The sequence below is a fragment of the Jiangella endophytica genome (assembly GCF_003427025.1).
Taxonomy (GTDB): Bacteria; Actinomycetota; Actinomycetes; order Jiangellales; family Jiangellaceae; genus Jiangella; species Jiangella endophytica.
Map to the genome: position 1 here is coordinate 57,672 of NZ_QVAI01000017.1, position 56,818 is coordinate 114,489.

A 56,818-nucleotide genomic window follows, 5' to 3' on the forward strand; every position below is an offset into this window, starting at 1 on the left:
CAGGGCGACGTGCCCGTGGTGCAGGGGACGCTGCTGGTGGCGATCGCGCTGGTGCTGGTCTCCAGCGTGCTGGTCAACGTGGCACTGGCGCGGCTGCGGCCGGGATCGGGGCGGACGGTATGAGGGCGCTGCGGTCGGCCGTCCGGTTGCGGGCGGCGAAGATCGCGCTGGCGGTGCTCGGCGTCGTCGTCGTGCTCATGGTCGCCGGCGAGTGGCTGGCGCCGTACGACCCGCTGCACCAGGACACGACGGCGATCCTGGCCGGTCCCAGCGCGGAGCACTGGCTGGGCACCGACTACGTGGGCCGCGACGTGCTCAGCCGGTTGCTGGCCGGGTCGCGACTGTCGGTGATCGCGGCGGCCGAGGCGGTCGGGCTGGGGCTGCTGCTCGGCGTGCTGCCGGGGCTGGCCTCGGTGTACTTCGGCCCGGTCTTCGAGTGGCTGTCGCTGCGGGTGATGGACGGGCTGATGGCGCTGCCGTTCATCATCTTCGCGATCGCCGTGGCCGCCCTGCTGGGCAACGGGCTGCACCAGGCCATGTTCGCCGTCGGGGTGCTCATGGCGCCGTCCTTCTACCGGGTCACCCGGGCCGCGGCGATCGGGCTGCGGCAGGCGCAGTACGTCGAGGCGGCGACGCTGTTCGGCGCGACCCGCTGGCGCGTCGTGCGCACCCACGTCTGGCAGAAGGTGCTGCCGACGGTCGTCGTGACGACGGCGACGGCGATGGCCGGCGCGCTGCTGGTGGTGTCGTCGCTGACGTTCCTCGGCATCGGTGTGCAGCCGCCCGCGCCGACGTGGGGCGGGATGCTGGCCAGCGACCTCGGCTACCTCACCCAGCGCCCGTTCGGCCCGGTCGCGCCGGCGCTGCTGATCATCGTGACCGTCGCGGCGCTCAACGCGCTGGCCGACGCCATCCGCGACGCCACCGGCGACGGTGCCCCGGCGTCCTCCGTCCCCGCCCCGCAGGAGGTCCTCGATGACGTCCCCGCTGCTCGCGTCTGACCCGGCGGCGGCCGCGTCCGCCGCCGCTCCCCTGCTCCGCGTCGACGACCTGCACCTCACCGCCGGAGCCCGCGAGCTGGTGCACGGTGTGAGCTTCGGCCTCGCGCCCGGCGAGGCGATCGGCCTGGTCGGCGAGTCCGGCAGCGGCAAGACGCTGACCTGCCGGGCGATCCTCGGCGTCCCGCCGCCCGGCGTCACCGTCAGCGGCGGGACGATCCGGCTGGCCGGCGAGGATGTCGCGGCGTACACGCGTCGGCAGTGGGACCGGGTGCGCGGGCCGCGGATCGCCGCGGTGTTCCAGGACCCGGCGTCCTACCTGAACCCGTCGCTGACCGTGGGCCGGCAGCTCACCGAGGTGCTGCGGGTGAAGAACGGCCTGCACCGCCGCGTCGCCAGGGCGCGCGCCGTCGAGCTGCTCGCGTCGATGGGGCTGCACCGGCCCGAGCACGTGCACGACCAGTACCCGTACGAGCTGTCCGGCGGCATGCTGCAGCGGGTCCTCATCGCGATCGCGGTCTCCGGCGACCCGGACCTGCTGGTCGCCGACGAGGCGACGACGGCGCTCGACGTCACCGTCCAGGCCGAGGTGCTGGACCTGATCGCGACGCTGCGCGCGGAACGGCAGCTGTCGCTGCTGCTGGTCTCGCACGACCTCGCCGTCGTGGCGCAGCTGTGCGACCGGGTCGTCGTGCTGCGCCACGGGCGGGTGGTCGAGTCCGGCCCGACCCGCCAGGTGCTCGACGAGCCCGCCGACCCGTACACCCGCGCGCTGGTCGCCGACCACCGCGAGTACGGCCTGGACCGGCTGGCGACGCGGTGACGGCCGCGTTGGAGGCGGACGGCGTCGAGGTCTGGCTCGGCCGCCGGGCGAAGTCGCGGATCCTCGACGGCGTCGGTCTGACGGCTCGATCCGGCGAGATCGTCGGGCTGATCGGCGAGACCGGCTCCGGCAAGACGACGCTGGCCCGGGCGATCGTCGGGCTGGCGCCGCTGCACGCCGGCACCGTGCGCGTCGACGGCACGCCGGTGTCCGGGCTGCGCGGCGCCGAGCTGCGGCGGTTCCGGCGCACCGGCCGCGTGCAGTACGTGTTCCAGGACCCGCTGCGCTCGCTCGATCCCGATGTGACCGTGCTCGACTCCGTCGCCGAAGGGCCGGCGATCCGCGGCGACGGCCGGGCCGCGGACCGGCGGGCGCGCGCCGTCGCCGCGCTGGAGCAGGTCGGACTGGATCCGGCGCTGGGCGACCGGCTGCCCGGCCGGCTCTCCGGCGGCCAGCGCCAGCGGGTCACGATCGCCCGCGCGCTCGCCGTCGACCCCCGGGTGCTGCTCCTGGACGAGCCGGTCAGCGCGCTGGACGCGGCCAACCGCAACCACGTGCTGCGGGTGCTGGACCGGCTGCGGCGCGAGCGCGAGGTCGCGATCGTGATGATCTCGCACGACCTCGGCTCGCTGGCCGGCATCGCCGACCGGATCGTCGTCCTCTACCGCGGCCGAGTGGTCGAGGAGGGCCCGGCGGCCCGGGTGCTGCTGGAGCCCGAGGACCCCTACACGCAGCGGCTCATCGCGTCCGTCCCCAGCATCGACGGGCCCCGTCCCACCTACGCAAGGAGCACGAGATGACAGTGGAAGTTCTCGGCATGGTCGGCACGAAGGAGGGTTCGGAGAGCCTCGGCTGGCGCCCCGGGCCCGTGGTCGACGCCGCCTACCTGCGCCGGTTCGCGCAGGCGCACGAGCTGGCCGGGTTCGACCGGGTGCTGATCGGCTACAGCGCGTCGTCGCCGGACGGGTTCGCCGTCGCCGCGAGCGTGCTGCACCAGACCGAGCGGCTCAAGGTGCTCATCGCGCACCGGCCCGGGTTCGTCCAGCCGACGCTGGTGGCCCGCAAGCTGGCCACGCTGGACCACCTGACCGGCGGCGGCCGCGTCGCGATCCACCACATCACCGGCGGCAGCGAGCAGGACCAGCAGCGCGACGGCGACTACGCCGAGAAGGACGCGCGGTACCGGCGCACCGGCGAGTTCATCGAGGTGCTGCGCCGCACGCTCAGCTCCGACGAGCCGTTCGACCACGAGGGCGAGTTCTACCGGTACACCGGCGCGTTCAGCACGGTGAAGCCCGCGACGCCGGCCGGCATCCCGGTGTTCTTCGGCGGCCAGTCCGACGCCGCCGTCGAGACCGGGGCTCGGCACACCGACGTCTACATGCTGTTCGGCGAGCCGCTGGCGGCGACGGCGGAGCGCATCGCGTTGGTCCGGGCGCGCGCCGCCGAGCTGGGCCGGACGGTCGAGTTCAGCCTGTCGACCCGGCCGATCGTCGCCGACACCGAGGAGGCCGCCTGGGCCAAGGCGCGGCAGATCTACGCCGACGCCGTCGAGGTGAAGGAGAAGGCCGGCACCGAGGACGGCTGGTGGGGCCCGCGCCGCCGCTCGGCCGAGCGAAACGCCGTCTCGTCGAACCGGCTGCAGGAGCACGCCGCGGTCAGCGACGTGCACGACGAGCGGCTCTGGTTCGGCATCACCAAGCTGTTCGGCCCGGCCGGCAACTCGACCGCGCCGGTCGGCACGCCGGAGCAGGTGGCCGAGGCGTTGCTGAAGTACTACGACCTGGGCGTCACCAAGTTCCTGATCCGTGGCTTCGACCCGGTCACCGACGTGCTGCGCTGGGGCGAGGACCTGGTGCCGCTGCTGCGGACCGGCGCCGAGGCGCGGGCGGAGACGGAGGCGGCATGAGCGTCGAGGACGCCAACCGGGTCTGGCACGGGCGGCTCGAGCACATCCGCGGCGCCGGGCTGTCCACCGACACCGCGCAGACCGCCGGGATGCGGCGGTTCGAGGCGATCTCCGGCGCGACCGTGGGGTCGTCGAAGCTGTGGATGGGCCGCACCGACGTCGCGCCCGCCACGAACTCCGGCGACCACCACCACGGCGAGGCCGAGACCGCCATCTACGTGAAGTCCGGGCACCCGGTGTTCGTCTTCGCCGACGGCGACCAGGAGATCCGGATCGAGACCGAGCCGGGCGACTTCGTCTTCGTGCCGCCGTACGTGCCGCACCGCGAGGAGAACCCGTCACCGGACGAGGAGGCGGTCGTGGTGATCGCCCGCAGCACCCAGGAGGGAATCGTGGTCAACCTGCCCAGTCTCTGGGCCACCGACGGCGTCGCCGCCGACGCCGAGTGCGCGCCGGAGGCCGAATCGTGAGCGTCGTCGAGACGGCGCCGGGCGCCGTCGCCTTCGATCCGCCGGCCGGGGTGACGGCGCGCGGCACCGTCGTGGTGCTGCCCGGCCGCGGCGAGCACGGCGGCGTGTACGAGCGGTTCGGCCGGCGGCTGGCCGCCGACGGGTACGTGGTGCGGGCGCTGGACCAGGCGCCGTCGACGGCGGACGCGGCCGGCGCCGCCGTGGCCGCGGTGCTCACCGACACCGGGCTGCCGCGGCCCTACGTGCTGGCCGGGTCCGACACCGGCGCGGTGCTCGCGCTGGCGGTGGCCGGGCCGGTCGGCGCCGACGCCGTCATCGTGGCCGGATATCCGGTGATCGCGGGGTTCGACGCGGCCTCGGTGGACGCCGAGATCGAGGCGCGCACGTCCTGCCCGGTGCACGCCGGCCGGTTGCGCGACGACCCCCGGTTCACCGCCGACGCGCTGGACGGCCCGGTGCCCGACGGCGCCGTCCTGGGCGACGTGGCGATCCCGGTGCTCGCGCTGCACGGCGACGCCGACGCCGTCAGCCCCTACCCCGCCGCCCGGGACGCGCTGTCCGCCGTCGCCGGCCTCGTCCTGGTGACCCTGGCGGGCGGCCGGCACGACGCGTTCAACGACCGGTCACATCGCACCGCCGCCGCCCACGTCGTGCTGTTCCTCGAAGACCTGCGCGCCGGCGCCGCCGTCGCAGCCTCCGAGCGCCTGGACTGAACCACCCCGAGGAGGACCCATGTCCGTCAGCACCGACACCTTCCGCAGCGTCTTCCGCCGGTACGCGACCGGGGTCGTGGTCATCACGGCCTCGGCCGGTGGACGGCCCGCCGGGCTGACCGCGACCTCACTGGCGTCGGTGTCGCTCGACCCGCCGCTGCTGTCGTTCGCGGTGTCGGCGACGGCGTCGGCCTGGCCGGCGTTCGCGGCGGCCGGCTCGATCGTGGTCAACTTCCTCGACGCCGGCCAGGATCACATCGCGACGCGGTTCGCCACCAGCGGCATCGACCGGTTCGCCGCGCCGACGGCATGGTCGCGGCTGGCGTCGGGCGAGCCGGTACTCGACGACGCGCCCAGCCACGTGCGGGCGCAGGTGACGCACCGGCTGCCGGTGGGCGACCACGTCATCGTCGTGGCGCGGGTGGTCGACGCGGCAGTGACGGCCGCGCCGGCCGCCGCCCCGCTGGTCTACCACGCCGGCGCGTACGGCACCGTGGCCAGTCAGGCGGCGGCCAGCACCCGGACGTGACCCTGGGCGCCGTAGTCGAGCAGCGCGCGATCGGCGGTGATCAGGGTGGCGTTCAGGCCGCGTGCGGTGGCGACGATCATCCGGTCGGCGGGATCGCGCGGGAGCTCGCCGGGCAGCCGGGTACTGGCGACGGAGATCTCCGGCGCCAGCGGGACGATGTGCAGCGCGGGATGGGTGGCGACGAGCTCGACCCAGGTGCCGATGTCGCGGTAGAGCTGCAGCCGCCCCTTCGCCGCAAGCATGGACACCTCCCACAGGCTGATCGCCGAGAGCTCGGCGCCGTGCTCGTACGACGCATTGGTGATGACCTGCCGGATCTCGCGGGACAGCCGCTCGTCACCGGCGAGCATCCACACCAGCACGTGCGTGTCGAGCACGACGTGGGTCTTGCCCTCCTCGATCACCGCCCGGCGTCCCACTCCTCGTCGACGGGCGCGACGAGATCGTCGTAGCGGCCGATCGACCCGGCCAGAGCGCCGAACAGCGGCGCCGGCGGGGCGACCGGGACCAGCATGGCCACCGGGTGGCCCCGCTTGGTGACCGTGATCGGCTGCCGGGTCCGCGCGACCTCGTCGAGCAGTTGCAGGCACACCGCCTTGAACCGTCCGGCGGCGATCTCAGTACCCGAGGGCTCCGTGGTCATCGACATGCCGTCATGGTCACACGACCTGGTCATCTGGTCAAAGCGACGCGTCAGCAGGCCTTGACCCACGAGCACTCGACGTCGTCGGGCAGCTCGACGGCGGGGATGTCCGCGCTGGTCACGCGGGCAGCAGCGTCCGCCGAGTGCGCGGCCAGCCGGACGGCGACGCGGTCCTCCAGGTCGCTCGGCTTGCCGCTGAGGTAGTCGTTGAACACGACCGAGAAGACCAGCCGCCGGCCGTCGGCGTCGTCGACGTAACCCGACAGCGCCGACGCGCCGGTCAGCGAGCCGGTCTTGGCGTGCACGTTGCCGGCGGCGGGGGTGCCGGCCATCCGCGAGCGCAGGGTGCCGCCGACCAGGCGATCGGACACGCCGGCGATCGGCAGCGCGTCGTACCAGACGTCGAACCAGGGCCGGTCCTGCGCGGCGACCAGCAGGTCGGCCAGCTCGGCGGCCGGGATCAGGTTGCGCCGCGACAGCCCGGAGCCGTCGCGGTTGGCGACGGTGGCGGTGTCGACGCCGTAGCCGGCGAGGCCGTCGCGCAGCACCGCCAGCCCGGCGGCCCAGGTCCCCTCGCCGGCGACCTCACGGCCCATCGCCTTGATCAGCACCTCGGCGTGGCCGTTGTTGCTGAGCTTGAGGAACGGCACCAGCAGCTCGCTCAGCGGCATCGACTCGTGCTCGGCGAGCACGGTGGCGCCGGACGGGGTCGCGCCGCGGCCGGTCCCGCCGGCGACCCGCACACCCTCCGCGGCCAGCGCTTTGACGAACACGTCGGCGGCGTAGTCGGCCGGCTCCTCGACGCTGGCCCACTCGCTCGCGCCGCTGCCGCCGGCCGCGACGGTGCCGGAGACGACGATGCGGTCGCTGCCGTGTTCACGCTCGACGGAGACGTCGGTGGCGGTGCCGGTGGTGGCCTCGTTGACGATGGTGACCGCGTCGGTGTGCGGGGTCAGGGTGACGACCGCGGGGCTGCCCGCCTGGGCGGCCGGATCGACGTTGACGATGACCGTGCCGGCGTCGTAGTCGGTGTCGGGCGCCACGGTGAGCGCGGAGACCGGCGCGGCGTAGTAGTACGGCTCGTCGTCCCAGGCCCAGTCGTTGCCGAGCCGGACGTCGTCGAACCAGGTGTCGTCGGCCAGCACCCGCCCGGACACCACGCGGACACCGCCGGCGGCCAGCTCCTTCGCGAGCTCCGCGTAGTCCGACGCCAGCAGCGTCGGGTCGCCGGTGCCGCGCAGGTACACGTCGCCGCGCAATACGGAGCCGGCGGGCCGGGCCGTCGTCGCGACGGTGGTCGCGAACGTGTGGTCCGGTCCGAGGACGTCCAGCGCGACCGCCGACGTCAGCAGCTTCTCGTTCGACGCCGGCATCAGCCGTTGGGCGCCGTCGTGCTCGTAGAGCGTCTCGCCGGTCGCGGCGTCGCGCACGACGACCGACGCCTGGCCGCCGTCCAGACGCGGATCGGCGAGGATCGCGTCGAGGTCGGCGGTCAGGGCGTCATCGGCCGGAGCCGCATCAGGCTCCGCCGCCAGCAGGTGTGAGGCGACGTTCCCCGTCACGACCAGCGCGGTGGCGCCGGCCGTGACGGCCAGGGTGCGGGTCCAGCTGGCCATCGAGGGCTCCTCGGTATCGGGGGATGATCGATCCGGAGAGCGAAGACGATGGTCTATACCTCTGGTGGTGTCAAGAGGTGGCGCGCGCGGCCGATCGGTTGACGGCGCTGACGATCGCCTTGAGCGAGGCGGTCACGATGTTGGGATCGACGCCGACGCCCCAGAACACCTCGCCGCCGACCGAGCACTCGAGGTAGGCGGCCGCCTTCGCGTCGGCGCCGGAGGTGAGCGCGTGCTCGGCGTAGTCGAGGACCCGGACGTCGTGGCCGATGCTGCGCAGCGCGTCGGTGAACGCGTCGATGGGGCCGTCGCCGCTGCCGTGCAGCACCTGCCGCTCGCCGTCGACGTACACCCCGACCTGCAGGGCGTCGCGCTCCCCCGCCGCCGACGACGTGTGCACCGAGTTCAGCGCCAGCGGCGTCTCGCGCTCGAGGTACTCGGCGCGGAACACCTCGCCCATGCGGGCGGGCTCGACCTCGCCGCCCTCGCCGTCGGTGAGGCCCTGGACCACGCCGGAGAACTCGATCTGCAGCCGGCGCGGGAGGTCCAGCTGGTGCTCGCTCTTCATGATGTAGGCGACGCCGCCCTTGCCGGACTGCGAGTTCACCCGGATGACCGCCTCGTAGGTGCGGCCGACGTCCTTCGGGTCGACCGGCAGGTACGGGACCTCCCACACGTGGTCCTCGACGGCGACGCCGGCCTCCTTGGCGTCGCGCTCCAGCGCCTCGAAGCCCTTCTTGATGGCGTCCTGGTGGCTGCCGGAGAACGCGGTGTAGACGAGGTCGCCGCCCCACGGGTGCCGCTCGGGCACCGGCAGCTGGTTGCAGTACTCGACCGTGCGGCGGATCTCGTCGATGTCGCCGAAGTCGATGCGCGGGTCGATGCCCTGCGTGAACAGGTTCATGCCCAGCGTGACGAGGTCGACGTTGCCGGTGCGCTCGCCGTTGCCGAACAGACACCCCTCGACGCGGTCGGCGCCGGCCAGCAGCCCCAGCTCGGCCGCCGCGACCGCCGTCCCGCGGTCGTTGTGCGGGTGCAGAGACAGGATCATCGACTCGCGGTGCGGCAGGTTGCGGTTCATCCACTCGATGGAGTCGGCGTACACGTTCGGCGTCGCCATCTCGACCGTCGCCGGCAGGTTCACGATCATCCGGCGGTCCGGCGTCGGCTGCAGCACGTCGGCGACGGCGCCGCAGATCTCGGCGGCGTAGTCGAGTTCGGTGCCGGTGTAGGACTCCGGCGAGTACTCCCAGTAGATCTCGGTGTCCGGGGTGATCGCCTCGGCGTACTTCTGCGCCGCCCGCGCGCCCGTGGTCGCGATGTCGGTGATGCCGGCGCGGTCGAGGCCGAACACGACGCGGCGCTGCAGGATGGACGTCGAGTTGTACAGGTGCACGATCGCCTGCTTCGCGCCCACGAGCGACTGGAACGTCCGCTCGATGAGGTGGTCGCGGCACTGCGTCAGCACCTGGATGACGACGTCGTCGGGGATGAGCTCGCCCTCGATGAGCTGGCGGACGAAGTCGAAGTCGGTCTGGCTGGCGGCCGGGAAACCGACCTCGATCTCCTTGTAGCCCATCTTCACCAGCAGCTGGAACATGCGCAGCTTGCGCTCGGCGTTCATCGGGTCGATGAGCGCCTGGTTGCCGTCGCGCAGGTCGACCGCGCACCACTGGGGCGCGGTGGTGATGCGCTTCGTGGGCCAGGTGCGGCCGGGGAGGTCGACGACGATCTGCTCGTGGAACGGCCGGTAGCGGCTCGCGGGCATGCCGGACGGCTGTTGGGTGGGCGGCCAGACGTTGGCGATGGTCATGGCGGAGGGGCTCCTGCTCGGGATGGTCGTACAGAGCGCGACCGGCAGCGCGAACTCACCGCGATGAGGGAGCCGGTCTAGCGGACCCCATCGCGGCAGCTAAGCAGGAGGCTCGAACGCCGCATGAAGAGAGACTCTAGCACTGGCCGCCGTGGCCCGGTCTCTCCCACCCTCGCTCGGTCAGAAGCCCAGCCGGCCCAGCTGCTTGGGGTCGCGCTGCCAGTCCTTGGCCACCTTGACGTGCAGGTCGAGGTACACCGGCGTGCCGAGCAGCCGCTCGATCTGCGTCCGCGCCTTGGTGCCGACGTCGCGCAGCCGGGCGCCCTTGCGGCCGATGACGATCGCCTTCTGGCTGTCGCGCTCGACGTAGAGGCTGGCGTGGATGTCTAGCAGCGGCCGGTCCTCGGGACGGTCCTCGCGCGGGATCATCTCCTCGACGACGACGGCGATGGAGTGCGGCAGCTCGTCGCGGACGCCTTCGAGCGCGGCCTCGCGGACCAGCTCGGCGATCAGCGTCTCCTCCGGCTCGTCGGTCAGCTCGCCGTCGGGGTACAGCGGCGGACCCTCGGGCAGCTGGGCCAGCAGCAGCTCGGTGAGCAGCCCGACGCGGTCGGCGCCGGCCGAGGCACGCTTCCCAGCCGAGGGCGCAAGTCGTTCCGTCGCCGACACGGGGACGACGTCGGCCCACTCGATGCCGGCCTCGGCACCGAGCTCGGCGACGGCCGTCAGCTGCTCGGCCAGCCGCCCGGCGCTGACGAGGTCGGACTTCGTGACGACGGCCAGCTTCGGCGTCCGCTTGAGCGCGGCCAGCTCGCCGGCGATGAAGCGGTCTCCCGGCCCGATGGTCTCGTTGGCCGGCACGCACAGCCCGATGACGTCGACCTCGGCCCACGTGGTGCGGACGAGGTCGTTGAGCCGCTGGCCCAGCAGCGTCCGCGGCCGGTGCAGCCCGGGGGTGTCGACGATGATCAGCTGGCCGTCGGGCCGGTGCACGATGCCGCGGATGGCGTGCCGGGTGGTCTGCGGCCGGTTCGAGGTGATCGCGATCTTCTCGCCGACCACGGCGTTGGTCAGGGTCGACTTGCCCGCATTGGGCCGCCCGACGAAGCAGGCGAAGCCCGAACGGAAGCCCTCGTAGTCACCGATCACGGTGTCGAGTCTCCCACCTCGGGCGCCGCCCCGTCGCCGAGTTGTACATTCGTACTAGTTTTTTGGTACAGTCGTACAGGAATTCGGGTGTGACAGGAGGACACCATGGCGTGGCTCTACGTGATCGTCGGCGGGCTGTTCGAGACGGCCTTCGCGGTCTCGCTCAAGGAGTCGAACGGGTTCACTCGGCTCTGGCCGAGCATCAGCTTCGCCGTCACCGTCGTCATCAGCATGCTGCTGCTCGGCCTCGGCCTGCGCGAGCTGCCGGTCGGCACGGCGTACGCCGTCTGGACCGGCATCGGCGCGGCCGGCACGGCGATCGTCGGCATGCTGTTCTTCGACGACCCGGCGACGTTCTTGCGCATCGCGGCCATCGGGCTCATCGTGTCTGGCGTGATCCTGCTGAACCTCGCCGGCGGCGGCGCGCACTGATGGCCACGGCGAAGGGCGAACAACGGCGCGCCGCCCTGGTCCGCGCCGCGGCCGACCTGCTGCAGAGCGGCGGGCTGGAGGCGGTGAGCCATCGTGGGGTGGCGGGTCGGGCGGGCGTGCCCCTGGGGGCCACGACGTACTACTTCGCCGATCTGACGGAGCTGCGCCGGGCCGCCGTCGAGACCCTCGCCGACGACGACGCCGCCCGCATGTCCGCCGCCGTCGACGCGCTGTCGGCCCGGCGCCGGGGCGCGGCCGCGGTGGCCCGGATGATCGCCACCCTGCTCACGCCGGACGAGTACGGCGCGCTGGTCGCGTGGTACGAGCGGTACGTGCTGGCCGCCCGCGAGCCGCTGTTCGCGGCGGCCGCGCGGCGCTCCAACGCGGCGGCGCGCGAGAGCGTGGCGGCGGTGCTGGAGCGTTCCGGACTGGCGGCCGGAGTCCCGCCGCACGTCGTCCTCGCCGTGGTCGACGGCGCGGTGCTCGGCGCCCTCGCCGACGGTGCCGGCCTGACAGACGTGCGCGCCGCCGCCGCCGACGCGCTCACCGCCGTGCTCGACCACCCCTGACCGACGCGTCACAGGGCGAGCTGCTCGCCGGACGACGGCCCGGTTCGCGCGGAGTACAGAACGACGCCGGCCCGGGGCGTGAACCCTGGGCCGGCGTCGGTGTGTGTTCGGTGTGTGTTCTGCTCAGCGACCGCCGCGGCGGCGCAGGGCCTCGTCGATCTCCGGGTCGCCGAGCTGGCTCAGCCAGGTCAGCAGCTCAGGGTAGGTCGACGGGTTGGCGGCGACGTACTTGCGCAGCCCCGGTTCCTGCGCCGCGATGTCGGCCAGCGTCTGCAACGGCGTGTTGGGGTCGAGCGCGGTGCGAGCGTCGAACCCGGGGGTGTCGCCGACGGCCGGCTGGTCGACCCGGGTGGCCGGCTCGACGCGCGGCTGGTCGACGCGGGTGGCGGTGTCGTCGGCGGCCGGCTGGTCGACGGCCAGGCCGCTGATCGGGCCGGGCTTGGCCTCGCTGAGCAGGCCCTCCTGCCCGCCGGCCGGAGCGCCGGTGACGGTCTTCGCGTCGTCAGCGGGCACGGCCGGGCTGGCCGGCACCTCGTCGTCCTTCGCCTTGGTGGCGTCGGCCGCCTGCGGCTCGGCCTGCGCCGCCTGGGTCTCGGCCTCCGCCTTGGCGTCGGCCGCCTCTGCCTTGGCCTCCGCCGCCTGGGTCTCGGCCTCCGCCTTGGCCTCGCCCGCCTGCGTCTTCGCCTCGGCCGCCTGGGTCTTGGCGTCGGCCTCGGCCTCCGCGGCCCGCGCCTTGGCCTCCGCCTTGGCGGCGGCCTTGGACTCAGCCTTGGACTCGGCCGGACGGGCTGCCGCGGCGCCGGCGGCCGCGGCGGCGGCACCGGTCGCGACCCCGCTTCCCGCGGGTGCCGAGGTCGTCGAGCCGCCGCCGTTGCCCGGCAGGACGCTGCCGAGGCTGAGCTGGTTGGCGCCGATGGGGCCGTACTCGGCACGGACCGACGGCGGCGCCGTCAGCACCACGAACAGCGCCACCCCGAACCACCACAGCACGCTGATGATCGTGGCGTCGGCGATGGCGACGGTCGCGTCGTCGGAGGCGCCCAGGATCGCGGCGATGACGATGCCCAGCAGGATGAACACACCGCCGGCCACGACCGCGATGGCGCGGCCCGCGTTGGCGTCGCGAAGCAGCGCGTTGCGGCCGACCAACGCCGCCAGCACCAGGATCAGCATGAGCACCAGCACCACGATGGCCAGCCCGCGAGCCTCCTCGCTGCCGATGATCTGCAGGACGTACAGCACCACGCCGACGGCGGCGACCACCATCGTCAGCTCGAGGATCCGGCGGCCGACACCGGACCAGAAGGCGGCGCCGGGGGCCTGCTTGTACTGCGGCCGGAGCCCGGGCGCGGCCGCCGCGACGGCGATGGCCGGGATGAGGATGAGCTGCGGGCCGTAGGTGCTCAGGCTCCAGGAGTCCCTCATGGTGCCCTCGGCGCCGAGCTGCCACACGCCGACGAACAGCGAGACCACCCCGACCAGCAGCAGCACGTCGCGCCAGGCGGCGTCGCCGCGGAGCACGCCCAGCAACGGCAGCACGGCCAGCGCCAGGAAGAACAGCATCGAGACGATGAGGTACGCGACGATCTCCCACTCTTGGCCCTCGGCGGCGTCGGTGAGGAACGTGATGATGCTGACGACGGTCAGCAGCGCGAACAGCCCGCCGGTGCCGAGCGTGGCCCAGCGCCACACCTGGCCGTCGCCGGACGGCGACTGCTCGGCCTCGCGGCCCTGAGCCGCGAGCAGCGCGCCGGCCAGCCCGAACGCCATCCCGACGCCCACGCCGTCGCCGCGGTTCTCGCCGACGTAGCCGAGCACCAGTGTGATCAGCACGACCACGACGTACGGCGCATTGGCGGCGAGCCGGGCCAGCCGCAGCTCCGCGGTGCCCCACGACGCCGGCAGCACGCCGCCGCGCTTGAGGTACGGCAGCGACAGCGAGATGACGGACAGCAGCGTCACCAAGATGACGTAGACCTTGCCGGTCACCGTGTCGGAGAGGTCCCACGGCATGCCGAACGAGACGAGCAGGAGCACCAGCGCGACGACGTCGCGGACGTAGTCGAGCACCGGGATGTCCGCGAACGGATTGCGCGCAGCGCCACCCGGGGCCGCCGCTGCGGCGGGTGCTGCGGGACCACCCGCCACCGGGCCGGCGCCACCGGCGGCCGGGCCGGCGCCACCCGCGGCCGGCCCGGCCTGAGCCTGGCCCGCCCGCGGCGCCGCGGCGTCCGCCGTCAAGGGGGCGCCGCAGTTGCCGCAGTAGGCCGAGCCAGTGGCCGGCGCCCCGCAGTTGCTGCAGAAGTTCATTCGTCTCTCCGTCTCGGTCGGTCGCTTCGGAGGGTCACGCGTGGGCAGCGCCGCACTCCCGGAGCGCCTGATGTGCCGGACTCTCGAACGGCCGCACGTTAGCGCACTCGGATGCTGATGGCTACGAACGCAGCGCCGTGATGGGCGTGCCGTCGGGACCAGCGACGTAAACCGGTATACCCGGTCCGCCGAGATCCGACACCACCGCGGTGTCGACACCGCCGGCGGCGCCGTCGGTGACGACCGCGGCCGCCTCGAGCCCGGTGGCGCCACTGGACACCGCGGACGCGACTGCCAGCTGTAACGCGGTGAGGCGCAGCGACGGCAGCGTGACGTCGGCGGCGGCGTAGGTGCGGCCGTCGGCGTCGCGTACGGCCGCGCCGCTGGGCGCCGCCGCGCGGGCCCGGGCGGACCGGGCCAGGATCAGGATCTTCGCGTCCTCGGGGTCGAGTGCGTCGCTCACGCATGCTCCTCGTGCGGCTCGGTGTCGGTGACCTGAACGGGCCGGCTCACCCGGACGGTTCCGATGCGGTTGCGGCGACCGGCCGGGCCCTCCGCCACGAGGTGCAGCCCGGCGACGTCGACCTGGGCGCCGGCGATGGGGACGCGGCCCAGCTGCTTGGCCATGAGGCCGCCGACGGTGTCGACGTCGTCGTCGGACAGTTCGAGGCCGAACAGCTCGCCGAGGTCGTCGATGTGCAGCCGGGAGCTGACCCGGACCACGCCGTCGTCGAGGGTCTCGATGCCGTCCTCGTCGGCGTCGTACTCGTCGGTGATCTCACCGACGATCTCCTCGAGGATGTCCTCGATGGTGACCAGCCCGGCGGTGCCGCCGTACTCGTCGACGACGACGGCGACGTGGATGCGCTGCGCCTGCATCTCTCGCAGCAGGTCGTCGGCCGGCTTGGAGTCGGGCACGAAGAACGCCGGGCGCAGCACCGACTCGACCCGCTCGACGGACTCGGCGTCGCGGTTGTCGTAGAGCCGGCGGGCGACGTCCTTGAGGTAGCTGATGCCGACGATGTCGTCGAGCCCGCCCGGCCCGACCGCCGGGATGCGGCTGAACCCGCTGCGCAGCGCCAGCGACTGGAACTGCCGCAGCGTCTTGTGCGCCTCGATGAACACGACGTCGGTGCGCGGCACCATGACCTCGCGGACCACGGTGTCGCCCAGCTCGAACACCGAGTGGATCATCTGGCGCTCGCCGGACTCGATGATGCGGCCGGCCTCGGCGAGGTCGACCAGCTCGCGCAGCTCCGCCTCGGTCGCGAACGGGCCCTCGCGGAAGCCCTTGCCCGGTGTGAGCGCGTTGCCGAGCATGATCAGCAGCTTGGGGATGGGGCCGAGCACCCGGGTGATGCCGAGCAGCAGCCCCGCGAAGGCCCGCGCGATGCCCTCGGCGTGCTGCCGGCCCAGCGTGCGCGGCGCGACGCCGATGACGACGAACGACACGACGACCATGCTGCCCGCGGCGACCAGCAGCGTCTGCCACCACGGTTCGAAGTACTCCTCGCACACCACCGCGACCATGACGACCGCGGAGACCTCGCACGCCATGCGCAGCAGCAGCGCGGTGTTCAGCGCGGGGACGGGGTCGGACGCGACGCGCACCAGTGCGACGGACCCGCGACGACCGGCGCGGTGCAGTTCCTCGGCGCGCGTGCGCGAGATGGTGGTCAACGCCGCCTCGGACATCGCGAACAGCATCGCGACGACCACCAGCACCGCCGCCGAGACCAGCAGCCAGAAGGTGGACGCGCCGCCGGAGGTGGTGGACGTCTCCGCGGCGGCCAGCGCGACGGCGGGCAGCGGTGAGGCGAACATCAGCGGCCGCCTCCTCGGGCGCTCCGCCAGTCGGTCAGCAGCTGTTTCTGCAGCCCGAACATCTCCTTCTCCTCCTCCGGCTCGGCGTGATCGTAGCCGAGCAGGTGGAGGATGCCGTGAGTGGTCAGCAGCTGCAGCTCGTCCGCGGTGCTGTGGCCGGCGGCCTTGGCCTGCGTGGCGGCGACGTCGGGGCAGAGCACGACGTCGCCGAGCAGGCCCGGCTCCGGATCGGCGTCGTCGGGCGTGGGCCGCAGCTCGTCCATCGGGAAGGAGAGGACGTCGGTGGGACCGGGCTCGTCCATCCACTGCACGTGCAGCGTCTCCATCGTGTCGGTGTCGACCAGCAGGATGGCCAGCTCGGCGAGCGGGTGGATGCGCTGGTGGTCGAGCACGAACCGGGCGAGGTCGGACAGCGTCTTCTCGTCGACCTCGGCGCCGGACTCGTTGTTGACCTCGATGGTCACGGGCGTCGGCCGGGAACGCGCGACCGCCCGTTGCCCTGCGCCGCCTCCTGCACGGCGTCGTAGCGGGTGTAGGCGTCGACGATCTCGCCGACCAGCCTGTGCCGCACGACGTCGCGGCTGTTCAGCCGGCAGAAGTGGACGTCGTCGATGCCGTCGAGGATCTCTTCGACGACGCGCAGCCCGCTGGTGGTGCCGGCCGGGAGGTCGACCTGGGTGACGTCGCCCGTGACCACCATCTTCGACCCGAAGCCGAGCCGGGTGAGGAACATCTTCATCTGCTCGGCGGAGGTGTTCTGTGCCTCGTCGAGGATGACGAACGCGTCGTTGAGCGTGCGCCCGCGCATGTACGCCAGCGGCGCGACCTCGATGGTGCCCTCGGTCATCAGCCGCGGGATCGAGGCGGGGTCCATCATGTCGTGCAGCGCGTCGTAGAGCGGCCGCAGGTACGGGTCGATCTTCTCCGACAGCGTGCCGGGCAGGAAGCCCAGCCGCTCGCCCGCCTCGATGGCCGGGCGGGTCAGCAGGATGCGGCTGACCTGCTTGGCCTGCAGCGCCTGCACGGCCTTGGCGACCGCGAGGTAGGTCTTGCCGGTGCCGGCCGGGCCGATGCCGAAGATGACGGTGTGCTTGTCGATGGCGTCGACGTAGCGCTTCTGGTTCAGCGTCTTGGGCCGGATGGTGCGCCCACGATTGGACAGGATGTTGGCGGTGAGCACCTCGGCCGGCCGCTCGCCGGTGCGGGCGCGCAGCATGGCGACCGTCCGCTCGACGGCTTCGGGCGTCATGCCCTGCCCCGTACGCAGCACGGCCACCATCTCGTCGATGACGCCCTCGGCCTCGGCGATGTCGCCCGGACGGCCCGTCATCGTGATCTGGTTGCCGCGCACGTGGATGTCGACGTCCGGGAAGGACGACTCGACGACCTTGATGAGCTCGTCGCCCGAGCCGAGCAGGCTCACCATGGAGATGCTCGTGGGTACGACGATGGTGTGCTGGGCGGCCTGCTGTTCGGCCTGTTCTGTCTTCGTCATGGGCGGCCTCGCTGGGCCTGTCACGCCTACTTCCCGTCTCGATCGCGCTGTTCAGTGGATGTGTTGAATGCTACCTGCGGCCGGGGACAAGTCACGGCGAATTTCCGGCCGGCTCAGCCCGGCGGCCAGGTCATCGTGCGCCCGCCCAGCACGTGCCCGTGCACGTGGAACACCGACTGACCGGCCTGCTCCCCCGTGTTGAACACCAGCCGGTACGCCTCGATTCCCTCGTCGGAGGCGATGGCCGCTGCCGTCCGTACCAGCTCGGCCAGCAGGTCCGGCGCGGCGGCCGCGAGCGACGCGACGTCGCGGTGGTGCGCGCGAGGCACCACCAGCACGTGGGTGGGCGCCTGCGGCGCGATGTCGCGGAACGCGAGCGTGTGCTCGGTCTCGCGCACGACGTCGGCCGGGATCTCGCCGCCGGCGATCTTGCAGAACAGGCAGTCCGCGTCGCGGGTCACTCGCGCCTCCGGTGATTCGGGTAGCTGGATGTTAGGGCACGGACCGAAAGTACTCGCGGCCGATGTGCAACCCGTCCGGCCCGGCAGACGTCATCATGATGTGGGGGGATCCACCGGCAGGCGGGGTGTCCTCACCTGTCCGTCGCCGCCTGACCGTACCCTCTGGAGCCATGCCGAACCCGCTCGACGAGCAGCAGTCCGACCCGCCCACCGAGGCCGCGCCGGACGAGCGCCCGCGCAAGCGCCGCCGCAACCGCCGCATCCTGATCGGCGTCCTGGCGACGCTGCTGATCCTGGTCGTCGCGGTGGCCGGCGTCGCCTTCTACTTCGTGAACCGGGTGTCGTCGAACATCGAGCGGATCCCGGACGCCTTCGACATCCCCGAGACCGCGCGCCCGGCCGAGCTCCCGGGCGACAGCATCACCTTCCTGCTGGGCGGACTCGACGGCGCCGACAAGGTCGACGTCTACGAGCCGGGCGCGGCCCGCACCGACACCATCATGCTGGCGCACTTCCCGGAGGGGCGCGATCGTGGCTACCTGGTCTCGATCCCCCGCGACACCTGGATCGACATCCCCGGCCACGGCCGCAACAAGATCAACGCGGCGTACTCCTTCGGCGGGCCGTCGTTGTTCGTGCAGACCCTCGAGGAGCTCACCGGCATCCGCGTCGACCACCTGGCGCTGATCGACTGGAACGGGTTCCAGGCGCTCACCGACGAGCTGGGCGGCGTCACGCTCACGTTCGACGAGGAGACGCCGCTCGCCGACAACGACGAGCCGCTGCCGGCCGGCACGCACACGCTCACCGGCGAGCAGGCGCTGCAGTACGTCCGCGACCGCAAGGACCTGCCCGGCGGCGACTTCGACCGCGTCAAGCGGCAGCAGAACTTCCTCCGTGCCCTGATGAACGAGCTGATCTCGTCCGGCACGCTCACCGATCCCGGCAAGATCAACGGCGTCACCGGCGCGATCGGCCAGGCCGCCCGGGTCGACGAGGAGCTCAGCGCGTTCGGCATGGTCGACCTCGCACTGTCGATGCGCAACCTGCGCTCGAACGACATGACGTTCCTCACCGTGCCGACCGACGGCACCGGCTGGGCCGGCCCGCAGAGCATCGTCGTCTACGACCAGGAACGCGCCGATCAGCTGTGGACCGCGCTGGCCGACGACGACATGGACGCCTTCCTCGCCGCCAACCCCGACCTCGTCACCGGCGACGAGGTCCGCTGACCCCGTTCGGCTGAAGATCACCGACCCGATCCCCTACGGTTGGGCGCGCATCGGTAAACCGGCATGGCCGGCAACGCGTCAGTAGGGGTATGTGGTGCAAGACAGGACCGGGTCCGAGGCCGACGACGCCGTCACGGACCTGTACGCGGCGCACTATGTCCGCCTCGTCCGGCTGGCCACGCTGCTCCAGGGCAACGAGGCCGTCGCCGAGGAGGTCGTGCAGGACGCGTTCGTGGCCCTGCACCGCCGCTGGCGCCGGTTGCGCGAGCCGGCTGCGGCGGTCGCCTACCTGCGCACGTCCGTGGTGCACGGCTGCCGGTCGGTCCAGCGCCGGCGCGGCGTGGCGGCCCGCCATCCGGAGGAGCCGCCGGGCCATGCGCCCAGCGCCGAGCAGGTCGCCGTCGGCGGAGCTGCGGCCGACGCCGTCGTCGAGGCGCTGCGCGGGCTGCCGGACCGGCAGCGAGAGGCGCTCGTCCTGCGCTACTACGGCGGTCTCTCGGAGTCGGAGATCGCGAGCGCGATGAAGATCAGCAACGGCGCCGTCAAGAGCCACGCCTCACGCGGGCTGGCCGGGCTGCGCGACGCGATGGCGGAGTGGTCGTGAGGAGGCAGCGGTGAGCACGCCGGAGGACTGGACGCCGGAGGAGCAGCAGGTCCACGACGCCCTGCACCGCGCCGCCGAGCGGGTGCAGCCGGGCCCGGACGGCCTGGCCAGGATCAGGAGGAGGACGGCGGTGGTTCCGATGTGGCGACGACCGGTGGTACTGGGGCTCGCGGGCGCGACGGCGCTGGCCGCGGCGGTGATCGTGGGCGGCGCGATCGTCCTGAGCAACGATGACGACGACACGCCCGTCGCGACGACGACGTCCACGTCGCCGGCGACGTCCCCGAACGGGACGCCGACGGACACATCGCCGCCGACGTCGCCGCCGGCCGCCGAGACCACACCACCGGCGCAGACGCTGACGGTCCCGGTCTACTACGTGGCCGACGCCGGCGACGGGCTCCGGCTGGTCCGCGAGTTCCACACCGTCGAGACGTCGCTGCCGCCCGTCGCCGCCGCGATCAACGAGATGCTGACGGCGCCGCCGGCCGACCCCGACTACACCACGCTGTGGGAGCCCGGCGTCGAGGTGCTGTCCGCCGACGTGGCCGACGGCGCCATCGTGGTCGACCTGAGCGGGCCGCCAGCGGTCGGCGACGATCCCGACCTCGCTACTCAGCAGCTCGTCTACACGGCGACGGCCGCGGCCGCGACCGCGCAGCTGGACGGCTCGCTGCCGGTTCGCATCGCCGTCGGCGGCGAGAACCCCAGCGAGCCGGTCGGCCGGGCCGATCCGCTGGAGGTCCGGCAGTTGGTGCAGCTCAACGACCCGGCCGAGGGCGCGACCCTGCCCAGTCCCGTCACGGTGAGCGGCGAGGCAGCGGTGAACGAGGCCAACGTGCTGTGGGAGCTGCGCCGCGACGGCGAGGTCGTCGACTCCGGGAACACGACCGCCGAGGAGTGCTGCACGTTCTCCCCGTTCGCGTTCGAGCTGGATCTCGAACCCGGCAGCTACGAGATCGTCGTCAGCGAGAGCGATGAGTCCGGGGGCGAGGGCCGGCCGCCGATGAGCGACTCGCGCACGTTCACCGTCGAGTAGCGGTCAGGCCCAGCGGGCGGTCCGCGACAGCACGACAGCGGCCGCGACGGTGCCGGCGGTCGACGTGCGCAGAACGGTCGGGCCGAGCCGGGCGACGACCGCCCCGGTGGCGGCCAGCTGGTCCAGCTCGTCCGGCGCCACGCCGCCCTCGGGGCCCACGATCAGCAGGATGTCGCCGTCGGTGGGAAGGTCGAGGGCGCCGAGCGGCTCGGTGGCCTCCTCGTGCAGCACGACGGCGAGCGCGGCGGCCCCCGCTCGGGCCGTGAGCGCCGGTGTCGGCACCGGGTCGGTGACGGCCGGCAGCCAGGCCCGACGCGACTGCTTGGCCGCCTCGCGCGCCGTGGACCGCCAGCGGCGCAGCGCCTTGTCGCCGCGCTCGCCCGTCCACCGGACCATGCACCGCTGCGCCGCCCATGGCACGATCTCGTCGACGCCGGCCTCGGTCATCGTCTCGACGGCGATCTCGCCGCGGTCGCCCTTGGGGATCGCCTGCGCGACGACCACCCGAGGCCACGGCTCCGGCACGTCGATCCGCTCGACGACCTCACAGGTCAGCCCCTGCTTCGACGCCCCGGCGACGACACAGCGGACCAGCTGCCCGGCGCCGTCGGTCAGCTCGACGGCCTCGCCCGGCTGGATACGGCGGACCACCGCGGCGTGCCGCCCCTCGTCGCCGTCGAGGACGACGACGTCCGCCGCGCGCAGGGCCGCGGCGTCGGCGAGGAATACCGGTGCGGTCAGTTGAGCCCGTCCTTGAAGGCGTCGCGGATGCGGGTGAAGAAGTTGCCGTGGCCACCGGCCGCGCCGGGGCCCTCGACCCGCTCCTCGCCGCGCAGACCGGCCAGCTCGCGCAGCAGCTCCTCCTGCCGGGGGTCGAGCTTCGTCGGCGTCTGGACCTCGACGTGGATCAGCAGGTCGCCGCGGCCGGTGCCGCGCAGCTTCGGGACGCCGCGGGCGCCGAGCTTGATGACCTCGCCGTGCTGGACGCCGGGCCGCACCTCGACCGTCGTGGCGCCGTCGAAGGTCTCGAGCTCGACGCTGGTGCCGAGCGCGGCGGCCGTCATGGGCAGCTGCAGCGTGCAGTGCAGGTTGTCGCCGTTGCGGGTGAACACCGGGTGCGGCGTGACCGCCAGCTCGACGTAGAGGTCGCCGGCCGGGCCGCCGCCGGGACCGACCTCGCCCTGACCGGTCAGCTGGATGCGGGTGCCGTTGTCGACGCCCGCCGGGATCTTGATGGTGAGCGTGCGGCGGGTACGGACGCGGCCGTCGCCGGAGCACTCGACGCACGGGTTCGGGTTGACCGTCCCGAAGCCCTGGCAGGCCGGGCACGGGCGGGTCGTCATGACCTGGCCGAGGAACGAGCGCTGCACCTGGCTGACCTCGCCCTGCCCCTGACACGTCGGGCAGGTGACCCGGGTGGCGCCCTTCGCGGTGCCCTCGCCGTGGCAGACCTGGCAGACCACCGCGGTGTCGACCTGCAGCTCGCGCGTGGCGCCGAAGACCGCGTCGGCCAGCTCGACCTTCAGCTGGACCAGGGCGTCCTGGCCGCGGCGGACCCGGCTGCGCGGGCCGCGCGCGTTCGTCCCGCCGAAGAAGGCGTCCATGATGTCGGTGAACGAGAACGCGCCGCCGAAGTTGCCGCCCGCGCCGCCGCCGCTGCTGAGAGGGTCGCCGCCGAGGTCGTACATCTCCCGCTTGCGGGGGTCGTTGAGCACCTCGTAGGCCGTGACGACCTCTTTGAAGCGCTCCTGCGTGGCGGGGTCGGGGTTGACGTCCGGGTGCAGTTGCCGGGCGAGGCGGCGGTAGGCCTTCTTGATCTCCTCGCTGGAGGCGTTCTTCGGCACGCCGAGAACTTCGTAGTAGTCGGTGGTGGGCACCCTGTGTCTTCCCTAGTGAGGCGCGAGAATCTTGCTGACATATCGAGCGACGGCGCCGACGGCCGCGATGGTGCCGGGGTAGTCCATGCGGGTCGGTCCGACCACCCCCATGCTAGCCAGCGCCAGCTCACCCGGCCCGTAGCCCGAGGTGACGACGGACGTGGCCGAGAGCCCGGTCTGCGCGTTCTCGCTGCCGATGCGGACCCGGACGGGGGTGGGGCTGGTGGCCTCGCCGAGCAGCCGGAGCAGCACGACGTGCTCCTCGAGCGCCGACAGCAGCGGCTCGAGCTCGTGGTCGAACTCCTGGCCGTAGCGGGCGAGGTTGCCCGTCCCGGCGACGGCGACCCGCTCCTCGTGCCGCTCGATGAGCGTGCTGAGCAGCGTGGCCGTGACGGCGGCGACGGTGGCGCGGTCTTCGGGGCCGAAGCGTTCGCCGAGCTCGGCCACCCGCGTCTCGACCGACGCGAAGTCCTGCCCGGTGACGAGCGCGTTGATGCGCGCCCGCAACTCGCCGACCAGTACGTCGTCGGCGTCGGCCGGCAGATCGACGACGCGCTGCTCGACCCGGCCGGTGTCGGTGATGAGCACCACCAGTACCCGCGCCGGCGCCAGCATGACCAGCTCGACGTGCCGCACCGTCGACCGGCTCAGCGACGGATACTGCACGACGGCGGCCTGCCGGGTCAGCTGCGCCAGCAGCCGCACCGTCCGCGATACGACGTCGTCGAGGTCGAGCGCGCCGTCGAGGAACGTCTGGATGGCCCGGCGCTCGGGCGGCGACAACGGCTTCACCGTCGACAGCCGGTCGACGAACAGCCGGTAGCCCTTGTCGGTGGGCACCCGGCCGGCGCTGGTGTGCGGCTGGGCGATGTAGCCCTCCTCCTCCAGCGCCGCCATGTCGTTGCGGATGGTGGCCGGCGACACCCCGAGATGGTGCCGGTCGACCAGTGCCTTCGACCCGACCGGCTCCTGGGTGGCGACGTAGTCCTCGACGATCGCCCTGAGGACGTCGAGCTTGCGGTCATCGACGGACAACCGGGTACACCTCCCGCCGCGCATTTGGCACTCGACCCTTGCAAGTGCCAATTCTACGTGGTTCCGGACGCCTACGTCTTTCCTCGCAGGTCACACCTCGGGGACGGTGTGTCCCTGAGTGCTGTCGTGACCACGTGGCGAGATCTGGCGGCGTTTCTGGGTGCGTCGCGGGGTCTTCCGGTGCGTCGGCGGGCTTGCACGCCGGGCGCAGCACCGGAACGCCTGGTGACGTGCGCGACGGTCCTGACTGTCAGCAGTGCCCGGGCGGCGGTTCGCAGCGGACTGTGGCAACGGGTCGCCGCGGGCCGGGGGCGGCGGTTCGCAGCGGACTGTGGCAACGGGTCGCCGCCGGCCGGGGGCGGCGGTTCGCAGCGGACTGTGGCAACGGGTCGCCGCCGGCCGGGGGCTGCGGTTCGCAGTGGGCCAGGACTGGGTGGACCGGGGCGGTTCACGGCGGACCGGGACTGCGGCAGACCGGGGCTGACGACGGTCGGCGGTGGCCCGGTCGGTCCAGTCGGTCCAGTGCGTCCAGTCAGTCAGGGTCGGCCATCGATCCGGGCGCTTCCGGCCGTCGATCCAGCTCCGTTGCCGACAGCCGACGGTGGCCCGGTCGGCCCGGTCGGTCCAGTCGGTCCAGTGCGTCCAGCCGGTCAGGGGCGGCCATCGATCCGGGCGCTTCCGGCCGTCGATCCAGCTCCGTTGCCGACAGCCGACGGTGGCCCGGTCGGTCCAGTCGGTCCAGTGCGTCCAGTCGGTCCAGTGCGTCCAGTCGGTCCAGTGCGTCCAGTCGGTCCAGTGCGTCCAGTGCGTCCAGTCGGTCAGGGTCGGCCATCGATCCAGGCGCTTCCGGCCGTCGACCCAGCTCCGTTGATGTCGGCGTGGGCCGCGGTGAGAACGGTGATCAAGAGACGGCTCACTGATGCCCTGGCGGCACGCAACCGCTCGTGAACACCGGCTCACACACCACTTCACCAGGCGTTCTCCCACTCCACCAGGCATGCACGCCTCGCAGAGCGGGAGAACGCCTGGTGAAGTACGCGATCGTTGATGATCATCGGCGTCCACCAGCCCGCAGCCGCCGGCACGGCCGAGGCGACGGCCGCCGAAGGCTCGGTTCACGTCAGCGACGAGTGGGTGACGTCGGCTGTGACCTCGAGGCGTGCCCAGACTCGCCCCGTCCCCCTGATAGCTGCCAGTTCTTAGACCGCGGGACCGCGGGTCAAGCGGTCTCGTCGGCGCGAAGCGCCCCACAGAGTCCGCTTGAGGCGCGGTCCCGCGGCTGAGAGAATGGGCAGCAGGGGGACGGCGAACGGCGCGAACCCGACACACGTACGCCCGGCCAACCGAACCGCCCAAGCCACCAGCCGGCCCGGTCGACGCTCAGTCCGCCGGGCCGAACGCCCCGCCCGCACCGACGCTCAGTCCGCCGGCCGAACGCCCCGCCCGCACCGACGCTCAGTCCGCCGGCCGAACGCCCGGGACCCTGTCGGCGCCCGCCCATAGGGTGGGCCCCCACCCGTACGGGAGGGGTCCGCAACGCGCGCTCGCGGAGGCGCCCTCAGACCGACGCCACCAACCCCGCGCCGACGCCGCTCGAACCCGGACCAGCGCCACACCGGCACCACGCCCCCTGGACCGACGCCACGTCTGCCACAGACCCCGGCACCACGCCCCCTGGACCGACGCCACGTCTGCCACAGACCCCGGCGCCACGTACGCCGAACCGGCTCCAGCCTCAGCGCCATGCCCCACCGACGCCACGCCCCGGGCTGACGCCACGCCCGCCACGGACCCCGCCGCCCGGGCCGACGCCGTTTCCGGGCCGCCCCGAGGAGGGTCACCGGTGCAGGAGCGCCGACTTTGTCGGTGGCGGCGCGTAGGTTGCGAACGTGCTGGAAATCCGGTTGCCGTCCTGGCCGGGGCGGCGCGAAGCTCGATCGTGGCCGCATCGGCGAGGGCGCCGACACCAGATGTGATGCAGGTCACATCCAGCCTGGGAAATAACCGGGGATGCCCTCCCCGTTTCACCACAGGTCCAACTGAACCGGGGACGCACTCCCCGGTTCACGAAACGGAGAGAAGTTCTCCGTTTCGTCGTACGACTCGAAGGGGGAATCATGGGCGGCATGGCGACAGCCGAGCGCAGGGCACAGCCGGCTCGCGTCGACGCCACCCGCAACCGTGAGCGCATCATCGCCGCGGCGCGTGAGGCGTTCGTCGAGCACGGCCCCACCGTGCCGTTGGACGCCATCGCACACCGCGCGGGCGTGGGCAACGCCACGCTGTACCGGCACTTCGCCGACCGGCACGAGCTCATCCACGTCGTCGCGTCGTACTCGCTGGCCCGCCTCACGGAGCAGGCCGAGTCGGCGCTCGCCGAGGAGACCGACGCGTTCGAGGCGCTGCGTCGGTTCGTTCACCGCGCCGCCGACGAGCGGGTCGGCGCGCTGTGCTCGCTGCTGTACGAAGGCTTCGACAAGAACGACCCCCACGTGATGGACGCCCGAATCCGGTTGGAGAAGGTCGTCACCGAGCTGATGGACAACGCTCGCGAGTCCGGTCAGCTGCGGCCCGACGTCGGCATCGGTGATCTCATGGTCGCGATCACGCAGCTGACCCGTCCCGTCGCCGGCACCGCGTGTGCGCACGTCGAACGCTTCATGCACCGGCATCTCCAGCTCTTCCTCGACGGCCTGCGCGCGCCTGCCCGCTCAGAGCTGTGCGGCACCGCGGTGACCTTCGAGGACTTCGAAATCAAGTAAGCCACCAGGCGGGCCGACGGCGGTCCCGACCCTGTTCAGCACACATTTTTCGTCACCCTGATTGGACTTCGTCATGCCTGAAACACAGCTGCCTGATCCCAGGCGGTGGCGGGCTCTGGCGTTCATCGCCATCGCCCAGCTGATGGTCGTGCTGGACGCCACCATCGTGAACATCGCGCTCCCGTCGGCGCAGGCCGACCTCGGCATCTCCGACGCCAATCGGCAGTGGGTCATCACCGCCTACGCGCTGGCGTTCGGCAGCCTGCTGCTGCTCGGCGGGCGAGTCGCCGACATGTGGGGCCGCAAGAACACCTTCCTCACCGGCCTGATCGGCTTCGCCGGCGCGTCCGCCCTGGGTGGCGCCGCCGCCAACGAGGCCATGATGTTCGCCTCCCGCGCATTGCAGGGCGTCTTCGGCGCGTTGCTGGCCCCGGCGGCACTGTCGCTGCTCGCCGTCATGTTCACCGACGGCAAGGAGCGGGCCCGCGCGTTCGGCATCTTCGGCGCCATCGCCGGTGGTGGCGCGGCGCTCGGCCTGATCCTCGGCGGCATCCTCACCGAGTACCTCGACTGGCGCTGGGTGTTCTTCGTCAACATCCCGATCGCCGCCATCGCGTTCGTCGGCGCCGTCACCGCGGTGCACGAGCCCGACGGCACCCGCAACCGCTCGCCGCTCGACCTCCCCGGCACCGTGCTGGGCACGCTGGGCCTGGTGGCGCTGGTCTACGGCTTCACCCGCGCCGAGACCGAGGGCTGGAGCGAGGCCGGCACCGTCTCGATGTTCGTCCTGACGGTGGTGCTGCTGGTCGCGTTCGTGCTGGTGGAGCGGAAGGTCAAGGCGCCGCTGCTGCCGCTGCGCGTCGTGCTCGAGCGCAACCGAGGCGGCGTCTACCTGGCGCTCGGCCTGGCCGTCATCGCGATGTTCGGCCTGTTCCTGTTCCTGACGTACTACCTGCAGGTGGTCAAGGGCTACAGCCCCATCCGGTCCGGCGTGGCGTTCCTGCCCATGGTGGCCGGCATGGTCATCGGCTCGACCCAGCTGGGCGCGCGGCTGATGACCAGGGTGCCGGCGCGGTACCTCATGACGCCGGGCCTGCTGGTGGCCGCGGTCGGCATGCTGCTGCTGACCCAGATGAACATCGACAGCTCGTACGTGGGCCTGCTGCTGCCGGCGCAGATCCTGCTCGGCCTCGGCCTCGGCACCACGTTCATGCCGGCGATGAGCCTGGCGACGTACGGCGTCGAGCCGCGCGACTCCGGCATCGCCTCGGCGATGATCAACACGTCGCAGCAGGTCGGCGGCGCCATCGGCACGGCGCTGCTCAACACCATCGCGGCCGGCGCCACCACGTCCTACATCAGCGCCCACATCGGCGGCAGCACGCCGCCCGAGCTGGTGCAGCTGCAGGGCATGGTCGACGGCTACACCACCGCCATCTGGTGGGCCGTGGGCATCCTGGTCGTCTCCGCGGCCATCGCGTTCTTCTTCGTGAACGCGACCCCGGACTCCGAGCAGGCCGCCTTCGACGAGCTCGACGGCGAGGGCGAGGCCGCCCCGGTCATGATCCACTGACCGGCGCGCTCCGCGCCCACCCGAGACTGGGGCCCCGTCGTCCGGCGACGGGGCCCCTGCCATGCCCGGCGGCGGCGCACCCGCCGTACCCGGTGACGCCCCCGCCGTGTCCGATACGTGTCGTTCCCCCTCTCCCGCCCGGCGAGCGACTAGCGTCGGCGGACGTGAGCCCCTTCAACGATCGCTACGGCCGCGACGTCCTCACGAACTCCCCGCACCCGAAGCGCCCGGTCAGCACGCAGGAGGCCGCGGTGCCGGGGCTCGTCGTCGAGGACGTGCAGACCGGCTACGTCGGCGCCGTCGTCGAGGTCGACAAGCACGGTGTGATCCTCGAGGACCGGCACGGCAAGCGGCGCGCGTTCCCGCTCGGACCCGGATTCTGGATCGACGGCAAGCCGGTCGAACTGGTCCGCCCGACGGCGCCGGCGGCGACCGGCCGCATGGTGTCCGCGTCCGGCTCGGTCGCCGTGCTGGGCCACAAGGCCCGCACCGCTCGCGAGAGCCGCATCTACGTCGAGGGCAAGCACGACGCCGAGCTGGTCGAGAAGGTGTGGGGCCACGACCTGCGGGTCGAGGGCGTCGTCGTCGAGGAGCTCGGCGGCGCCGACGACCTCGCCGCCGTCGTCGCCGAGTTCGAGCCCGGCCCCGGCCGGCGCCTCGGCGTCATGCTCGACCACCTCGTGGCCGGCAGCAAGGAGACGCGCCTGGCCGACGCGGTCCGCGGCGGCCCGCACGCGGACGACGTCCTCATCGTCGGCCACCCGTACATCGACGTCTGGCAGGCGGTCCGCCCGTCGGTGCTCGGCATCGAGGCGTGGCCGCAGGTGCCCAAGGGCGAGCCCTGGAAGGAAGGCGTCATCGCCCGTCTCGGCTGGCGGCTGGAGCCGTGGGAGGCGTGGCAACGCATCCTCGGCAAGGTCGCGACCTACACCGACCTCGAGCCGGCCTTCCTCGGCCGCGTCGAGGAACTGATCGACTTCGTCACGGACTCGTCGACAGGCCGTCCCTGATGGTCATCAGCTTCGTGACGTCCTGGTCGATGATCAGCTTGAGCCGCGCGTAGGGAGCGAGATCCTTGTCGCGCCGCCGGCCGACGGCCTGCTTCGCGTCGGCACGGGCTCGGCCGGCCGCCGCGCGTCCCCAGAACTCCTGGAGGAACGAGTGCCGCTTGCCCCGCTCGCGGCCCATGGAACGCCGGCTGCCGGCGTGGATGCCCTTCTCGGCCTGAACAACCTCACGGCGGATCTGGCGTAGGTCGCGCAACGCCTCGCTGACCAGGGGCTTGTGCGCCTTTCTTCGCGGCGGAACCGTGCGGGTCCGCTGCCGCCTCGTAGTGCTCCTTCGTCCGTTTCCGGTAGGTCTGAAGGACGTGGTTCCTGCGTGCCTCGAAGTCCTTCGCGCTCATCGGCACCACCATGATCGACATCGGGATGCCGATCATAACGAGAGCCGCGGACTCAAGGCAGCAGATCGCGGACGACGGCGTCGGCGAGGAGGCGGCCACGACGGGTAAGCACGAGGCGGCCGTCGTCGAAGGCGGTCGACGACGCCAGGCCGTCGGCCACGACCTTCGCGGCCGCCGCCCGGCCGTCGGCGTCGAGGACGGCGAGGTCGAGGCCGGCCGCCAGCCGGACCTCCAGCAACACCCGCTCGACCCGGCGGGTCTCGGGGTCGAGGATCTCGCGGGCATGCGCCGGACTCTCGCCCGCCGCCAGCCGCGCCGCCCATGCCGCCGGGTGCTTGACGTTCCACCAGCGGGTGCCGCCGACGTGACTGTGCGCGCCCGGCCCGGCGCCCCACCAGTCGGCGCCGGTCCAGTACAGCTCGTTGTGCGCGCAGCGCGCCGCCTCGGACGCGGCCCAGTTGGACAGCTCGTACCAGGCGAATCCCGCCGACGACAGCAGCGAGTCGGCCAGCACGTACTTGTCGGCCTGGTCGTCGTCGTCCGGGAGGGGCAACTCGCCGCGGGTCATGCGTGCGGCCAGCCGGGTGCCCGGCTCGACGATGAGCGCGTAGGCGCTGACGTGGTCGGGCCCGGCCTCGATCGCGTCGGAGACGCTGGCCCGCCAGTCGTCGACGGACTCCCCCGGCGTGCCGTAGATGAGGTCGACGCTGACGTGCTCGAACCCAGCCTGCCGCGCCTCGGCGACGACCTGGGCCGGGCGGCCCGGGGTGTGCACGCGGTCGAGGACGGCGAGCACGTGCGGCCGCGCGCTCTGCATGCCCACGGACACCCGGGTGAAGCCGGCCGCCCGCAGCTCGGCCAACGACCGGGCGTCGACCGACTCAGGGTTGGCCTCCGTCGTGACCTCGGCACCCGGGACCAGCCCGAACTCGTCGTCGACGAACCGCAGCACGCGCCCGAGGTCGGCCGGCGGTAACAGCGTGGGCGTGCCGCCGCCGACGAACACCGTCGACACCGCGACGTCGGCGTCGCCGAGCACCCGGCGGGCCAGCCGCAGTTCCGCGATAGCGCCGTCGGCCCAGGACGAGCGCGACGCACCCGGCGACGACCCCAGCTCGGACGCGGTATAGGTGTTGAAGTCGCAGTAGCCGCACCGCGTGGTGCAGAACGGCACGTGCAGGTAGACGCCGAACGGCCGGCCGCCGACGCCGTGGAGCGCCGTGGCCGGCAGCGCGCCGTCAGCGGGCGCGGGCGAGCCGTCGGGCAGGGTGGAGGGCACGTCCCATTGTCCCCGCCCGGCGGCCTCTGGACGAAACGCCCGGCGAAATCGTCAGGCGTACATGCTGTCGAGGACGTCCATGTACTTCTTCTCGACCGCTTTGCGCTTCACCTTGAGGCTCGGGGTGATGTCGCCACCCTCGACGGTGAGGTCGGCCGGCAGGATCTCGAACTTCTTGATCGTCTCCCACCGCTCGAGCCGGGCGTTGAGCTGGTCGATCTGGCCCTGTACCAGTGCCCGCACCTCCGGTGCGCGGGTGAGGTCCTCGTACGAGCGGCCGCCGAGCTCGTGGTGCTCGGCCCAGTCGGAGATGGCCTCGGGGTCGAGCGTGATGAGCGCGACGCAGTAGTTGCGGGAGTCGCCGTGGACGACGATCTGGCTGGCGTGCGGGCTGACCGCCTTGAAGATGATCTCGATCTCCTGCGGCGCGACGTACTTGCCGCCGGAGGTCTTGATGAGGTCCTTCTTGCGGTCGGTGACCCGCAGGTAGCCGTCGACGACCTCACCGATGTCGCCGGTGCAGAACCAGCCGTCGGCGTCGAGCACCTCGGCGCTGACGTCGGGCAGCTTGTGGTAGCCGCGCATGACGCCCGGGCCCTTGAGCAGGATCTCGCCGTCGTCGGCGATCTTCACCTGGGTGCCGGGGGCCGGCGGGCCGACGGTGCCGAAGCGGCAGTCGTAGGGCATGTTGACGAACGACGCGGCACTGGTCTCGGTGAGGCCGTAGCCCTCGAGGATGAGCATGCCCGCGGCGTGGAACCACTCGGCGACGTCGCGGGAGAGCGCGGCCGCGCCGCTGACGAAGAACCGGATGTTGCCGCCCAGCCGGGCCTTGATCTTGCTGAACACCAGCCGGTCGGCGAGGCCGTACTGGAACTTCAGCAGTCCGGTGGGCTCCTGGCCGTTCTGGCGCAGCGTCGACACCTTGGCGCCGACGCCGAACGCCCACGCGAAGATCTTCGCCTTCGGGCCGCCCTCGTTGTCGACGCCGGTGATGACCCGGGCGCGGACCTTCTCGAAGATGCGCGGCGCGCCGGCCATGAACGTCGGCTTCACCGCGCCGAGACCCTCGACGATGTTGTCGAGGTTGCCGTCGACGGCGGTCGCGAAGCCGATGCGCAGCTGGATGGCCTCGAGCGCCTTGCCGAACGAGTGCGACAACGGCAGCCAGAGGTACTGGACGTCGTCGACGGAGAGGATCTTGAACGCGTCGACCGCGACGCCCTCGTAGACCCAGTTGTCGTTGACCAGCCGGACGCCCTTGGGCCGCCCGGTGGTACCGGAGGTGTAGATGAGCGTGGCCAGGGTCTCGGGGCCGACGGCGGCGAGCGCGTCGTCGACGGCGCCGGGGCGCTCGGCCAGCAGCGTCTGGCCGCGCCTCTCCAACTCGGCGAGCGTGATGATGAAGCCGTCGTGGTCGTCGACGCCGTCCTCGTCGAAGACCACGATGCGGGTCAGCGACGGCAGCTCGGCCCGGTGGTCGAACACCTTGGCGGCCTGCTCGGCGTTCTCGGCGAACACCACGCGGGTGTCGGAGTCGCTGAGGATGTAGGAGACGTCCTCGGGCGTGGTGGTCGGGTAGACGGTGGTGGTGGCGGCGCCGACGACGTTGATGGCGAGGTCGGCGAGGATCCACTCGATGCGGGTCGACGACGCGATGGCCACCCGCTGCTCGTGCTCGATGCCGAGGTCGAGCAGGCCCGCGGCGAGCACCCAGACCCGGTCCTTGGTCTCGTCCCAGGTCAGCGACGACCAGCCGGACGCGCTCGGGTAGCGGTAGGCCTCCCGGCTCGGAGTGGCCTCGACACGATCCAGGAACATCCTGCCGACCGAGGCCGGCCGCACCGCGACGAGGTCTGCCTTGTCAGTGGTGCCGAGGCTCATGCGTCATTCCTCCCAATCGCCCTTGACGGGACCGGCCGGAAACCGGCCAGGTGGAGGAAGGTTACGACCTGGTAGCTTCCAGCGACAGTCTGAGTGGCGCACGGGTTTGCAAACCATGCACCGCAAGCATCCCCTCAACCGTATCCGACCAGGAGAAATCCTGGGCACGGCGGCGCGCCGCCCGCCTCGCCGCGGGGCCGTCCGCGACCACCTCGAGGACCGCTTCGGCCATCGCCGCGGGATCGGACGGAGCGGTCCGTCCGGACCCGCCGATCACCAGCTCCGGCAGCGCGCCCCGATCGCTCGCGACGACGGGCGTGCCGCCGGCCATCGCCTCCAGCGCCGCCAGCCCGAACGTCTCGTACGGTCCGGGCGCCACGACGACGTCGGCACTGGCCAGCACCGCGGCCAGGTGGGAACGGTCTGCGACGAAGCCGGCCATGGTGACCGGCTGTCCCTCGGCCTGCTCGGCGACCATGTCGCGGACCGAGCCGTCGCCGCAGACCACCATCCGCACACTGGCGCCTCGCTTCACCAGCTCCTCGACCATCGGGACGAGCAGGTCGGGACGCTTCTCCGGCGACAGCCGCACGGCGGTGACGATGAGCACGTCGGCGCCGCGGGCCAGCTCGGCGCGCAGCCGCAGGTCGCGCCGGCGGGGGTGGAACGTCTCGAGGTCGATGCCCAGCGGCACGTGCGCGAGGTTGTCGACGCCGAGCCGGACGAACTCCTCGGCGGCCCACTGTGTGGTGCAGACGACGGTGCCGAACGAGGCGGCCAGCTTGCGGTTCCAGCGGTCGGCCAACTGCCGCGTCGGTAGCGCGCGGCCGAGGTGGAACTGGAGCAGCGCGTCGAGCCGCTCGTGCGAGAACACCGCCGACGGCACCTTGCGCCGCGCGGCCCACGGCCCGATGCGGGCCAGCGTCATCCGGTCGGACACCTCGACGCGGTCGGGCGCGATGACGGCGAGCAGGTCCTCGACGACGCGCCACCTGGTGATCATCCGGTAGCCACCGGTGGCCGGGATGGTCGGCGCGGCGATCTCGATGACGCGGCCGTACGACGTGGCGCGGGTCGCGTTGCGCTCGCCCGGCACGACCGCCACGACCTCGTGCCCGGCAGCGGCGTAGCCGTCGGCGAGATGCCGCATCATCGTGCGGATCCCGCCGGAGTGCGGCGCGACGAAATTGGCGGCCTGAAGGATGCGCACGGCCGCCACTCTGTCCGTCCGGATCAGCCCCGAGGCGACGCCGACGTGTCCGGCCGGTGAATTCCGGCGCCCACTTTCGATCCGTCTTCACGATTCGTCATGTCCACATTCACAGATTGGCGCAATGGGGACGGCTACCCGAAGCCCACCCGTCGGAGATCGGGAAAACCTGTCGCGACAGCACCGTCCGGCCCGAAGAATCCCCAGCCCACAAGATCGATATGTCCGTATTCTCCGCTGATATTGCGGACTATGTATTTGATCACTCTTGTATGGAAAAATGCGCCAGGATCGAAGGGGGCAAATGTGCCACGGCAACGAAAACGTCAGCGGCGCGGTGCGACCGGGTTCGTCATCGCGGCGGTAGTGGTGCTCGGTGTGCCACTGCTCGGCTGGGCCGGCGTGAACGCGCTCACCGGCGGCGACAGCGGCGATGACTCCACCGCCGGAGACAGCACATCCCGCGCGGACGCCGCGGACGAGACCTCCCGCGGCGCGGAGACGCCCGGGTCCTTCGAGATCGCCCAGGCCGCCCGCGACGCCATCAGCGCGTGCGCCGGACGCCTCGCCGCCGGCGACGCCTACGTCGAGAGCGCGGGCGTCGGCATCGGGCACTGGGGCGAGCACGTCCAGGCCCGCACCGACCTGCTGAACGGCGCCGTCGGGCAGGAGGAGATGCGGGCCATCTGGAAGCGCACCCGCCTGTCCGGCCCCGACGACGTCGCCCAGGCCACCGCCGCCCTGGACGCCTACGACGCGCTGCCCGGCTGCGCGGACCTCGCCTCGGTCGAGGGCACGCCGGCGAACGTCGCCGAGCAGGCCGCCGCATGCCTCGAACGGGAGACCGCGATGACCACCGCGGTCGCTGCCTCGACCGCCGGGCTGCAGGACTGGGCCAACCACCTCAACGCGATGGCGTCGCACGCGGACGGTGAGATGACGGCGGCCGCGGCCCAGGACCTCTGGGTCGCTTCCTGGGAGGCCGCACCGGTGAACATCGCTGCCTACGACGATGCGCGTGCTCTCCTGGTTGCGGCGCCGGCCTGCGAGTGACGGCGCGGCGCTGACGGTCCCGGCCGTCGCCGGCGCCGTGCCCGCGGCCACCGGGGCGAGCCCGGCCGTCGTCACGAAGCCGAAGCGCGAGCCGATCGTCACCAGGGCCGAACTGGCGCTGGCCTTCTCGACGCTGGTCGTGCTGGCCGGCGTCGTCCTCGGCAGCGCGCTGGTGCAGCCGCCGCCGGTCGTGCACTCGGTCGCGCAGTTCGTGCACCTGGCCTGCGTCGTGCTCGGGCTGGGCAGCGTGCTGGCGGTCGACTGGTTCGGGCTGCGCTGGCAGCTCGGCCACGGCACGCTGCGCGAGGTGGTGTCGACGGCGGCCGCGCTGGCGGTGCCGATCTGGCTGGGGCTGGGCGGGCTGATGCTGTCGGGGATGCTCCTCTCGCCGGACTACGGGTCGACGATCACGCTGGTCAAGGTCGCGATGGTCGGGGTGGCGGGCGTGGTCGGCGTGCTGGCGCTGGCGGTGAGCCGGCGTCTGGCCGCCCGGACGAACCCGTCGCGGCGCCTGCTGCGGGCCGGGCTCCTCATGGCCACGGCCTCGCAGCTGGCGTGGTGGACGGCGACCGTGATCGGCTTCCTCAACCGGAGCTGACCGCCCGCCGGTGCCGCAGCGTCACGGCGAACTCGGCCGGTGCGACCGGCAGCCGGTACCGCGGCAGCGTCTCCGGCCCGCACGACGCGCTGCCCAGGCCGTTCTGGGCGAGGTCCAGCGTGACGTACACGCGGTCGCGCGGGCGCAGCTCGGCGTGGTGACGGGCCGCCTCGAGGTCGGCCGTCGTCCAGCGCCGGACGGTCAGGCCGAACATCGGGGCGCCGTCGACGGCCAGCCCGGACCCGTCGGCGGCGTGGACGAACGCGGAGCGGACGTCGGTGCGGTGCCCGTTCTCCTGCGGGTACACGTACGGCGTCTGCAGGTCGTCGACGCCGCGGTCGAACCGGCCGACGCGGGCCGCCTCGCGGGAGTCGGGGTAGGCCTCCCCCGGGCCGCAGCCGAACCACGTCACCCGGTCGTAGCGGGCCGGCAACTCCAGCACGACGCCCAGCCGCGGCAGCGGCACGTCGCCGGGCCACTCCCCCTCGGGCGTCACTGACAGCGTCAGGCGGACGGCGTCGTCGCCGGCCGGCGTCCACCGATACACCGCCCGCAGCGCGAACGCCCGGGCGGCCGGCGCCACGCGGGTGTCGACGACGAGCGCCTCATCCTCGGCGCTGATGCCGTCGACGCGGTGCGTCAGCCGGTCCAGGCCGAGGGTGCGCCAGGTCGCCGCCAGGGTGGCCAGCGGGCTCGCGTCGTTGTCGATCGGCGCGCGCCAGAGGTCCAGCGCCGCGCCGGTCACGTCCAGCCCGCCGAGCCCGCTCAGCCGGCCGCTCACGGGGTCGAGACGCGCGGACCCCGCAGCCGGCGGCTCCAGCCGCACGAGGCCCGGCGGCACCAGCGCCGGCGGCACCGGTGGTGCGGGCAGCAGCGGCACCTGGCCCCACGCCACCTCGTGGCCGGCCGCGGCCCACGAGGCGTCGGCGGCGAGCACCGCGCTGACGGTCACCCAGGTCTCGCCCGTGGCCGGCGGCAGCGGCGGCAGCTCGACGTCGGCCCGGCCACCGGCCGGCACGACCGGGACCGGCAGCGTGCCGGCCGCCACCTCCGCGCCGTCGTCGGTCACCGTCCAGCGGAACACGTACCCGCCGGTGTCGAGGACCTCGTGCAGGTTGGCCACCGACACCCGGCCCGCCTCGGCGGAGCCGGTGATGCGCAGCGGCTCCAGCACCTTCTTGAGCTCGACGAGTCCGGGCGACGGCGTCCGGTCCGGGAGCACCAGTCCGTCGGCGACGAAGTTGCCGCCGTGGAACCGCTCGCCGAAGTCGCCGCCGTAGGCGTAGTACTCGCGGCCGGACGCGTCGCGGGCGCGCAGGCCGTGGTCGATCCACTCCCAGACGAAGCCGCCCTGGCAGCGCTCGTGCCGCTCGAACAGGTCCTGGTAGTCGCGCAGCCCGCCGGGCCCGTTGCCCATCGCGTGCGCGTACTCGCACAGCACGAACGGCTTGCCGTCGCTCCGGCCGATCTCGTCGACCTCGGCGTGGCCGGCGTACATCCGGCTGTACACGTCGGAGCAGGACGGGTCGCCCTCGTAGTGCACCGGCCGGCCGGGGTCGCGCCGCTTCGCCCACTCGTACATGGCGGCGAGGTTGCGGCCGGCCCCGGCCTCGTTGCCCAGCGACCACACGATCACGCTGGGGTGGTTCTTGTCCCGCTCGACCATGCGGGCCATGCGGTCCAGGTAGGCCGGCCGCCAGCGCTCGTCGTCGCTGGGGTTGCCGCGCCAGTCCTCGTGCCCGAAGCCGTGTGTCTCGACGTCGCACTCGTCGACGACGTAGAGCCCGTACTCGTCGCACAGCTCCAGGAAGTAGGGGTGCGGCGGGTAGTGGCTGGTCCGGACGGCGGTGAGGTTGTGCCGCTTCGCCAGCAGGACGTCGTCGAGCATGTCCTGCCTGGTCAGCGCCCGGCCGCGGTCGGGGTGGAACTCGTGCCTGTTGACGCCGCGGAACAGCACGCGAGCGCCGTTGACGGTGAGCAGGCCGTCGCGGATCTCCACCCGGCGGAAGCCGACGCGCAGCCGGATCCGTTCCGACGCGGTGACCAGTTCGCCGTCGTAGAGCCGGGGAGACTCGGCGCTCCACGGCTCGACCGGGCCGACGGCGACGTGCTCGTTCGCCGCCGCGTCGACGCCGAGCTCCGGGACGAGCACGCGCGCGTCGCCGTCCGCGTCGACCCGCAGCGTCCCGCGCCCGGCGTCGTAGTCGGCGTGGACGGTGAAGTCGTCGACCGTGCCCGCCGGGCGGGCGATCAACGTGACGTCGCGGAAGATCCCGGACAGCCACCACATGTCCTGGTCCTCCAGGTAACTGCCGGCCGACCACTGGTGCACCCGGACGGCGAGGACGTTGTCCGCGCCGGGCCGCACGTGCCCGGTGACGTCGAACTCCGACGGCAGCCGGCTGCCGGTCGCGTACCCGAGCGGCCGGCCGTTGAGCCACGCCGTGAAGAACGAGTCGACGCCGTCGAAGCGCAGGATCGTCCGCCCGTCCCGCCAGGCGTCCGGCACCCGGAAGGTCAGCCGGTACTCCCCGGTGGGGTTCTCGTCGGGCACGCGCGGCGGGTCGACCGGGAACGGGTAGGGCGAGTTGGTGTACCAGGGCGCGCCGTAGCCGTGCAGCTGCCAGTGTGACGGCACCGGCAGGTGCGCCCACGCCGAGTCGTCGAACGCCGGCTCGTGGAACCCCTCGGCCGCGTCGCGGACCGACGGCGACCAGCGAAACCGCCACGCCCCGTTGAGCGAGAGGACCGGCGCGTCGGACGCGAACGCGGCGCGCGGCGGCAGCGTCCCCTCGCTCGGCGCGAAACTGGTGAGGGACGGTGTCATGCGCGGCCTCCGTAGCAGCGGACCTCGAAGACCGCCGCGGCGACGTCGCCGTGGCCGGCCACGACCTCGACCGTCAGCTCGTCGGTCTCCAGCGGCGGGTCGAAGGTGAGGGTGTCGCGGGTCTGGTGGTTGGCGGTGCGCTCGGCGACGACGGCCCCGCCGGCCTTGACCCGGTAGTGCCGGACACAGAACGGCATCGCGTTCTCCGGGTGCGCCCAGAGCACGGTCTCCAGGGCGTGGTCGAAGTCGGTGTCGAAGCCGAGCTCGACCCGCTCGATGGTCCGCGGCGACGCCCAGCGCAGGGTCGCGGCGGGCGCGGGATCGCCGGGCGCGGCGGCCCAGGCGTTCGGCTGCGCCGTGGGCCGGGCGTGACCGTGGCGCAGGTTCTCGGCGTCCCAGGCACGCAGCGGCGGGTTCGCCGTCACGGCCAGGTTGTGGCCGCCGGGCCGCCGCTCGGGCAACCAGAACTCGACCCGAGGCCGCCCGACCGCCGGATCCGCCTCCTGCGTCCCCGAGTGCCGCACGGACACCAGTCCGGTGACGCGGGTGAGCGAAGTCCGCACGGAGACGTCGTCGTTGGCCATGAGCGCGACGAACACGTAGCGCGGCTCGTCGATGGTGACGTCGAGGTCCAGCTCGATCCGCCGGCCGGTCCCGGCGTCGAGCGGGAACTCCCGGCTGCCGAGCACGACGTCGGGGGTGTAGTCGTCCGGCCGGTTGCCGGTGCGCAGCTCCACCCGCAGCGTCGTCGGCGCGGCGACGTCGACGGTCAGGCCGATCCGCGGGATCGGGCCGGCCGGCACCGGCAGCAGCTGCGCCAGAGACGTGTCCAGCGGCGCCGCCGGGCCGTCACCCGGCAGCGAGGACAGCGCGAACGAGCTCGACGCCGACAGCGTCGCGTCGCGCACCAGGTCGTCCGGATCGTCGAGACGGTGCCCGGGGATGTGCTGGCCGGCGCGCAGCAGCTCGCGCTGCAGCTCACGCATCCGCTTCGGCTCGGCGACGTCGGCCGGGCGCAGCGCGTCGCGGGTGCAGAGCGCGGCGGCCATCCCGACGGCCTGGCCCAGCTGTGCGCAGGTGGCCATGACGCGGGTGGAGGCGAAGGCGACGTGCGTGACGCTGATGATGCGCCCGGCCAGGAACAGGTTGCCGACATCGCGGCTGACCAGGCACCGATACGGCACCTGATAGACCCCGCGGGCGTGCAGGTGGCTGCTGCCGGCGTGCTCGCTGAACACGCCGTCGGCCGGGTGCAGGTCGATGGACCACCCGCCGGAGCCGACGGCGTCGTCGTGCGACCGCTGCTCGACGAGATCCTGCTGGCGCAGCATGTAGAGGCCCTCGAACCGGCGGCTCTCCCGCTTACCCGGGATCAGCCCCACCCACTCCAGCGTCAACGTCTCCGCCTCCGGGAACCGCCCGGAGTTCTTCAGGTGGTTCCACACGCCGTAGACCACCTTCCACAGCTCCCACTTGATCGCCTCGGTGTCGTGGACGGTGTCCAACCGCCCGCCGTACTCGATCCACCACAGCCGGCACCCCTGGACCTTGGTGTCGAAGCTGCGCCAACGGGGAATCTTCGTGATGTCGGTGAGCGCGTACTCGGGCGGGGTGAACGCCACCGGCCGGCCGACGTCCTTGCTGTAGAAGTAGATCGACTGGCCGAGCAGCCCGCCGTAGGACTCCTCCGGCGCGAACAGCTCACCGAACTCCTCCCGCGACTCCGCCCCCATCCGGTACGCCGCGCCGGCCAGGAACCCCAGGACACCGTCACCGGACGCGTCGCAGAACAACGGCGCGGTGAGCTCGTAGCGGGTGGAGTTCTGGCTGCAGAACGCGGTGACGGAGCGGATGTCCCCGCCGTCATTCTCGACCGCCGACGCGGCAGTGTTCAGCAGCAGCGTGATGTTCGGCTCGGACACCACCTTCTCCAGCAGCACGGTGTCGAAGATGACCGCGTTGCCCTCGGGGTTGCGGAAGGTGTTCTCGACCAGGATCTCGTCCAGCACGCCACCCTCACGCGACCACCGGTTGTTGTTGAACATGTGCGCGGTGGCGCCGAGCGCCCACAACCGCACCTCGCTGGACGCATTGCCGCCCAGCACCGGCCGGTCCTGCACCAGCACCACCCTGATGCCGGCCCGCGCGGCGGTGACGGCGGCGCAACTGCCGGCCAGTCCCCCGCCGACGATCACCAGATCGGCGTCGAGGTGTTCGGTGCGGAAGTCTCGGTGGCCGGTGGCGGGCATCGTGGCGAGGAGGGGACGTTCCTGGCTCATCCGGGTGACCTCACGGGTAGAAGAACTGCGTGCTGGCGGTGCATGTCCACTCCTGTTCAGAACCGCAGCCAGGTGCCCGCGAGGCCCTGCTGCTCGACCCCGGCCACCGTGTAGTCGCACACGCCGCCGGCGAAGATCGTCGTCAACCGCTCCCACTGCGCGGCGGTCCATTCGACGGCGTAGTCGTCGCGCACCGGCGGCTTCAGGCCGCACTTGACGACGTCGGCCGCCACGCTCTCGCCGGCCACCTCACGAGGGAACGACGCCGACGGATACAGCCGCTCGCACTCGCCCGCCGGGTCGCGGTCCAGCGTCTCGGCGACGAACTCCGGCGCGCCGGACCGCGTCATGCACCCTTCCACCAGCTCCGCCGGACGGGCCGCGACGATCTTGTCGATGCGCGACGCGCCGGAGTCGTCCGCCGCGAGGGTCGTCAGCCAGCGGTCCAGCTGCGTGATCGCGTGCCGCAGGAGCGGGCTCTGCGTGCTGAAGAGCCCGTAGCGGGCGTCCTCCAGCAGGCTGACGTGGTTGGCCGCCGTGCCGTTCGCGTTCTCCAGCCGCTGCCGCATCGAGGTGGTGTGGTAGCGGACGTGGATGTCGCCGGCCGGCTGGTCGTCGAAGTAGGCCCGGTAGTCGATGATGGGCACGTCCGCCAGGCCGCCGCCGCCGTTGGTCAGACGGCCGGTCCGGTAGGCGGTACGGGTCGCGTCGAGGTCGGCCACGGTCCGGGCGGCCACGATGTTCGCGTCCGCGTCGAAGCCGCCGACCCGCTCGTTGAGCTCCAGGAACTGCTCCGGCGTGATGGTGCCGTCGTTCAACGTCGCCAGCCCGTACTGGATGCCGACGTTGTCCAGCGGCCGCCGCGCGAACCCGGTGGCGGGGTCGGCGCCGTAGACGTTGATCGCGTGGTCGTAGACGTCGCAGCGGGCGCCGCCGGGATTGGTGAGCGGGTCGTAGCGCTGCTCGACCGGCAGGATGCCGCAGAACCGCCGCGGGTCGATGCGCCCGGCGCTGACAGCCATGCTCGGCAGCGTGGCGTAGGTGGCGAAGCCCGCCACGCGGCGCTGCTGCTCCTGCGACCAGGCCAGCGTGGCGTCGTTGGTGAAGTACTCGTGCAACAGCCACGCGTCGCTGATGAAGCCGACCGTCCCGAACCCCACCTCGGGGAACGAGCAGCCCACGACGATGCCGTCGAAGATGCCGGGGTAGTTGTCGGTGATCTGATGCGCCTGGTACGAGCCGCCGGAGCAGCCGAACCCGATGGTGTGCTCGACGGGCCCGTAGCGCTCGACGAACAGCTCCTTGGTCATCATCGCCGACTCGGCCGCGGTGAGGTCGTTGCAGTTGTTGCCGAAGACGTTGAGCGACGACGACATCAGCGCGTAGCCCTGACCGAGCAGGAACGCGTCGGTGACCCCGCCCGTCCCGGCGCCGGAGCGGTACCAGCCGCCGGAGCACCCGCCGCCGAGCGTGAAGACGGCCCGGCCGTTCCAGCCGGTCGTCCGTCGCGTCGGCGCCGGCGCCGGCTCACCCAGCGGGTCGTGCAGCATGCTTGTCTGGACGATCGCGCGATTCGCGCTGTCGGTCTCCATCCGGACGATGAACGGGACGGTCACGCCCGCCGACGTGGTCGTGTCGGCCAGGTCGGCGGGGTACGACGTCGCCTCGGCCGGCCACGGCGCGTACGCGCCCGCCGTCGTGCGGTAGACGTAGTCGACCCGAGGCTCGACGGCGCAGTTCTCGTCCAGCGGCGGGCCGAGTGTCCCGCCGATCACCGGCATGACGAACTGCGCGGTCTCGCAGGTGTACGGCTGCTGGTGGGGCCCGGAGAACACCGGTCCCTCCTGCGGATGGTTGACGACGTCGAGCCGGGACCGCTCACGGCCGGGCGCGTTCGCGGTCAGCGTGTTCGCGCCGAGCCGCAGGCCGTCGACCAGTCCCGTGAGGGTCCGCCGGCCGGGATCGGCGACGAACGCCTCGGTCACGTCGTCGCCGTTCAGGTGCACGGTCACCCGGTGGAGCGGGACGTGCCGGGCGACGACGACCCGCACGAGGCTGTCGCCGCCGGTGACGGTGTCGGGCCGCCCGGACACCGTGGTGATCTCGAGCGCCGGGCCGGTCGGCCGGTCCGCCGCGGCCGCCGATCCGGCGCCTCCGAGCGCCAGGGCGACGAGCAGTGCGATCCCGAGGCTGGAACGGTTCATGGTCATCGGTTCCTCTCGTCGGCGGACACCGGCCCGTCGAGCGGGCCGGTGCAGGGCGAGCTCCCCCGTGTCCCGCTCAGCCGGCGTCGATCTCGGCGCTGAGCGGGAGGTCCAGGACGTTCGAGCCGGCGTGGACGGTGAAGGCGCCCGGCTCGCCACGCCAGCCACCGTCCCAGTGCTCGAGGGCGCGCGGCCGGACCGGCACCGTCACGGTCGCCGCCTCGCCCGGCGCCGCGTCGACGACGGCGAACCCCGCCAGCCAGCGAGCCGGGCGGTCGACGGCGGTCTCGGCGCGGGACAGGTAGACCTGCACGACGTGCCGGCCGGGCCGCGCGCCGGTGTTCCGGACGTCGATGGCGACCTCCAGCCCGCCGTCGTCCAGTCGTGCCGCGCGCAACGCCCTCAGCTCCCAGGTGGTGTAGCCCAGGCCGTGGCCGAACGGGTAGGCCGGCTCGGCGCCGGCCCGCAGCCAGGCGCGATGGCCGATATGGACGCCCTCGTCGTAGCGGACGGTGCCGTCCACCGGCGCGGTGGCGAGCACCGGCACGTCGGCCTCGGCGGCCGGCCAGGTCGTGGGCAGCCGGCCGCCCGGCTCGACCAGCCCGAGCAGCACGTCGGCCAGCGCGTGACCGTACTCCTGGCCGCCGAACCAGGTGAGCAGCACCGCGGCGACGTCGTCGCGCCACGGCAGCAGCACCGGGGCACCCGCGTTGACCACCACGACGGTGCGCGGGTTCGCGGCGGCCACGGCCCGGACCAAGTCGTCCTGCCGGCCGGGCAGCGCCAGCAACGCGCGGTCGGCGCCCTCGCGCTCGACCTCGGCGCTGGTGCCGACCACGACGACGGCGACGTCGGCCGCCCGCGCGGCCTCCACGGCGCGCGCCAGCTCGGCCTGCGCGTCGCCCGTCGCGAGATCGGCGCCGAGGACCAGGGTGACGCCGCTGTCGGCGTTCTTCCGTTCCGGCAGCACGACTGTGACGCGCAGGTCGACGGGCGCGCCCGCGGTCAGCTCGACCGGGACGGTCGCCGACGGCGGCGCCACCAGGCCGCCGCCGAACTCCTCGCCGTCGTGGACCAGCGTGGTCGCCAGTACGACGGCGCCGCCGACGCTCAGCTCGACGGTTCCGGCGCCGGCGACGCCCAGCCGGGTGGTCCCGCCGGCGGCCGGCACGTACCGGGTGCTGATCTCCAGCGTCGTGGTGGCGCCCAGCCGCGCCGCCCCGAGCCGGGCCAGGTTCGCGGTGCGCCGGTTCTCGTCCAGGACGACGGAGCCGTCGGCGGCCCGGCACACGAGCCGGATCCCCGGCTCGCCGGAGACCGGGTCGGTGAGCCCGCTCAGCGCCAGCGGCTCGACGCCCGGCTGGACCACGGCGCCCAGCGTCCAGCGCACGTCCGCGTCCGGGAGCGCCGCACGCAGCCCGTCCAGCGGCGACACCACCCGCTCGGGCTCGACGTGCGCGCTGCCGCCGCCCTGGGTGCGGGCGGCGAGCGCGTTGTGCCCGATGACGGCGACGGAGCGCAGCACGGCCGCCTCCCACGGCAGTTCGTGGTCGTTGCGGACCAGCACCGTTCCGGCCGCGGCCACCTCGCGAGCGAACGCGGGTCCGTCGGCGACCACCGGCGGGACGGCCGCGGTGAAGCCGTCCAACGCGCCGACGCGGGCGGCCAGCCGGAGCAGCCGCAGCACCTTCTCGTCGACCGCGGCCTCGGGCACCGCGCCCGCGCGGACGGCGTCCACCAGCTTCGAGCCCCACGGACCGTCCGGTCCGGGCATCACCAGGTCGAGCCGGGCCCGCCCGGCCGGCTCCGTCGTCCGCGCCGCCCACCAGTCGGACACGACGACACCGTCGAAGCCCCACTCACCGCACAACGGCTCGGCCAGCAGCGGGTTCTCCGTCATCGTCGCGCCGTTCACGGAGTTGTACGCCGCCATCACCATCCAGGGCCGCTCCTCGACGACGGTGTCCTCGAACGCGGCGAGGTACAGCTCGCGCAGCGTCCGCTCCGACACGACGACGTCGGCGGTGAACCGCTCGGTCTCGAAGTCGTTGGCGACGTAGTGCTTCGGGCAGGCCCCGACGCCGCCGTCCTGCACGCCGCGCACGTACGCCGCCGCCAGCCGCGACGTCAGCAGCGGGTCCTCCGAGTAGGCCTCGAAGTGCCGGCCGCCCAACGGGCTGCGGTGCAGGTTGATGGTCGGGCCGAGGACGACGTCGACGCCGCGGCGGCGGGCCTCGGCGGCCAGCACCGCGCCGTAACGCTCGGCCAGACCGACGTCCCAGGTGGCGCCGAGTGCCGTCGCCGACGGCAGGTTGAGCGAACGCTCGCGGTCGTCCCAGCTCTCACCGCGGATGCCGGACGGCCCGTCGGAGAGCACCATGCGGCGCAGGCCGGCGGCCGGCTCGTCGTGGAGGCCCCAGCTGTCCGCGCCGGTCAGCAGCCGGGCCTTCTGCTCCAGGGTGAGCTTCCCCAGCAGCGGCAGCACCTGGTCGTCGTTCGTCGTCATGCGCAGGGGGTCCATTCAGTCGCGGTGGGTGCGGATCTCGTCCGGCCAGGCGAGGGTGACGCCGAGCGTCCCGGTCAGGAGCCGCTGGAAGTCCGCCAGGTGGGTCTGGTCGGAGCGCACCTTGCGCGGCGGCAGCCCGTGGCTGAGGCAGAACGCGGCCAGCGCGCCGGCCGCCTCGCCGATGCTCCATTCGACCGGGTGCAGCCGGTAGCAGCCGTTGGTGATGTGAGTGGTACCGATGTTCTTGTTCGCCGGGAGCAGGTTGTCGACCCGCTGCGGGATCAGCGCGCCGAGCGGGATCTGGAACGGGTACGCCTCGATGTCGACGTAGGTGCGCCCGGCGGTGCTCGGGTGCAGGTCGATGCGGTAGCGGCCGAGCCCGACGCTGTCGGCGAACACCTCGCTGCCCGCGCCGTCCGGCCGGGCGTCGACGCCGACGTGCTGCTCGACGACGGTGAACTCGGCCCGGATGCGCCGCGACTCGCGGATGTACGCGGACTTCGCCAGGCCGTCCGCCGTGCCGGTGACGTCCGGACGAAGCCGCAGCCCCGGGTAGCCGGTGCCGCCGTCGGGCCGTGGCGCCTCGGTCTGCATCCAGTGCAGGAACGACAGCGACAGGTCGCGGCTGGTGGCCAGCGCGGCGGCCCGCTCGTCCGGGCCGACGCCGAGCAGCGGACGCTCCCAGTAGTCGAGCTGAGGCCAGTTCACCACCGTCACGTCGGAGTCGACGCCGGTCAGCTGTTCCCGGGCGAGCACCCGGCGGTAGCGCCACAGCGAGAACGGCGCCTCCGCGCCGGGGTTGTCCTCGAACAGCCGCCACTCCCGTTCGCGCAGCGTGATCGGGACGACGTCGTGCCAGGACAGCTGGGGGCCGGGCCAGAACGGCGCGACGGTGTCGTGCCAGCGGTCGTACCCGGCCGGACGGTCGACGGTGTGGTCCTCGCCCGGCCGGTGGTCCAGCGCGAAGCACCACGAGACGGCCTGCTGGTCCAGCGGGTCGGCGACGGCGGGAGCGTGCGGCTCGCCGGTGGTGTCCCGGCCCTCCGCGCCGATGACGTGCTCGACGCCGGCCAGTTCCAGCAGCTCGCCCAGTTCGGTGGCGTCGAGGACGTAGCTCGCCGCGACGGTGACCTCCGCGCCGGTGCGGCCGTCGCGCAGTGTCACGGCGTCGACCTCGTCGCCGCTGGTGTAGGCCGCGACGGGCGCGTGCTCCAGCAGGACGGTGATGCGACCGGCCGCCCGCAGCGGCGCCAGCAGCTCGTCGAGCACGGCGACGGCCACCCGCGGCTCGTGACAGAACCGGCTCACGATGCCCAGGCCGGGGTCGAGCAGCGGGTCGGCCGCCGCGGACGCCGTCAGCGGGTAGTTGCGCCGGTAGTAGTCACGGACCCGGCGGCGCAGGTCGGCGTAGCCGGCAGCGGTGTGCGGGGTCTCGATCCACTGGTGCTCGTCCGGCGGCACGGCCTGCGCGGTGAGCTGGCCGCCGAGCCAGTCGGTCACCTCCGTCAGCACCACGCGGTGGCCGAGCCGGGCGGCGGCGAGCGCGGCGGCGACGCCACCCAGCCCACCCCCGACCACGAGGACGTCGGTCTGCAGTTCTGCCATGTGGTGCGGGCTCCTTCGGTCGGCCGTCACGGTCGGACGGTCGCGATGGTGTCGCCGTCGACGATCGAGCAGGGGACGACGATGCTCTCGGTCCGCAGGTCCGGGTCGTCGACGATGGCGACCAGGGCGTCGATGGCCGCGCGGCCGATCTCCTTGCGCGGGATGTCCAGGTGCTCCCACCGCCGTGTCGCGGCCGGCCCGACGCCCTCGAGCACCACGACCGAGACGTCGGCGGGGACGTCGCGGCCGCGGGCCCGCAATCCGCGCAGCAGCGCCTCGGCCAGCCGCTCGCTCTCGGCGACGACGGCCGTCTCGGGGCCGCGGGCCAGCTCGTCGAGCCAGGCCTCGTCCAGGCCCGGCTCGCCGCGCAAGCCCGGCGACCGGTCGGTCAGCCCGAGCCGCTCGACGGCGTCGCCGTACCCGCGGCGCCGGTCCTCGTACGGCTCCAGTTCCAGGCCTTCGCGCAGGTAGGCGAGGTGACGATGGCCCAGCGCGGCGAGCCGTTCGGCGATGTCGCCGGTGATGCCGAAGTAGTCCGGGACGACGCACGGGATGTCCGGAGCCCCGGGCACGTCGCGGCGGCCGATGTGGATGAACGGGTAGCCCTCCTGCCACAGCCGGGCGAGGTCGGCCTTGTCCGTCGCGACGCCGAGCAGAACCGTGCCGTCGGCGACGTTGAGGCGGTTCGTCCCGTCGCGGTACACCCGCCGGCGGCCGTCGCCGGCCCCCGTCGACGTGAACAGCACGAGGTCGTAGCCGATCTCCTCGGCCCGCTCCTCGATGCCCAGCAGGAACTCGAAGTAGAAGCTCTCGCGCGCGTGCGGGAACACCGGCTCGAACGTGTGCACGCCGAGCAGCCGGTTGGTCTTGTTGCGCAGTTTCCGGGCGGACAGGTTCGGCACGTAGCCGAGCTCCTTGACCGCCTCGAGGATGCGCCGCCGGGTGTCCACCGGGATGCGGGCGGCGGCCTCCGGGTCGCCGCCGATGACCCGCGACACCGCGGACTGCGACACCCCCGCCAGGCGGGCGACGTCGGCCTGCCGCGGCGCCCGTTCTCGTCGCTGGGTCGTCACGACTCCCCCTTGCTCCCGGCCGGCTGCGCGGCCTCCCGTAGCTCCGTCAGCCGGCAGTGCGCCCACTGGCCGTGGCTCAGCTCCGTCCGGGGCGGCGCCTGCGTGCGGCAGACGTCCATCGCGACCGGGCACCGCGGGTGGAACCGGCAGCCGGCCGGCGGGTCGATGAGGCTTGGCGGCTCGCCCAGCTCGCCGGCGTCGGCGCCGAACAGCTCCGCCCGATCCGCCGTCGCCCGCGCGGGGCCGGGCGAGGAGTCGATCAGCAGCTTCGTGTGCGGGTGCTGCGGGTGGGCGATGACGTCCTCCTTCGGGCCGCCCCCGACCATGCGGCGTCGCATACGTATGAGCAAACGTCCGGAAAAAACGCACTCATGCGTTCTTACGTATGACCGACGAATTTAGGGAGGTTACGGACAGGCGTCAAGAGGGTTGCGGGACCGGTCGTCGGTCACACCTCGCGTGGCCGTCGGCGCGACGTCACCAAGACTGTGTAGAACAGACCCATGAACCAGACGGCCGTCGACTCCCACGAGAACTGGCTCACCCCCGAAGAGCTCGCCGCCGCGCGTCGTCGGCTCCCGATCCTCTATGTCAACGCGGTTCCCGTACGGGTCGACGACACCGGCGTCGTGACGTCGGTCGGCCTGCTGCTGCGATCGACCGCCGAGGGCGAGATCCGGCGCGAGCTGGTGGCCGGCCGGGTGCTGTTCCACGAGCGCATCCGCGACGCACTGCTGCGGCACATCGAGAAGGACCTCGGCCCCCTGGCGCTGCCGCGCATCCCGGTGTCACCGTCGCCGTTCACCGTCGCCGAGTACCTGCCGACGCCGGGCGTGACGCCGTACCACGACCCCCGCCAGCACGCCGTCGCGCTGGCCTTCGTCATCCCCGTCTCCGGCGACTGCGCGCCCCGTCAGGACGCGCTCGACCTCATCTGGCTCTCACCGCAGGACGCCGCCGACGACGCCGTCCAGAAGGAGATGCTCGGCGGGCACGGCATCGTGCTGCGGCAGGCGCTGGCCCACCTCGGGTTCCCGCCGGCGCCGTCGGTCGCCTAGCGCCGCCTAGTTCGAGCCGCCCCCGTCGGACGAGAGTGCCGCGATGAAGGCCTCCTGCGGCACCTCGACCCGGCCGACCATCTTCATGCGCTTCTTGCCTTCCTTCTGCTTCTCCAGCAGCTTCCGCTTCCGCGTGATGTCGCCGCCGTAGCACTTGGCCAGGACGTCCTTGCGGATGGCGCGGATGTTCTCGCGGGCGATGACGCGCGCGCCGATGGCGGCCTGGATGGGCACCTCGAACTGCTGCCGCGGGATGAGTTCCTTGAGCTTGCCCGCCATGGCGACGCCGTACGCGTAGGCCTTGTCGCGGTGGACGATGGCGCTGAAGGCGTCGACGGGGTCGCCGTGCAGCAGGATGTCGACCTTGACGAGGTCGGCCTCCTGCTCGCCGGTGGGCTCGTAGTCGAGGCTGGCGTAGCCGCGGGTACGCGACTTGAGCGCGTCGAAGAAGTCGAAGACGATCTCGGCCAGCGGGAGGGTGTAGCGCAGCTCGACGCGATCCTCGGACAGGTAGTCCATGCCCAGCAGCGTGCCCCGGCGGGCCTGGCACAGCTCCATGATGGTGCCGACGAACTCGCTCGGCGCCAGCAGCGTGGCCCGGACCACCGGCTCGCGCACCGACGCGATCTTGCCGGACGGGAACTCGCTGGGGTTGGTGACCGTGTGCTCGACGCCGTCCTCCATGCTGACCTGGTAGACGACGTTGGGTGCGGTCGAGATGAGGTCGAGGCCGAACTCGCGCTCGAGCCGCTCGCGGACGATCTCGAGGTGCAGCAGGCCCAGGAAGCCGCAGCGGAACCCGAAGCCGAGCGCCGCCGACGTCTCCGGCTCGTAGACCAGCGCGGCGTCGTTGAGCTTGAGTTTGTCGAGGGCCTCGCGCAGGTCCGGGTAGTCGGAGCCGTCGAGCGGATAGAGGCCCGAGAACACCATCGGCTTGGGCTCGCGGTAACCGGCCAGCGGCTTGGTGGCCGGCTTGGCGGAGTCGGTGACGGTGTCGCCGACCTTCGACTGACGGACGTCCTTGACGCCGGTGATGAGGTAGCCGACCTCGCCGACGCCGAGGCCACCGCCGGGCTGCATCTCCGGCGAGATGACGCCGATCTCGAGCAGCTCGTGGGTCGCCTTCGTCGAGAGCATCAGGATGCGCTCGCGCGGCGTCAGCTTGCCGTCGATGACGCGGACGTACGTGACGACGCCGCGGTAGGAGTCGTAGACGCTGTCGAAGATCATCGCGCGCGCCGGCGCGTCCGCGTCGCCCTCCGGCGCCGGCACCTCGGCCACGACGCGCTCGAGCAGGTCGAGCACGCCCTCGCCGGTCTTGCCGCTGACCCGCAGTACGTCGTCGGGGTCGCCGCCGATGAGGTGCGCCAGCTCGGCGGCGTACTTGTCGGGCTGCGCGGCCGGCAGGTCGATCTTGTTCAGAACCGGGATGATCGTGAGGTCGTTCTCGAGCGCCATGTAGAGGTTCGCCAGTGTCTGCGCCTCGATGCCCTGCGCGGCGTCGACCAGCAGGACCGCGCCTTCGCACGCGGCCAGGCTGCGACTGACCTCGTAGGAGAAGTCGACGTGCCCCGGGGTGTCGATGAGGTTGAGCGCGAAAGTGACGCCGTCGCTCTCAGGCGCGTGGGAGGTGAACGGCAGCCGCACCGCCTGGCTCTTGATGGTGATGCCGCGCTCGCGCTCGATGTCCATGCGGTCGAGGTACTGCGCGCGCATCGACCGATCGTCGACCACCCCGGTGAGCTGCAGCATCCGGTCCGCCAGCGTCGACTTGCCGTGGTCGATGTGGGCGATGATGCAGAAGTTCCGGATCAGCTCCGGCGGGGTCGCCGACGGCACCGGCGCGTTCTCGCTGACTGGCACGCAGTTTCCTCGGGCTTCGGGGTGGATTCGGGTCGGGCGCGGTGTGCTGGCCGCACCAGACATCATCCCATGGTCGGCGATGCGGGCGCGCCAGAAAAGTGATATCACTTAGCTATCTGGTTGGCCGGACTCGGCCGCGACGCCTGGAGGACCGCATGACCGAGACCCCCGCCGACGACTCCTCACACCGCCCCGGCGGTGCTGGCGGCATCGGCGACGCCGGCCCCGACGGGGTGGGCCACGGTCCCGGAGGCGGCAACGACGGCGACCTCGCCGGCCACCGTCGCGGGTTCGGCACCGACGGCACCACCACCCCTGCCGGCAGGGGCACGGCCGGCGCAGGCACTGCCGGCGTGTGTGCTGCCACCGTCGGCCCGGCCGTCGATCACGGCGGCACAGCCGGCCCGGGGAGCACTGCCGTCACCACGGGCGGCACTGCCAACAGCATTCACGCCGCCACCGGCGGCGTGGCCGTCGACCTCGGTGGCTGATCCCGAGGCCGACGGCGCCCGCCCGGCACGCAGGCGCGAGCGGCACGCCGTCCTACTGCGCCTCGACCCGGCCGTGCACGAGGCGTTGACGCGCTGGGCTCAGGACGAGTTCCGCAGCGTGAACGCGCAGGTCGAGCTCGTGCTGCGGAACGCGCTGCGGGCGGCCGGGCGGGAGCCGAAGGACGCTGGGCCGCTCCCCCGCCGTGGTCGGCCGCCGTCCCCACCGTCCGACGAGCCGCCGCCCGGCGGTGGGCCGCCGAACGTCGGCGAAGTGTGAGGCGGGCGCCGGGTCGCGGCGCTACAGTGCCGACGTGGCCCGCCTCCTCCGCGACTTCGTGCGCGCTCTGCTGACTCCGTCGAAGCGGCGGACCGATCGCGACGGCGGCCGGCCCGCGCGTCCGTCCACCCGCCCCGCCGACCGGCCGGCACCGCGCCGTGACCGGGATGACCGGGGCGACCGAGACGGTGGCGACGAGGCGTCGCCGGGCCAGCCGGGCAGCAACGCGACGACCGAAGCGCACTCCGTCGGCGCCGTCCACACCTCCTACAACCCGAGCACCGACGGCGACCCCGACCCGGGCGAGATCGTCTGGACCTGGGTCCCGTACGAGGAGAACGACGGCCGCGGCAAGGACCGGCCCGTCCTCGTCGTGGCGCGCGAGCCGGGCGGCACCGTCCTCGCCGTCCAGCTGACCAGCAAGAACCACGACGGCGAGCGCGACTGGGTCGGCGTCGGCGCCGGCCGCTGGGACGGTGAGCACCGCCCGTCCTGGGTCGACATCAGCCGCGTCCTGCGCGTCCACCCCGACGGCATGCGGCGCGAGGCGGCGGCGCTCGGCCGCGAGCAGTTCGACACGGTCATCGACGCGTTGCGCGCGCGGTACGGCTGGAGCTGAGCCGCCCCCGGGCGGCGCTCGACCGCGGAGCGTGGCCATCCGGCCCCGCCCGGCGCCGAATTGGCTGGTGAGCCGCCGCGCTGGTATTGTTGGCCGCTGCGCGTCGGCCCAGGTCGCGGACGCGCCCGGCCAACTCCTTGCCGCCGCGACGGTCCCCCACACCGGCGCGGGTCCCGGAGAAGACCGACGCCCTCACGACCTATCCGAACCGACCAAAGGCATCAGTTCGTGGCGAACATCAAGTCCCAGAAGAAGCGCATTCTCACCAACGAGAAGGCCCGGCTGCGCAACAAGGCCGTGAAGTCGTCGCTCAAGACGGCTATCCGCAGGTTCCACGACGCCGCCGACGCCGGCGAGACCGAGAAGGCTGTCGAGGCCGCTCACGCCGCCAACCGGCAGCTCGACAAGGCCGCCTCCAAGGGCGTCATCCACAAGAACCAGGCGGCCAACCGCAAGTCCTCGATCTCGAAGCGGGCCGCCTCGCTCTGAGGCCGGGCCCCGCGCCGGCTCGATCACATTCGAGTCGGCCGCAGGATCAGCTTCGGCTCGCACGACGGCGTCGTCCTCCTCTCGCGGAGGGCGGCGCCGTCGTCGTGCGCCCGGACGCCCTTCACTGCGTCGTGCCGCTGCTATCGCCACGTCGGTGTGGGAGCCCCTTTTTGCGGCGGATCCCGGAAGCGCGCCGTGTCTCAGCCGCGCCGAGGACGTCCCAGCGCGGCGACGCAGGGACGTTCGGATCCGAGGGCTCGATGCCCGCGGCCGGGTCGGCCGACGCTCGGTGCGCCGCCCCGGGGGCCTACGGACACCAGCGGCGGCACCTGTCGAGTCGCGCGCCATGCGCCCGCCCGTCGGTCGGGCTGGCTCCGGCGACGGCCACGCGCCATCCACCCGCCGGCAGGCCCGAGTAGGTCCGCACACCACCGTGAACAGCGCTGGACCAGGGCGGCTTCAGGTCAGCAGCACCGCCACCTCGAACGGCTGGACGGGTCGGTGGACGCGTCAGGCGGGGCAGTGCTGCCGCGGCGTCGGCCAGGTCGCACCAGCAGCGAACGACGTCCTCGTGATGGCCCGCCACCGACGCCGAACCTCACCCCGTGGCGCCACGCCAACGTCAGGCAGCGCGGGCGGTGCCGATGGCGACCAGCGCTGTCGTGAGCGCGAGCGTCGCGTCGTTGCCGCCGCCCTTGACCGCGAGGTCGGCGTCGGCGACGGCGCGGATGGCGCGGGCGAGGCCAGTCGGCGTCCAGCCGCGCAACTGCCCCCGGAGCACGCGGATCTTCCACGGCGGGATGCCGAGATCGCGGGCGACGTCGGCGTCGCGCATGCCACGTGGCGCGCCGGCCAGCCGGGCGAGCGATCGCAGCGAGGTCGCCAGTGCCCCGGTCACCAGCACCGGGTCGGTGCCGGTCTCGATCGCCCAGCGCAGCTGCTCGACCGCCTCGCCGGTCTTGCCCTCGACGGCGCGGTCGGCGACCACCCAGCCCTTCACCTCGGCGCGGCCCTCGAAGTACATGGCGACCAGCTGACCGGTGACCTGTCCGTCCGGCGCGTCGGCTGCCAGCTGACTGGCCGCCGAGGCCAGCCCACGCAGGTCGGCGCCGACCGATTCGACCAGCTGCCGCGCCGCGGCTTCGTCGATGCGGCCGCCGTTGCGGCGAACCTCGGCCCGCACGAACGAGACCTGGTCGTCGGGGCGCGTCAACCGCTCGGCCGCGACCTCGTGGACGCCGGCCTTGCGCAGCGCGGTGAGCAGCTTCTTGCCCTTGACGCCGCCGGGGTGCAGCAGCACCACGTGGATGCCCTCGATGGGCGTGGTCACGTAACCCACCAGCACCTCGCCGACCGGTTCGCTGACGTCCTGAACGTCGTTGACCAGCAGCACGCGGCGGGTGGCGAAGAGCGACGGGCTGACGTGCTCGGCCAGGGCTCCAGCGGTCAGCTCGGAGCCGGACACCTGCGACACGTCGGAGTCGGAGTCGGCGGCGCGCGCCGCCTTGACGACGGCGCCCGCTGCCCGCTCTGCCAGCAGCGCCTCCGGGCCGAAGACGAGGGTGACCGGGACGAGGGGGTCGGTCGATAGCGCAGCCATATCGCCACACAGCATGTCACGTCCCGCCGACAACGTCCGTGCCCACGCACCGATCGCCGCGGCGCCGGTCCCGCCCTCGGCCCGCCGGTCACCACACCGAGCTCTCCGTCGCCGCCACGGACGACGGCGATGCTGCCGTGCTCGTCGGTCCGGTAGACCCGGACGCCGCTGTCGCGAAGCGCGTCGAGTACGCGAGGCGACGGGTGGCCGTACGTGTTCTCGCCGACGCTGATCAGCGCCAGCCGCGCGTCGACACCCGTGAGCAGACCGGCGTCCTGGTGCGGTGACCCGTGGTGGGCGACCTTGAGCACGTCGACGTCCAGCTCGGGCGCGGATCGCATCAGGGACCGCTGCGCCGTCGGCTCGATGTCGCCGGTCAGCAGCACGCTGACGCCGTCGACGTCGGCCTCGGCGACGATGCTGGCGTTGTTCGACTCCGATTCCGAGGTCTCGATCAGGCGGCCGGGCGCGAGCACGTCCAGCCAGAGCCGCTCCCCCACCTGGAGCCGGTCGCCGACCCGCGGCGCCGACGCCGGGACGCCCGCCGCGGCGAGCCGGCGCCGGACACCGTCGGCGGCCTCGGGCGGATCGTCGAGCGGTGAGACGAGAGCCCGGCTCACGTCGCGACCGGCCAGTACGCCGTCGAGCCCGCCGACGTGATCGGCGTGGAAGTGGGTCAGGATCAGCAGCGGCACCTGCCGCACGCCGAGCCCGTCGAGGCAACGCCGCACGAGCCGCGGTTCCGGCCCGGTGTCGACGACGACGGCGGACCGGTCGCCGGCCCGCAGCACGAGCGCGTCGCCCTGACCCACGTCGCAGGCGACGACCAGCCAGCCGGGCGGCGGCCAGCCCGGCGTCGGGACCGCTTTCAGCAGGCCGATCACCAGGACCGTCCCCGCGACCGCGGTGATGAGCGGGCGGCGCAGCAGCATCGGCAGCGCCAGCAGCCCGACCACCGCCAGGACGACGGCCGCCACCACGCCGCCGGCGCCCGGCGGCCACGGCAGAACGGCGCCGGGCTGATCGGCGAACCATCGTGCGACGGCGGCGATCCACCAGGCCGGGAGCGCGGCCAGCCAGGCGAACCCCGTCGCGACGGGCGGCAGGATCGGGCTCACCACCGCAGCAGCCGCGCCGAACACCGTCGCCGGCGCCACAGCGGGAGCGGCGAGCATGTTCGCCGGCAGCGCTGCCAGGCTGAGCTGCCCGGACAGCCCGAGCACGATCGGCGTGCAGGCGACCTGCGCGGCCAGCGGCACGGCGATCGCAACCGCCAGCGGCCGTGGCAGCCATGCCAGTGACCGGGTCCAGGCCGGTACGAGGAGCAGAATGCCGGCCGTCGCCAGCACGGACAGCGCGAACCCGGCGCTGCGGGCCAGCCAGGGATCGAGCAGCACCAGCACGATCACCGCGGCGGCCAGCGTGGGCAGCCCGCGCCGCCGCCCGGCGACCGTCAGCCCGACGACGGCGACCAGGCCCATCGCGGCGGCGCGCAGGACGCTCGGCTCCGGCCGCGCGAGCAACACGAACCCGAGCACGCACACCACGCCGACGACGGGCAGTACGTAGCCGCGGACGCCCAGCCAGCGGGCCAACCCGAGCGCGACCACCAGGACGATCGCGACGTTCGTGCCCGACACAGCGGTCAGGTGTGTCAGCCCGGCGATCAACATCGCGTCGCGCAGATCGTCGGCCAGCAGCGACTCGTCGCCGATGACTAGGCCCGGCACCAGCCCGCGCGGATCGGACGGCACCCCGGACACGGCCTCGCGGAGGCCGGCTCGGAACGGCTCGGTCGCGCGGCTGGCGGCGCTGGGCGGGCCGGTCGCGCGCTCGTCGGGTCCGGTGTACGGGCGAAAGACCGCGGCGACGTCGTCGCGCGGGTGGTCGGTGGACTCGAGCCGGCCCGCCACACTGATCCGCTGGCCCGGCAGCAGGTCGGCCCAGTGGACGTCGCCGCTGACCAGCAGCACCGGCACGGAGACGTCGTGGGAGCGGCCACGGCCGGTGACGTGGTCGACGTGGAGCCGGCCGACGACGTACTCCGTGGCAGCGGCCTCCTCGCCGGCCGGGCCGCTGCGTCGCAGCACGGGATCGCGGGCAACGACGCCCTCGAGCTCGACGTGCGCGCCGACGGCGGCGAGCGTGGTGACGGGCCCGTCCCAGACCGGCGCCGCCCGAGCCGCCCCGACGGCGAACCCGGCGACCAGGCAGAGCGTCGCGGCGACGAGAGCGCGCCGACCGGCAGGCGGCAGTCGTCTGCCTCGTCGGCTGCGGACTCCGCCGCGCGGGCGGCGGTCGTCAGAGAGTCGGGTGCCATCAGGTGGCCGGCCGCCGGAGAAGCGGGTGCCACCAGGTGCGCGGGCGACGCCAGGTGCGCGGGCGACGCCAGGTGCGCGGGCGACGTCTGGTGGACCGTCGTCACCCGGGTGGCCGCCGGCCGGGAGCCTGCGGCTCGGGCTCGGGCTCGGGCGTGGGCGCTGGTCGGCGACGCGTTGAACGCCGGCGGATCGCTGAGCGTCGGCGGTCCGCTGGCCGCCGCCGGGTGGCGCAGGCGCGCCATGGTGGCGTTGGCGGCTGGGCGGCTTTCGATCGGCGTCCCGCGGGCGGGTGTGAAGCAGG

The 56,818-nt window shown here is 72.9% G+C and carries 51 protein-coding genes (2 of these 51 only partly in view); 23 read left to right on the plus strand and 28 right to left on the minus strand.

Features of this window, described 5'->3' with window-relative positions:
* The 8 genes in view from DZA62_RS27315 to DZA62_RS27350 are tightly spaced (at most 19 nt apart) and all read left to right on the plus strand, a layout consistent with a single transcriptional unit that may run on beyond the window.
* Positions 1–123: the final stretch of an ABC transporter permease gene (locus DZA62_RS27315; RefSeq protein ID WP_116952122.1), read on the plus strand. It extends 831 nt beyond the left edge of the window; 123 of the gene's 954 nt are visible here — the last part of the coding sequence; its start codon lies beyond the left edge, outside the window; the stop codon is at positions 121–123.
* A complete protein-coding gene (locus tag DZA62_RS27320) occupies positions 120–1,001 on the plus strand; it encodes an ABC transporter permease (protein ID WP_116952123.1) in 882 nt (293 codons plus the stop codon). The genes DZA62_RS27315 and DZA62_RS27320 overlap by 4 nt, the downstream gene beginning before the upstream one ends.
* Positions 976–1,821 carry an ABC transporter ATP-binding protein gene (locus tag DZA62_RS27325; RefSeq protein WP_116952124.1) on the plus strand — a complete coding sequence of 282 codons (846 nt, stop codon included), beginning with the start codon at positions 976–978 and terminating at the stop codon, positions 1,819–1,821. Before DZA62_RS27320 ends, DZA62_RS27325 begins: the two co-directional genes overlap by 26 nt.
* Complete coding sequence (locus tag DZA62_RS27330) at positions 1,818–2,621, plus strand: ABC transporter ATP-binding protein (protein WP_116952125.1); 804 nt, start codon at positions 1,818–1,820, stop codon at positions 2,619–2,621. The genes DZA62_RS27325 and DZA62_RS27330 overlap by 4 nt, the downstream gene beginning before the upstream one ends.
* Complete coding sequence (locus DZA62_RS27335; RefSeq protein ID WP_116952126.1) at positions 2,618–3,730, plus strand: LLM class flavin-dependent oxidoreductase; 1,113 nt, start codon at positions 2,618–2,620, stop codon at positions 3,728–3,730. Before DZA62_RS27330 ends, DZA62_RS27335 begins: the two co-directional genes overlap by 4 nt.
* Positions 3,727–4,200: a cupin domain-containing protein gene (locus DZA62_RS27340; protein WP_116952127.1), complete on the plus strand. Its 474-nt coding sequence runs from the start codon at positions 3,727–3,729 to the stop codon at positions 4,198–4,200. Before DZA62_RS27335 ends, DZA62_RS27340 begins: the two co-directional genes overlap by 4 nt.
* Entirely contained in the window at positions 4,197–4,913 is a 717-nt protein-coding gene (locus tag DZA62_RS27345; protein ID WP_116952128.1) for an alpha/beta hydrolase, read from the plus strand. The genes DZA62_RS27340 and DZA62_RS27345 overlap by 4 nt, the downstream gene beginning before the upstream one ends.
* A 19-nt stretch (positions 4,914–4,932) precedes the next feature.
* A complete protein-coding gene (locus DZA62_RS27350; protein ID WP_116952129.1) occupies positions 4,933–5,442 on the plus strand; it encodes a flavin reductase family protein in 510 nt (169 codons plus the stop codon).
* Here the strand turns inward: DZA62_RS27350 and DZA62_RS27355 are convergent.
* From DZA62_RS27355 to era, 5 genes are all read right to left on the minus strand, one after another.
* The gene (locus tag DZA62_RS27355; RefSeq protein ID WP_198664251.1) at positions 5,415–5,846 is read right to left on the minus strand and encodes a type II toxin-antitoxin system VapC family toxin; all 432 of its coding nucleotides are present in this window, start codon (positions 5,844–5,846) and stop codon (positions 5,415–5,417) included. The two genes, DZA62_RS27350 and DZA62_RS27355, sit on opposite strands and share 28 nt — an antisense overlap.
* Positions 5,843–6,091, minus strand: coding sequence for a type II toxin-antitoxin system Phd/YefM family antitoxin (locus DZA62_RS27360; protein WP_116952130.1), 249 nt, complete (start codon positions 6,089–6,091; stop codon positions 5,843–5,845). The genes DZA62_RS27355 and DZA62_RS27360 overlap by 4 nt, the downstream gene beginning before the upstream one ends.
* 44 nt (positions 6,092–6,135) lie before the next feature.
* Positions 6,136–7,701, minus strand: a complete 1,566-nt coding sequence (gene dacB / locus DZA62_RS27365) for a D-alanyl-D-alanine carboxypeptidase/D-alanyl-D-alanine endopeptidase (RefSeq protein WP_116952131.1) — start codon at positions 7,699–7,701, stop codon at positions 6,136–6,138.
* A 70-nt stretch (positions 7,702–7,771) separates the two neighbouring features.
* Positions 7,772–9,514, minus strand: a complete 1,743-nt coding sequence (leuA, locus tag DZA62_RS27370) for a 2-isopropylmalate synthase (protein WP_116952132.1) — start codon at positions 9,512–9,514, stop codon at positions 7,772–7,774.
* Between the two features lie 180 nt (positions 9,515–9,694).
* A complete protein-coding gene (gene era, locus DZA62_RS27375; protein ID WP_116952133.1) occupies positions 9,695–10,663 on the minus strand; it encodes a GTPase Era in 969 nt (322 codons plus the stop codon).
* Between the two features lie 105 nt (positions 10,664–10,768).
* Here era and DZA62_RS27380 point away from each other — a divergent pair, with 105 nt between their 5' ends.
* The gene (locus DZA62_RS27380) at positions 10,769–11,095 is read left to right on the plus strand and encodes a DMT family transporter (RefSeq protein ID WP_116952134.1); all 327 of its coding nucleotides are present in this window, start codon (positions 10,769–10,771) and stop codon (positions 11,093–11,095) included.
* On the plus strand, positions 11,095–11,664 hold the full coding sequence (locus tag DZA62_RS27385) for a TetR/AcrR family transcriptional regulator (RefSeq protein ID WP_116952135.1): 570 nt from the start codon (positions 11,095–11,097) through the stop codon (positions 11,662–11,664). The genes DZA62_RS27380 and DZA62_RS27385 overlap by 1 nt, the downstream gene beginning before the upstream one ends.
* A gap of 123 nt (positions 11,665–11,787) precedes the next feature.
* Here DZA62_RS27385 and DZA62_RS27390 read toward each other — a convergent pair whose 3' ends face one another.
* From DZA62_RS27390 to DZA62_RS27415, 6 genes are all read right to left on the minus strand, one after another.
* Positions 11,788–13,974, minus strand: coding sequence for a DUF7937 domain-containing protein (locus DZA62_RS27390; protein ID WP_157987945.1), 2,187 nt, complete (start codon positions 13,972–13,974; stop codon positions 11,788–11,790).
* A gap of 121 nt (positions 13,975–14,095) precedes the next feature.
* Positions 14,096–14,437 carry a cytidine deaminase gene (locus DZA62_RS27395; protein ID WP_116952137.1) on the minus strand — a complete coding sequence of 114 codons (342 nt, stop codon included), beginning with the start codon at positions 14,435–14,437 and terminating at the stop codon, positions 14,096–14,098.
* A complete protein-coding gene (locus DZA62_RS27400) occupies positions 14,434–15,798 on the minus strand; it encodes a hemolysin family protein (RefSeq protein ID WP_116952138.1) in 1,365 nt (454 codons plus the stop codon). The genes DZA62_RS27395 and DZA62_RS27400 overlap by 4 nt, the downstream gene beginning before the upstream one ends.
* On the minus strand, positions 15,798–16,262 hold the full coding sequence (gene ybeY, locus DZA62_RS27405; RefSeq protein ID WP_116952139.1) for an rRNA maturation RNase YbeY: 465 nt from the start codon (positions 16,260–16,262) through the stop codon (positions 15,798–15,800). The genes DZA62_RS27400 and ybeY overlap by 1 nt, the downstream gene beginning before the upstream one ends.
* Positions 16,259–17,293, minus strand: a complete 1,035-nt coding sequence (locus DZA62_RS27410) for a PhoH family protein (protein WP_116952140.1) — start codon at positions 17,291–17,293, stop codon at positions 16,259–16,261. Before DZA62_RS27410 ends, ybeY begins: the two co-directional genes overlap by 4 nt.
* A 113-nt stretch (positions 17,294–17,406) precedes the next feature.
* Positions 17,407–17,754: a histidine triad nucleotide-binding protein gene (locus DZA62_RS27415; RefSeq protein WP_116952141.1), complete on the minus strand. Its 348-nt coding sequence runs from the start codon at positions 17,752–17,754 to the stop codon at positions 17,407–17,409.
* 170 nt (positions 17,755–17,924) lie between these two features.
* On the opposite strand from DZA62_RS27415, the gene DZA62_RS27420 reads away from it, so the two are divergent.
* The 3 genes from DZA62_RS27420 (at position 17,925) to DZA62_RS27430 (ending at position 20,629) form a co-directional block, all read left to right on the plus strand.
* Positions 17,925–18,986, plus strand: a complete 1,062-nt coding sequence (locus DZA62_RS27420) for an LCP family protein (protein WP_116952142.1) — start codon at positions 17,925–17,927, stop codon at positions 18,984–18,986.
* Positions 18,987–19,077: 91 nt separating this feature from the next.
* Entirely contained in the window at positions 19,078–19,590 is a 513-nt protein-coding gene (locus DZA62_RS27425; RefSeq protein WP_116952143.1) for a SigE family RNA polymerase sigma factor, read from the plus strand.
* A gap of 10 nt (positions 19,591–19,600) precedes the next feature.
* Positions 19,601–20,629 carry a Gmad2 immunoglobulin-like domain-containing protein gene (locus DZA62_RS27430; RefSeq protein WP_116952144.1) on the plus strand — a complete coding sequence of 343 codons (1,029 nt, stop codon included), beginning with the start codon at positions 19,601–19,603 and terminating at the stop codon, positions 20,627–20,629.
* A gap of 3 nt (positions 20,630–20,632) precedes the next feature.
* Here DZA62_RS27430 and DZA62_RS27435 read toward each other — a convergent pair whose 3' ends face one another.
* From DZA62_RS27435 to hrcA, 3 genes are read right to left on the minus strand one after another with little or no spacing between them, the layout of a single operon-like run.
* Positions 20,633–21,370: a 16S rRNA (uracil(1498)-N(3))-methyltransferase gene (locus tag DZA62_RS27435; protein ID WP_116952209.1), complete on the minus strand. Its 738-nt coding sequence runs from the start codon at positions 21,368–21,370 to the stop codon at positions 20,633–20,635.
* Positions 21,367–22,506 (minus strand): molecular chaperone DnaJ, encoded by a 1,140-nt coding sequence (gene dnaJ, locus DZA62_RS27440; protein ID WP_116952145.1) that lies wholly within the window; start codon positions 22,504–22,506, stop codon positions 21,367–21,369. Before dnaJ ends, DZA62_RS27435 begins: the two co-directional genes overlap by 4 nt.
* Positions 22,507–22,518: 12 nt before the next feature.
* Positions 22,519–23,565, minus strand: coding sequence for a heat-inducible transcriptional repressor HrcA (gene hrcA, locus DZA62_RS27445; protein WP_116952146.1), 1,047 nt, complete (start codon positions 23,563–23,565; stop codon positions 22,519–22,521).
* Positions 23,566–25,658: 2,093 nt separating this feature from the next.
* On the opposite strand from hrcA, the gene DZA62_RS27455 reads away from it, so the two are divergent.
* From DZA62_RS27455 to DZA62_RS27465, 3 genes are all read left to right on the plus strand, one after another.
* Positions 25,659–26,303, plus strand: a complete 645-nt coding sequence (locus DZA62_RS27455) for a TetR/AcrR family transcriptional regulator (RefSeq protein WP_198664253.1) — start codon at positions 25,659–25,661, stop codon at positions 26,301–26,303.
* Between the two features lie 73 nt (positions 26,304–26,376).
* On the plus strand, positions 26,377–27,876 hold the full coding sequence (locus DZA62_RS27460; protein WP_116952148.1) for an MFS transporter: 1,500 nt from the start codon (positions 26,377–26,379) through the stop codon (positions 27,874–27,876).
* A gap of 164 nt (positions 27,877–28,040) precedes the next feature.
* Positions 28,041–28,886 carry a DUF3097 domain-containing protein gene (locus DZA62_RS27465; RefSeq protein ID WP_116952149.1) on the plus strand — a complete coding sequence of 282 codons (846 nt, stop codon included), beginning with the start codon at positions 28,041–28,043 and terminating at the stop codon, positions 28,884–28,886.
* Here the strand turns inward: DZA62_RS27465 and DZA62_RS27470 are convergent.
* The 4 genes from DZA62_RS27470 to DZA62_RS27485 all read right to left on the minus strand — a co-directional run bounded on the left by DZA62_RS27470 (position 28,858) and on the right by DZA62_RS27485 (position 33,654).
* On the minus strand, positions 28,858–29,139 hold the full coding sequence (locus DZA62_RS27470) for a hypothetical protein (protein ID WP_157987946.1): 282 nt from the start codon (positions 29,137–29,139) through the stop codon (positions 28,858–28,860). The genes DZA62_RS27465 and DZA62_RS27470 overlap by 29 nt on opposite strands.
* A gap of 194 nt (positions 29,140–29,333) precedes the next feature.
* Positions 29,334–30,560, minus strand: a complete 1,227-nt coding sequence (gene hemW / locus DZA62_RS27475; RefSeq protein ID WP_116952151.1) for a radical SAM family heme chaperone HemW — start codon at positions 30,558–30,560, stop codon at positions 29,334–29,336.
* 51 nt (positions 30,561–30,611) lie between these two features.
* The gene (locus DZA62_RS27480) at positions 30,612–32,444 is read right to left on the minus strand and encodes an AMP-dependent synthetase/ligase (RefSeq protein ID WP_116952152.1); all 1,833 of its coding nucleotides are present in this window, start codon (positions 32,442–32,444) and stop codon (positions 30,612–30,614) included.
* A 61-nt stretch (positions 32,445–32,505) separates the two neighbouring features.
* Complete coding sequence (locus tag DZA62_RS27485; RefSeq protein ID WP_198664254.1) at positions 32,506–33,654, minus strand: glycosyltransferase; 1,149 nt, start codon at positions 33,652–33,654, stop codon at positions 32,506–32,508.
* Positions 33,655–33,960: 306 nt separating this feature from the next.
* Between DZA62_RS27485 and DZA62_RS27490 the strand changes: the two genes are divergently transcribed.
* Both DZA62_RS27490 and DZA62_RS27495 read left to right on the plus strand, forming a co-directional pair.
* On the plus strand, positions 33,961–34,707 hold the full coding sequence (locus DZA62_RS27490) for a hypothetical protein (protein WP_157987947.1): 747 nt from the start codon (positions 33,961–33,963) through the stop codon (positions 34,705–34,707).
* Complete coding sequence (locus DZA62_RS27495) at positions 34,673–35,305, plus strand: hypothetical protein (protein ID WP_116952154.1); 633 nt, start codon at positions 34,673–34,675, stop codon at positions 35,303–35,305. Before DZA62_RS27490 ends, DZA62_RS27495 begins: the two co-directional genes overlap by 35 nt.
* Here DZA62_RS27495 and DZA62_RS27500 read toward each other — a convergent pair.
* The 7 genes from DZA62_RS27500 to DZA62_RS27530 all read right to left on the minus strand — a co-directional run bounded on the left by DZA62_RS27500 (position 35,292) and on the right by DZA62_RS27530 (position 48,137).
* Positions 35,292–38,132 (minus strand): glycoside hydrolase family 2 TIM barrel-domain containing protein, encoded by a 2,841-nt coding sequence (locus DZA62_RS27500; protein WP_116952155.1) that lies wholly within the window; start codon positions 38,130–38,132, stop codon positions 35,292–35,294. The two genes, DZA62_RS27495 and DZA62_RS27500, sit on opposite strands and share 14 nt — an antisense overlap.
* On the minus strand, positions 38,129–40,411 hold the full coding sequence (locus DZA62_RS27505; protein ID WP_198664255.1) for an FAD-dependent oxidoreductase: 2,283 nt from the start codon (positions 40,409–40,411) through the stop codon (positions 38,129–38,131). Before DZA62_RS27505 ends, DZA62_RS27500 begins: the two co-directional genes overlap by 4 nt.
* A 56-nt stretch (positions 40,412–40,467) precedes the next feature.
* On the minus strand, positions 40,468–42,615 hold the full coding sequence (locus tag DZA62_RS27510) for a DUF6351 family protein (protein ID WP_408619761.1): 2,148 nt from the start codon (positions 42,613–42,615) through the stop codon (positions 40,468–40,470).
* Between the two features lie 76 nt (positions 42,616–42,691).
* Positions 42,692–45,121, minus strand: coding sequence for a glycoside hydrolase family 3 protein (locus DZA62_RS27515; protein ID WP_116952212.1), 2,430 nt, complete (start codon positions 45,119–45,121; stop codon positions 42,692–42,694).
* 15 nt (positions 45,122–45,136) lie between these two features.
* Positions 45,137–46,726: an FAD-dependent oxidoreductase gene (locus tag DZA62_RS27520; protein ID WP_198664256.1), complete on the minus strand. Its 1,590-nt coding sequence runs from the start codon at positions 46,724–46,726 to the stop codon at positions 45,137–45,139.
* 26 nt (positions 46,727–46,752) lie between these two features.
* The gene (locus tag DZA62_RS27525) at positions 46,753–47,799 is read right to left on the minus strand and encodes a LacI family DNA-binding transcriptional regulator (protein ID WP_116952158.1); all 1,047 of its coding nucleotides are present in this window, start codon (positions 47,797–47,799) and stop codon (positions 46,753–46,755) included.
* Positions 47,796–48,137 carry an oligopeptide/dipeptide ABC transporter ATP-binding protein gene (locus tag DZA62_RS27530; protein WP_116952159.1) on the minus strand — a complete coding sequence of 114 codons (342 nt, stop codon included), beginning with the start codon at positions 48,135–48,137 and terminating at the stop codon, positions 47,796–47,798. Before DZA62_RS27530 ends, DZA62_RS27525 begins: the two co-directional genes overlap by 4 nt.
* Positions 48,138–48,302: 165 nt before the next feature.
* Here DZA62_RS27530 and DZA62_RS27535 point away from each other — a divergent pair, with 165 nt between their 5' ends.
* Positions 48,303–48,857, plus strand: a complete 555-nt coding sequence (locus DZA62_RS27535; RefSeq protein ID WP_116952160.1) for an NUDIX hydrolase family protein — start codon at positions 48,303–48,305, stop codon at positions 48,855–48,857.
* 6 nt (positions 48,858–48,863) lie between these two features.
* On the opposite strand, the gene lepA is transcribed toward DZA62_RS27535, so the two are convergent.
* Positions 48,864–50,720: a translation elongation factor 4 gene (gene lepA, locus DZA62_RS27540; protein WP_269813938.1), complete on the minus strand. Its 1,857-nt coding sequence runs from the start codon at positions 50,718–50,720 to the stop codon at positions 48,864–48,866.
* Between the two features lie 155 nt (positions 50,721–50,875).
* Here lepA and DZA62_RS27545 point away from each other — a divergent pair, with 155 nt between their 5' ends.
* The 4 genes from DZA62_RS27545 to rpsT all read left to right on the plus strand — a co-directional run bounded on the left by DZA62_RS27545 (position 50,876) and on the right by rpsT (position 52,596).
* Positions 50,876–51,211 (plus strand): hypothetical protein, encoded by a 336-nt coding sequence (locus DZA62_RS27545; protein WP_116952161.1) that lies wholly within the window; start codon positions 50,876–50,878, stop codon positions 51,209–51,211.
* Positions 51,204–51,488 carry a hypothetical protein gene (locus DZA62_RS27550; protein ID WP_116952162.1) on the plus strand — a complete coding sequence of 95 codons (285 nt, stop codon included), beginning with the start codon at positions 51,204–51,206 and terminating at the stop codon, positions 51,486–51,488. The genes DZA62_RS27545 and DZA62_RS27550 overlap by 8 nt, the downstream gene beginning before the upstream one ends.
* A 70-nt stretch (positions 51,489–51,558) precedes the next feature.
* Positions 51,559–52,107, plus strand: coding sequence for a type II toxin-antitoxin system PemK/MazF family toxin (locus DZA62_RS27555; RefSeq protein ID WP_116952215.1), 549 nt, complete (start codon positions 51,559–51,561; stop codon positions 52,105–52,107).
* Between the two features lie 228 nt (positions 52,108–52,335).
* Positions 52,336–52,596 (plus strand): 30S ribosomal protein S20, encoded by a 261-nt coding sequence (rpsT, locus tag DZA62_RS27560; protein WP_116952163.1) that lies wholly within the window; start codon positions 52,336–52,338, stop codon positions 52,594–52,596.
* A gap of 622 nt (positions 52,597–53,218) precedes the next feature.
* Here rpsT and holA read toward each other — a convergent pair.
* Both holA and DZA62_RS37035 read right to left on the minus strand, forming a co-directional pair.
* Positions 53,219–54,136 carry a DNA polymerase III subunit delta gene (holA, locus tag DZA62_RS27565; RefSeq protein ID WP_232827620.1) on the minus strand — a complete coding sequence of 306 codons (918 nt, stop codon included), beginning with the start codon at positions 54,134–54,136 and terminating at the stop codon, positions 53,219–53,221.
* Positions 54,043–56,818, minus strand: partial view of a DNA internalization-related competence protein ComEC/Rec2 gene (locus DZA62_RS37035; RefSeq protein ID WP_116952165.1) — the 3' portion only. The gene runs 242 nt beyond the window's last position; the window shows 2,776 of its 3,018 coding nt (coding positions 243–3,018); its start codon lies off the right edge, out of view — the gene reads right to left on this strand; its stop codon occupies positions 54,043–54,045. The genes holA and DZA62_RS37035 overlap by 94 nt, the downstream gene beginning before the upstream one ends.

What these genes read in the sequence shown, in the direction of transcription:
- DZA62_RS27320 (WP_116952123.1), top strand. Translation starts at nt 120, where the DNA reads ATGAGGGCGCTGCGGTCGGCCGTCCGGTTGCGGGCGGCGAAGATCGCG.
- DZA62_RS27325 (WP_116952124.1), top strand. Translation starts at nt 976, where the DNA reads ATGACGTCCCCGCTGCTCGCGTCTGACCCGGCGGCGGCCGCGTCCGCC.
- DZA62_RS27335 (WP_116952126.1), top strand. Translation starts at nt 2,618, where the DNA reads ATGACAGTGGAAGTTCTCGGCATGGTCGGCACGAAGGAGGGTTCGGAG.
- DZA62_RS27340 (WP_116952127.1), top strand. Translation starts at nt 3,727, where the DNA reads ATGAGCGTCGAGGACGCCAACCGGGTCTGGCACGGGCGGCTCGAGCAC.
- DZA62_RS27350 (WP_116952129.1), top strand. Translation starts at nt 4,933, where the DNA reads ATGTCCGTCAGCACCGACACCTTCCGCAGCGTCTTCCGCCGGTACGCG.
- DZA62_RS27360 (WP_116952130.1), bottom strand. Translation starts at nt 6,091, where the DNA reads ATGTCGATGACCACGGAGCCCTCGGGTACTGAGATCGCCGCCGGACGG.
- dacB (WP_116952131.1), bottom strand. Translation starts at nt 7,701, where the DNA reads ATGGCCAGCTGGACCCGCACCCTGGCCGTCACGGCCGGCGCCACCGCG.
- leuA (WP_116952132.1), bottom strand. Translation starts at nt 9,514, where the DNA reads ATGACCATCGCCAACGTCTGGCCGCCCACCCAACAGCCGTCCGGCATG.
- DZA62_RS27380 (WP_116952134.1), top strand. Translation starts at nt 10,769, where the DNA reads ATGGCGTGGCTCTACGTGATCGTCGGCGGGCTGTTCGAGACGGCCTTC.
- DZA62_RS27385 (WP_116952135.1), top strand. Translation starts at nt 11,095, where the DNA reads ATGGCCACGGCGAAGGGCGAACAACGGCGCGCCGCCCTGGTCCGCGCC.
- DZA62_RS27390 (WP_157987945.1), bottom strand. Translation starts at nt 13,974, where the DNA reads ATGAACTTCTGCAGCAACTGCGGGGCGCCGGCCACTGGCTCGGCCTAC.
- DZA62_RS27400 (WP_116952138.1), bottom strand. Translation starts at nt 15,798, where the DNA reads ATGTTCGCCTCACCGCTGCCCGCCGTCGCGCTGGCCGCCGCGGAGACG.
- DZA62_RS27410 (WP_116952140.1), bottom strand. Translation starts at nt 17,293, where the DNA reads ATGACGAAGACAGAACAGGCCGAACAGCAGGCCGCCCAGCACACCATC.
- DZA62_RS27420 (WP_116952142.1), top strand. Translation starts at nt 17,925, where the DNA reads ATGCCGAACCCGCTCGACGAGCAGCAGTCCGACCCGCCCACCGAGGCC.
- hrcA (WP_116952146.1), bottom strand. Translation starts at nt 23,565, where the DNA reads ATGCGCGGCGGGAGGTGTACCCGGTTGTCCGTCGATGACCGCAAGCTC.
- DZA62_RS27455 (WP_198664253.1), top strand. Translation starts at nt 25,659, where the DNA reads ATGGGCGGCATGGCGACAGCCGAGCGCAGGGCACAGCCGGCTCGCGTC.
- DZA62_RS27460 (WP_116952148.1), top strand. Translation starts at nt 26,377, where the DNA reads ATGCCTGAAACACAGCTGCCTGATCCCAGGCGGTGGCGGGCTCTGGCG.
- DZA62_RS27480 (WP_116952152.1), bottom strand. Translation starts at nt 32,444, where the DNA reads ATGAGCCTCGGCACCACTGACAAGGCAGACCTCGTCGCGGTGCGGCCG.
- DZA62_RS27500 (WP_116952155.1), bottom strand. Translation starts at nt 38,132, where the DNA reads ATGACACCGTCCCTCACCAGTTTCGCGCCGAGCGAGGGGACGCTGCCG.
- DZA62_RS27505 (WP_198664255.1), bottom strand. Translation starts at nt 40,411, where the DNA reads ATGAGCCAGGAACGTCCCCTCCTCGCCACGATGCCCGCCACCGGCCAC.
- DZA62_RS27510 (WP_408619761.1), bottom strand. Translation starts at nt 42,615, where the DNA reads ATGAACCGTTCCAGCCTCGGGATCGCACTGCTCGTCGCCCTGGCGCTC.
- DZA62_RS27515 (WP_116952212.1), bottom strand. Translation starts at nt 45,121, where the DNA reads ATGACGACGAACGACGACCAGGTGCTGCCGCTGCTGGGGAAGCTCACC.
- DZA62_RS27520 (WP_198664256.1), bottom strand. Translation starts at nt 46,726, where the DNA reads ATGGCAGAACTGCAGACCGACGTCCTCGTGGTCGGGGGTGGGCTGGGT.
- DZA62_RS27530 (WP_116952159.1), bottom strand. Translation starts at nt 48,137, where the DNA reads ATGCGACGCCGCATGGTCGGGGGCGGCCCGAAGGAGGACGTCATCGCC.
- DZA62_RS27535 (WP_116952160.1), top strand. Translation starts at nt 48,303, where the DNA reads ATGAACCAGACGGCCGTCGACTCCCACGAGAACTGGCTCACCCCCGAA.
- DZA62_RS27545 (WP_116952161.1), top strand. Translation starts at nt 50,876, where the DNA reads ATGACCGAGACCCCCGCCGACGACTCCTCACACCGCCCCGGCGGTGCT.